Annotated in this window: 55 protein-coding genes and 1 pseudogene (2 of these 56 only partly in view); 28 read left to right on the top strand and 28 right to left on the bottom strand. The window is 64.1% G+C overall.

Going from position 1 to position 54696, the window contains the following annotated elements; genetic code table 11:
* The 8 genes from DGA31_RS15735 to DGA31_RS15700 form a co-directional block, all read left to right on the top strand.
* Window positions 1–2163, top strand: the 3' portion of a protein-coding gene (locus tag DGA31_RS15735) for a chemotaxis protein CheA (RefSeq protein WP_109513175.1). 135 nt of this gene lie to the left of the window's left edge; the window shows 2163 of its 2298 coding nt (coding positions 136–2298); its start codon lies beyond the left edge, outside the window; the stop codon is at window positions 2161–2163.
* Between the two features lie 50 nt (window positions 2164–2213).
* Window positions 2214–3380, top strand: a complete 1167-nt coding sequence (locus tag DGA31_RS15730) for a protein-glutamate methylesterase/protein-glutamine glutaminase (protein ID WP_109513174.1) — start codon at window positions 2214–2216, stop codon at window positions 3378–3380.
* Window positions 3380–4120 carry a flagellar motor protein gene (locus DGA31_RS15725; protein WP_056838751.1) on the top strand — a complete coding sequence of 247 codons (741 nt, stop codon included), beginning with the start codon at window positions 3380–3382 and terminating at the stop codon, window positions 4118–4120. The genes DGA31_RS15730 and DGA31_RS15725 overlap by 1 nt, the downstream gene beginning before the upstream one ends.
* Before the next feature lie 5 nt (window positions 4121–4125).
* Window positions 4126–5013, top strand: a complete 888-nt coding sequence (motD, locus tag DGA31_RS15720) for a flagellar motor protein MotD (RefSeq protein WP_109513173.1) — start codon at window positions 4126–4128, stop codon at window positions 5011–5013.
* 44 nt (window positions 5014–5057) lie between these two features.
* Complete coding sequence (locus tag DGA31_RS15715) at window positions 5058–5846, top strand: ParA family protein (protein WP_056838756.1); 789 nt, start codon at window positions 5058–5060, stop codon at window positions 5844–5846.
* 102 nt (window positions 5847–5948) lie between these two features.
* Window positions 5949–6845 (top strand): CheW domain-containing protein, encoded by an 897-nt coding sequence (locus DGA31_RS15710; RefSeq protein WP_109513172.1) that lies wholly within the window; start codon window positions 5949–5951, stop codon window positions 6843–6845.
* 57 nt (window positions 6846–6902) lie between these two features.
* On the top strand, window positions 6903–7382 hold the full coding sequence (locus DGA31_RS15705; protein ID WP_056838760.1) for a chemotaxis protein CheW: 480 nt from the start codon (window positions 6903–6905) through the stop codon (window positions 7380–7382).
* Between the two features lie 3 nt (window positions 7383–7385).
* Window positions 7386–7787: a DUF2802 domain-containing protein gene (locus tag DGA31_RS15700; RefSeq protein ID WP_056838762.1), complete on the top strand. Its 402-nt coding sequence runs from the start codon at window positions 7386–7388 to the stop codon at window positions 7785–7787.
* A gap of 161 nt (window positions 7788–7948) precedes the next feature.
* Here the strand turns inward: DGA31_RS15700 and DGA31_RS15695 are convergent.
* The 3 genes and pseudogenes from DGA31_RS15695 to fliK form a co-directional block, all read right to left on the bottom strand.
* Window positions 7949–8110: pseudogene (locus DGA31_RS15695) on the bottom strand (EscU/YscU/HrcU family type III secretion system export apparatus switch protein); the annotation flags it as partial.
* Between the two features lie 164 nt (window positions 8111–8274).
* Window positions 8275–8595: an EscU/YscU/HrcU family type III secretion system export apparatus switch protein gene (locus tag DGA31_RS15690; protein WP_056838764.1), complete on the bottom strand. Its 321-nt coding sequence runs from the start codon at window positions 8593–8595 to the stop codon at window positions 8275–8277.
* On the bottom strand, window positions 8595–10232 hold the full coding sequence (gene fliK, locus DGA31_RS15685) for a flagellar hook-length control protein FliK (protein WP_109513171.1): 1638 nt from the start codon (window positions 10230–10232) through the stop codon (window positions 8595–8597). The genes DGA31_RS15690 and fliK overlap by 1 nt, the downstream gene beginning before the upstream one ends.
* A gap of 192 nt (window positions 10233–10424) precedes the next feature.
* On the opposite strand from fliK, the gene ccmA reads away from it, so the two are divergent.
* The 10 genes from ccmA to DGA31_RS15635 all read left to right on the top strand — a co-directional run bounded on the left by ccmA (window position 10425) and on the right by DGA31_RS15635 (window position 17821).
* Complete coding sequence (ccmA, locus tag DGA31_RS15680) at window positions 10425–11057, top strand: cytochrome c biogenesis heme-transporting ATPase CcmA (RefSeq protein WP_109513199.1); 633 nt, start codon at window positions 10425–10427, stop codon at window positions 11055–11057.
* Window positions 11054–11725: a heme exporter protein CcmB gene (gene ccmB / locus DGA31_RS15675; protein ID WP_056838768.1), complete on the top strand. Its 672-nt coding sequence runs from the start codon at window positions 11054–11056 to the stop codon at window positions 11723–11725. Before ccmA ends, ccmB begins: the two co-directional genes overlap by 4 nt.
* A gap of 68 nt (window positions 11726–11793) precedes the next feature.
* Window positions 11794–12582: a heme ABC transporter permease gene (locus tag DGA31_RS15670; RefSeq protein ID WP_056838770.1), complete on the top strand. Its 789-nt coding sequence runs from the start codon at window positions 11794–11796 to the stop codon at window positions 12580–12582.
* Window positions 12579–12755, top strand: a complete 177-nt coding sequence (gene ccmD, locus DGA31_RS15665) for a heme exporter protein CcmD (RefSeq protein WP_109513170.1) — start codon at window positions 12579–12581, stop codon at window positions 12753–12755. Before DGA31_RS15670 ends, ccmD begins: the two co-directional genes overlap by 4 nt.
* Window positions 12752–13225 (top strand): cytochrome c maturation protein CcmE, encoded by a 474-nt coding sequence (gene ccmE / locus DGA31_RS15660; RefSeq protein WP_056838774.1) that lies wholly within the window; start codon window positions 12752–12754, stop codon window positions 13223–13225. The genes ccmD and ccmE overlap by 4 nt, the downstream gene beginning before the upstream one ends.
* A 3-nt stretch (window positions 13226–13228) precedes the next feature.
* Window positions 13229–15202 carry a heme lyase CcmF/NrfE family subunit gene (locus tag DGA31_RS15655; RefSeq protein ID WP_109513169.1) on the top strand — a complete coding sequence of 658 codons (1974 nt, stop codon included), beginning with the start codon at window positions 13229–13231 and terminating at the stop codon, window positions 15200–15202.
* Window positions 15199–15735 (top strand): DsbE family thiol:disulfide interchange protein, encoded by a 537-nt coding sequence (locus DGA31_RS15650; RefSeq protein ID WP_109513168.1) that lies wholly within the window; start codon window positions 15199–15201, stop codon window positions 15733–15735. The genes DGA31_RS15655 and DGA31_RS15650 overlap by 4 nt, the downstream gene beginning before the upstream one ends.
* Window positions 15732–16202 (top strand): cytochrome c-type biogenesis protein, encoded by a 471-nt coding sequence (locus DGA31_RS15645; protein WP_056838781.1) that lies wholly within the window; start codon window positions 15732–15734, stop codon window positions 16200–16202. Before DGA31_RS15650 ends, DGA31_RS15645 begins: the two co-directional genes overlap by 4 nt.
* Entirely contained in the window at window positions 16199–17392 is a 1194-nt protein-coding gene (gene ccmI / locus DGA31_RS15640) for a c-type cytochrome biogenesis protein CcmI (RefSeq protein ID WP_109513167.1), read from the top strand. The genes DGA31_RS15645 and ccmI overlap by 4 nt, the downstream gene beginning before the upstream one ends.
* Before the next feature lie 9 nt (window positions 17393–17401).
* The gene (locus DGA31_RS15635; RefSeq protein ID WP_109513166.1) at window positions 17402–17821 is read left to right on the top strand and encodes a hypothetical protein; all 420 of its coding nucleotides are present in this window, start codon (window positions 17402–17404) and stop codon (window positions 17819–17821) included.
* A gap of 629 nt (window positions 17822–18450) precedes the next feature.
* On the opposite strand, the gene DGA31_RS15630 is transcribed toward DGA31_RS15635, so the two are convergent.
* The 8 genes from DGA31_RS15630 to DGA31_RS15595 all read right to left on the bottom strand — a co-directional run bounded on the left by DGA31_RS15630 (window position 18451) and on the right by DGA31_RS15595 (window position 26670).
* Window positions 18451–19449 (bottom strand): sulfate ABC transporter substrate-binding protein, encoded by a 999-nt coding sequence (locus DGA31_RS15630; protein ID WP_109513165.1) that lies wholly within the window; start codon window positions 19447–19449, stop codon window positions 18451–18453.
* A gap of 129 nt (window positions 19450–19578) precedes the next feature.
* Window positions 19579–20412, bottom strand: a complete 834-nt coding sequence (locus DGA31_RS15625) for an ion transporter (RefSeq protein ID WP_109513164.1) — start codon at window positions 20410–20412, stop codon at window positions 19579–19581.
* A 200-nt stretch (window positions 20413–20612) separates the two neighbouring features.
* A complete protein-coding gene (locus tag DGA31_RS15620; protein ID WP_109513198.1) occupies window positions 20613–22025 on the bottom strand; it encodes an efflux transporter outer membrane subunit in 1413 nt (470 codons plus the stop codon).
* Entirely contained in the window at window positions 22025–22912 is an 888-nt protein-coding gene (locus tag DGA31_RS15615) for an efflux RND transporter periplasmic adaptor subunit (RefSeq protein WP_056838790.1), read from the bottom strand. Before DGA31_RS15615 ends, DGA31_RS15620 begins: the two co-directional genes overlap by 1 nt.
* Window positions 22909–23118, bottom strand: coding sequence for a DUF1656 domain-containing protein (locus DGA31_RS15610; RefSeq protein WP_056838792.1), 210 nt, complete (start codon window positions 23116–23118; stop codon window positions 22909–22911). The genes DGA31_RS15615 and DGA31_RS15610 overlap by 4 nt, the downstream gene beginning before the upstream one ends.
* Window positions 23115–25217 (bottom strand): FUSC family protein, encoded by a 2103-nt coding sequence (locus DGA31_RS15605; RefSeq protein WP_277749401.1) that lies wholly within the window; start codon window positions 25215–25217, stop codon window positions 23115–23117. Before DGA31_RS15605 ends, DGA31_RS15610 begins: the two co-directional genes overlap by 4 nt.
* A complete protein-coding gene (locus tag DGA31_RS15600) occupies window positions 25214–25663 on the bottom strand; it encodes a MarR family winged helix-turn-helix transcriptional regulator (RefSeq protein WP_056838797.1) in 450 nt (149 codons plus the stop codon). Before DGA31_RS15600 ends, DGA31_RS15605 begins: the two co-directional genes overlap by 4 nt.
* 119 nt (window positions 25664–25782) lie before the next feature.
* Window positions 25783–26670, bottom strand: coding sequence for a LysR family transcriptional regulator (locus tag DGA31_RS15595; RefSeq protein ID WP_109513163.1), 888 nt, complete (start codon window positions 26668–26670; stop codon window positions 25783–25785).
* Window positions 26671–26744: 74 nt separating this feature from the next.
* On the opposite strand from DGA31_RS15595, the gene DGA31_RS15590 reads away from it, so the two are divergent.
* Window positions 26745–27440 (top strand): aspartate/glutamate racemase family protein, encoded by a 696-nt coding sequence (locus tag DGA31_RS15590; RefSeq protein ID WP_241509597.1) that lies wholly within the window; start codon window positions 26745–26747, stop codon window positions 27438–27440.
* A gap of 128 nt (window positions 27441–27568) precedes the next feature.
* Here the strand turns inward: DGA31_RS15590 and efeO (DGA31_RS15585) are convergent, their stop codons facing one another.
* From efeO (DGA31_RS15585) to ampC, 5 genes are all read right to left on the bottom strand, one after another.
* Entirely contained in the window at window positions 27569–28384 is an 816-nt protein-coding gene (gene efeO, locus DGA31_RS15585; RefSeq protein ID WP_056839085.1) for an iron uptake system protein EfeO, read from the bottom strand.
* A gap of 26 nt (window positions 28385–28410) precedes the next feature.
* Window positions 28411–29730: an iron uptake transporter deferrochelatase/peroxidase subunit gene (efeB, locus tag DGA31_RS15580; RefSeq protein WP_109513161.1), complete on the bottom strand. Its 1320-nt coding sequence runs from the start codon at window positions 29728–29730 to the stop codon at window positions 28411–28413.
* A 3-nt stretch (window positions 29731–29733) separates the two neighbouring features.
* Complete coding sequence (gene efeO, locus DGA31_RS15575) at window positions 29734–30942, bottom strand: iron uptake system protein EfeO (RefSeq protein WP_109513160.1); 1209 nt, start codon at window positions 30940–30942, stop codon at window positions 29734–29736.
* Window positions 30943–30957: 15 nt separating this feature from the next.
* Window positions 30958–31800 (bottom strand): iron uptake transporter permease EfeU, encoded by an 843-nt coding sequence (efeU, locus tag DGA31_RS15570; protein WP_056838807.1) that lies wholly within the window; start codon window positions 31798–31800, stop codon window positions 30958–30960.
* A 211-nt stretch (window positions 31801–32011) separates the two neighbouring features.
* On the bottom strand, window positions 32012–33250 hold the full coding sequence (gene ampC, locus DGA31_RS15565) for a class C beta-lactamase (protein WP_241509596.1): 1239 nt from the start codon (window positions 33248–33250) through the stop codon (window positions 32012–32014).
* 183 nt (window positions 33251–33433) lie between these two features.
* Here ampC and DGA31_RS15560 point away from each other — a divergent pair, with 183 nt between their 5' ends.
* Entirely contained in the window at window positions 33434–34876 is a 1443-nt protein-coding gene (locus DGA31_RS15560; RefSeq protein WP_109513158.1) for a SulP family inorganic anion transporter, read from the top strand.
* Window positions 34877–34896: 20 nt separating this feature from the next.
* Window positions 34897–36018, top strand: coding sequence for a cell division protein ZapE (gene zapE / locus DGA31_RS15555; protein WP_109513157.1), 1122 nt, complete (start codon window positions 34897–34899; stop codon window positions 36016–36018).
* A 185-nt stretch (window positions 36019–36203) separates the two neighbouring features.
* Here zapE and rarD read toward each other — a convergent pair whose 3' ends face one another.
* Window positions 36204–37088 (bottom strand): EamA family transporter RarD, encoded by an 885-nt coding sequence (rarD, locus tag DGA31_RS15550; RefSeq protein WP_109513156.1) that lies wholly within the window; start codon window positions 37086–37088, stop codon window positions 36204–36206.
* Window positions 37089–37362: 274 nt separating this feature from the next.
* Here rarD and DGA31_RS15545 point away from each other — a divergent pair, with 274 nt between their 5' ends.
* The gene (locus tag DGA31_RS15545; protein WP_109513155.1) at window positions 37363–38535 is read left to right on the top strand and encodes an MFS transporter; all 1173 of its coding nucleotides are present in this window, start codon (window positions 37363–37365) and stop codon (window positions 38533–38535) included.
* Window positions 38536–38669: 134 nt separating this feature from the next.
* Here DGA31_RS15545 and DGA31_RS15540 read toward each other — a convergent pair whose 3' ends face one another.
* Together DGA31_RS15540 and DGA31_RS15535 are read right to left on the bottom strand one after the other, a co-directional pair.
* A complete protein-coding gene (locus DGA31_RS15540; RefSeq protein WP_109513196.1) occupies window positions 38670–39503 on the bottom strand; it encodes a PhzF family phenazine biosynthesis protein in 834 nt (277 codons plus the stop codon).
* Between the two features lie 86 nt (window positions 39504–39589).
* Complete coding sequence (locus DGA31_RS15535) at window positions 39590–40063, bottom strand: multidrug/biocide efflux PACE transporter (protein ID WP_109513154.1); 474 nt, start codon at window positions 40061–40063, stop codon at window positions 39590–39592.
* 98 nt (window positions 40064–40161) lie between these two features.
* Here DGA31_RS15535 and DGA31_RS15530 point away from each other — a divergent pair, with 98 nt between their 5' ends.
* The 6 genes from DGA31_RS15530 to DGA31_RS15505 all read left to right on the top strand — a co-directional run bounded on the left by DGA31_RS15530 (window position 40162) and on the right by DGA31_RS15505 (window position 45662).
* Complete coding sequence (locus DGA31_RS15530) at window positions 40162–41043, top strand: LysR family transcriptional regulator (RefSeq protein ID WP_109513153.1); 882 nt, start codon at window positions 40162–40164, stop codon at window positions 41041–41043.
* 325 nt (window positions 41044–41368) lie between these two features.
* Window positions 41369–42598 (top strand): SpoIIE family protein phosphatase, encoded by a 1230-nt coding sequence (locus DGA31_RS15525; RefSeq protein WP_109513152.1) that lies wholly within the window; start codon window positions 41369–41371, stop codon window positions 42596–42598.
* Window positions 42591–43166: a SiaB family protein kinase gene (locus tag DGA31_RS15520; protein WP_109513151.1), complete on the top strand. Its 576-nt coding sequence runs from the start codon at window positions 42591–42593 to the stop codon at window positions 43164–43166. Before DGA31_RS15525 ends, DGA31_RS15520 begins: the two co-directional genes overlap by 8 nt.
* A 17-nt stretch (window positions 43167–43183) precedes the next feature.
* Entirely contained in the window at window positions 43184–43573 is a 390-nt protein-coding gene (locus DGA31_RS15515) for a DUF1987 domain-containing protein (protein ID WP_056838828.1), read from the top strand.
* Window positions 43574–43585: 12 nt separating this feature from the next.
* A complete protein-coding gene (locus DGA31_RS15510) occupies window positions 43586–44335 on the top strand; it encodes a GGDEF domain-containing protein (protein WP_109513150.1) in 750 nt (249 codons plus the stop codon).
* Between the two features lie 127 nt (window positions 44336–44462).
* Entirely contained in the window at window positions 44463–45662 is a 1200-nt protein-coding gene (locus DGA31_RS15505; protein ID WP_109513149.1) for a GGDEF domain-containing protein, read from the top strand.
* A gap of 59 nt (window positions 45663–45721) precedes the next feature.
* On the opposite strand, the gene paaZ is transcribed toward DGA31_RS15505, so the two are convergent.
* The 9 genes from paaZ to paaA all read right to left on the bottom strand — a co-directional run.
* Window positions 45722–47776, bottom strand: coding sequence for a phenylacetic acid degradation bifunctional protein PaaZ (paaZ, locus tag DGA31_RS15500; RefSeq protein ID WP_109513195.1), 2055 nt, complete (start codon window positions 47774–47776; stop codon window positions 45722–45724).
* 219 nt (window positions 47777–47995) lie between these two features.
* Window positions 47996–49231, bottom strand: coding sequence for an OprD family porin (locus DGA31_RS15495; RefSeq protein WP_109513148.1), 1236 nt, complete (start codon window positions 49229–49231; stop codon window positions 47996–47998).
* Window positions 49232–49259: 28 nt separating this feature from the next.
* Complete coding sequence (locus DGA31_RS15490; protein ID WP_056838838.1) at window positions 49260–50906, bottom strand: cation acetate symporter; 1647 nt, start codon at window positions 50904–50906, stop codon at window positions 49260–49262.
* Window positions 50903–51211: a DUF485 domain-containing protein gene (locus DGA31_RS15485; protein ID WP_056838840.1), complete on the bottom strand. Its 309-nt coding sequence runs from the start codon at window positions 51209–51211 to the stop codon at window positions 50903–50905. Before DGA31_RS15485 ends, DGA31_RS15490 begins: the two co-directional genes overlap by 4 nt.
* A 211-nt stretch (window positions 51212–51422) precedes the next feature.
* The gene (gene paaE, locus DGA31_RS15480; RefSeq protein WP_109513147.1) at window positions 51423–52499 is read right to left on the bottom strand and encodes a 1,2-phenylacetyl-CoA epoxidase subunit PaaE; all 1077 of its coding nucleotides are present in this window, start codon (window positions 52497–52499) and stop codon (window positions 51423–51425) included.
* A 25-nt stretch (window positions 52500–52524) separates the two neighbouring features.
* Window positions 52525–53058: a 1,2-phenylacetyl-CoA epoxidase subunit PaaD gene (paaD, locus tag DGA31_RS15475; RefSeq protein ID WP_056838845.1), complete on the bottom strand. Its 534-nt coding sequence runs from the start codon at window positions 53056–53058 to the stop codon at window positions 52525–52527.
* The gene (gene paaC, locus DGA31_RS15470; protein ID WP_109513146.1) at window positions 53045–53806 is read right to left on the bottom strand and encodes a 1,2-phenylacetyl-CoA epoxidase subunit PaaC; all 762 of its coding nucleotides are present in this window, start codon (window positions 53804–53806) and stop codon (window positions 53045–53047) included. Before paaC ends, paaD begins: the two co-directional genes overlap by 14 nt.
* Before the next feature lie 10 nt (window positions 53807–53816).
* Window positions 53817–54098: a 1,2-phenylacetyl-CoA epoxidase subunit PaaB gene (paaB, locus tag DGA31_RS15465; protein WP_056838849.1), complete on the bottom strand. Its 282-nt coding sequence runs from the start codon at window positions 54096–54098 to the stop codon at window positions 53817–53819.
* 34 nt (window positions 54099–54132) lie between these two features.
* A protein-coding gene (gene paaA / locus DGA31_RS15460; protein WP_056838851.1) for a 1,2-phenylacetyl-CoA epoxidase subunit PaaA crosses the window boundary here: on the bottom strand, window positions 54133–54696 show its 3' portion. The gene runs 429 nt beyond the window's last position; only the last 564 of its 993 coding nucleotides appear in the window; the start codon falls outside the window, past its right edge; the stop codon is at window positions 54133–54135.

Genomic DNA, 54696 nt, shown 5'->3' with positions numbered 1-54696 from the left:
CGCGGTTTTCACACTGTTAAAGGGGGCGCCGGCTTCCTCCAGCTGCATGAGCTGGTGGAGTGCTGCCACATTGCCGAGAACGTGTTCGACATCCTGCGCAAGGGTGAACGACGCGTAGATTCAGAATTGATGGACGTGGTTCTCGAAGCCCTGGACACCGTCAACAGCATGTTCGGCCAGGTGCGCGAGCGCAGTGACGTCACGCCTGCCACCCCTGAACTGCTGGCGGCGCTGGCGCGTCTGGCCGATCCGCAGGCCGCTGATGAAGCACCTGCGGCCGCGGAGCCTGTGGCACAACAGGCTGCAGAACCTGAAGCCCCGGCCCCTGGCGATGAAATCACCGATGACGAATTCGAGCGTCTGCTCGATTCGCTGCAAGGTGCCAAGTCCGATGCCCTGGCACCTGCTGCACCTGCACCTGTACCGTCTGCGCCGGTGGGGGCCAGTGATGAAATCACCGACCACGAATTCGAAGCGCTGCTCGACCAGTTGCATGGCAAGGGCTCGTTCGATGCCGGCATCGCAGCGGCAGCCCCCGCTGCCACAGCGGCGGTGCCAGCGCCGGCAGCGGCCGCTGCGGTGAACAGCGACGAAATCACCGACGACGAATTCGAAGCGCTGCTTGATCAGTTGCATGGCAAGGGCTCGTTCGATGCCGACAAGGCGACGCCCACCGCAGCGGCCAGCCCCGCGCCTGTGGCGGTCGCCAAGGTCGAGGTCAAGGCTGAGGCGGGCGCCGATAAAAAACCGGCGTCTTCGGACGAAATCAGCGAGCACGAATTCGAAAACCTGCTCGACCAGTTGCATGGCAAGGGCAAGTTCGAGCCGGCCGCCGTAGCCGATGCCGTGGCGGCCGCCGTTTCTGCACCGGCCGCACCCGTCAAGCCAACTGCGCCGGCCGCTGCAGCACCGGCTGCCAAGGCGGCACCCGCGCCAGCCGCAGCGCCCGCCCGTGCCGCCGCGCCAGCGCCGGAAAAACCGGCAGCGGCAGAGGTCGAGACCACCGTGCGCGTCGACACCGCGCGGCTGGACGAGATCATGAACATGGTCGGCGAACTGGTGCTGGTGCGTAACCGCCTGGTGCGCCTGGGGCTCAACAGCGGCAACGAAGCCATGTCCAAGGCGGTGTCCAACCTGGATGTGGTGACCGCTGACTTGCAGACCGCGGTCATGAAGACCCGTATGCAGCCGATCAAGAAGGTCTTCGGTCGCTTCCCGCGACTGGTTCGTGACCTGGCCCGGCAGCTCAAGAAAGAAATCAACCTGGAGCTGGTCGGTGAAGAAACCGACCTCGACAAGAACCTCGTCGAGGCCCTGGCCGACCCGCTGGTCCACTTGGTGCGCAACGCGGTGGACCACGGTGTGGAAACCCCCGAAGAGCGCGAGGCTTCCGGCAAGCCGCGTGGCGGCAAGGTGATACTGTCGGCCGAACAGGAAGGCGACCACATCCTGTTGTCGATCTCCGACGACGGCAAGGGCATGGACCCTGCGGTCCTGCGCGCCATTGCCGTCAAGCGCGGTGTCATGGACAAGGATGCCGCCGACCGCTTGAGCGACAGCGACTGCTACAACCTGATCTTCGCCCCGGGGTTCTCGACCAAGACCGAGATTTCCGACGTGTCCGGGCGAGGCGTGGGCATGGACGTGGTCAAGACCAAGATTTCCCAGCTCAATGGCTCGATCAATATCTACTCGACCAAGGGCCAGGGCTCCAAGATCGTCATCAAGGTGCCGTTGACCCTGGCGATCATGCCGACCCTGATGGTCATGCTGGCCGACCAGGCCTTTGCCTTCCCGCTGGTCAACGTCAACGAAATCTTCCACCTGGACCTGTCGACCACCAATGTCGTCGATGGCCAGGAAGTGGTGATCGTGCGCGACAAGGCCTTGCCGTTGTTCTACCTCAAGCGCTGGCTGATCCGTTCGGCGGCGCATGAAGAGCAGCGCGAAGGGCATGTGGTGATCCTGACGGTGGGCACCCAGCGCATCGGCTTTGTGGTCGACCAGCTGGTGGGTCAGGAAGAAGTGGTCATCAAGCCGTTGGGCAAGATGCTGCAAGGCACGCCAGGCATGTCGGGCGCCACCATCACCGGTGACGGCCGCATTGCGTTGATCCTCGACGTTCCGAGCATGCTCAAGCGTTACGCCTCGCGGCGGATTTGATTCTGGTGCCGGGGCCGCTCAGGCGGCCCCGGGCGCCTATTGGAGTGTTTATGGCAGTCAAGGTCCTGGTGGTGGATGATTCCGGTTTTTTCCGCCGCCGAGTTACGGAAATCCTGTCTTCGGACCCACTCATCGAGGTGGTCGGTACTGCCACCAACGGCAAGGAGGCCATCGAGCAGGCCCTGGCGCTCAAACCCGATGTGATCACGATGGACTACGAAATGCCGATGATGGATGGCATTACGTCGGTGCGTCACATCATGCAACGCATTCCCACCCCGGTATTGATGTTCTCCTCACTGACCCATGAGGGCGCGCGGGTCACCCTCGACGCCCTGGACGCCGGTGCGGTCGACTTCCTGCCGAAGAATTTCGAAGACATCTCGCGCAACCCCGACAAGGTTCGGCAGTTGCTGTGCGAGAAGATCAACACCATTGCCCGCAGCAATCGTCGTTTCGGCGGCTACAGCGCTCCGGCTCCGGCTGCCCCTGCTGCGGCCAGCACGCCGGCATTCGAAGCGCCGCGCCGATCGTTGCCTACACCGCCGCCGGCTCCGGCCGCCACACGGGCGCTGCCGACACGCACCCCTGTATCGGCAGCGCCTGCGGCTGCCCATCATGCCCCGGTGCATCATTCGCCCGCGCCAAGGCGCAAGTCCTACAAGCTGGTGGCCATCGGCACCTCGACCGGAGGGCCGGTGGCGCTGCAGCGCGTGCTGACCCAACTGCCCGCCAACTTTCCGGCGCCTATCGTGCTGATCCAGCACATGCCGGCGGCCTTCACCAAGGCCTTCGCCGAACGCCTCGACAAACTGTGCAAGATCAGTGTCAAGGAAGCCGAGGATGGCGATGTACTGCGTCCGGGCCTGGCATTGTTGGCGCCGGGTGGCAAGCAGATGATGGTCGACGGCCGTGGCACGGTTAAAATCCTGCCCGGTGACGAACGCCTCAACTACAAGCCCTGCGTCGACATCACCTTTGGTTCGGCCGCCAAGACCTACGGCGACAAAGTGCTGGCGGTGGTGCTTACCGGCATGGGTGCTGACGGCCGTGAAGGGGCGCGCATGCTCAAGCAGAGCGGCAGCAATGTCTGGGCCCAGGATGAAGCCAGTTGCGTGATCTATGGCATGCCGATGGCCATCGTCAAGGCCGACCTGGCCGATGCGGTCTACAGCCTCGATGATATCGGCCGGCACCTGGTCGAGGCTTGCCTGTAATGGATGTTCTGAGCCTTATCGGTCTGATCCTGGCCTTCATCGCGATCATCGGCGGCAACTTTCTCGAAGGTGGTCATGCCGGTGCCTTGCTCAATGGCCCGGCGGCGCTGATCGTACTGGGTGGCACGCTGGCCGCCTCGCTGATCCAGTCGCCCATGAGTGCCTTCAAGCGCAGCATGCAGATCTTTCCCTGGATCCTGTTTCCACCACGCTTCGACTTGTCCGGCGGCATCGACCGGATCATCAGCTGGAGCCTGACCGCGCGCAAGGAAGGCCTGCTGGGCCTGGAGTCGATTGCCGACACCGAGCCGGACCCGTATGCCCGCAAGGGCCTGCAACTGCTGGTCGACGGCGCCGAGCCGGAAACCATCCGCAGCATCCTGGAGGTGGACTTCATCACCCAGGAAACCCGCGATATCCAGGCGGCCAAGGTCTTTGAAGGCATGGGCGGCTATGCCCCGACCATCGGTATCATCGGTGCGGTCATGGGCCTGATCCACGTCATGGGCAACCTGGCCGACCCCAGCCAGTTGGGCAGCGGTATTGCCGTGGCCTTCGTGGCCACCATCTATGGCGTGGCCAGTGCCAACCTGTTCCTGCTGCCGGTGGCCAACAAGCTCAAGGCCATCGCCCTGCGTCAATCGCGCTACCGGGAAATGCTTCTGGAAGGGCTGCTGTCGATTGCCGAAGGCGAGAACCCGCGCTCCATCGAACTCAAGCTGCAAGGCTTCATGGAGTAGCCGTCATGGCCCGTCGTCGTCCTCGTGAAGAACACGAAAACCATGAGCGCTGGCTGGTGTCCTACGCCGACTTCATCACGCTGTTGTTCGCCTTTTTCGTGGTGATGTACTCGATTTCGTCGCTCAACGAGGGCAAGTACAAGATCCTGTCGCAGGCGCTGGTCGGGGTCTTCAACGATGCCGAACGCACGATGCAACCGATTCCGATCGGCGAGCAGCGGCCGCAGACCGTCAAGCCGGCCGAGCCCTTGATCAAGGACAGCGAGGAAACCGATGCCGGGATTGGCAAAAACAGCATTGACCCGCTGCAAACCATTGCCGATGAAGTGCGTGCAGGCTTTGGTGACCTGATCAAGTCCGACCAGATGACCGTGCGCGGCAACGAGCTGTGGATCGAGATCGAACTCAACTCCAGCCTGTTGTTCGGCAGCGGCGACGCCATGCCCAGCAATCGGGCCTTCGGCATCATCGAAAGGGTCGCGACCATCGTCAAACGCTTCGACAACCCGATCCATGTCGAAGGCTTCACCGACGATCAGCCCATCAATACCGCACAGTTCCCGACCAACTGGGAATTGTCTTCGTCACGGGCGTCAAGCATCGTGCGCCTGTTGGCCATGTACGGCGTCAGTCCGGCGCGCATGGCCTCGGTCGGCTATGCCGAGTTCCAGCCGGTGGCGGCCAATTCGACCGCTCAGGGCCGTGCCGAAAACCGCCGTGTGGTTCTGGTCATTTCGCGTAATCTGGATGTACGTCGCAGCCTGACCAGCAGTGGCTCGGCCAATGCCCAGCCGGATGCGGCCTTGCGCCGTGCTGGCACACAAACTGCACCGGCACCGGCAAGACCGCCGTCAGGCAACAATGCTGTCAATTCTCCGTCACCTGTTCGCTAGCCGAAACCCGGTATGGAAGTTGCCGTGCGCAAGGAATACACCGAATGAGAGTCTGGGCAGTCGCCAATCAGAAAGGTGGGGTCGGCAAGACCACCACGACCATTGCCCTGGCCGGGTTGCTGGCCGATTCGGGCAAGCGCGTGGTCGTGGTCGATCTTGACCCGCATGGCTCGATGACCAGTTATTTCGGGCACAACCCCGACGAACTGGAGCACAGCGCGTTCGACTTGTTCCAGCACAAGGGCGTCGTACCGCAGGACTTGCCAGGCCAGTTGCTGCTGCCCACCAGTGACAAGCGGATGTTTCTCATGCCGTCGAGCACGGCGCTGGCCACCCTGGAGCGTCAGTCGCCGGGGCAGAACGGCCTGGGCCTGGTGGTCGCGAAAAGCCTGGCCCAGCTGTGGCAGGATTTTGACTATGCGCTGATCGACAGCCCGCCCTTGTTGGGGGTGCTGATGGTCAATGCCCTGGCGGCGAGCCAGCAACTGGTGATTCCGGTGCAGACCGAGTTTCTGGCAGTCAAGGGGCTGGAACGCATGGTCAATACTCTGGCGATGATCAATCGCTCGCGCAAGACACCCTTGCCTTACACCATTGTCCCGACCCTGTTCGACCGTCGTACACAGGCCTCGATGGGCACCTTGAAGCTGCTGCGCGATTCGTTTCCCGAACATGTCTGGAAAGCCTACGTGCCGGTCGACACGCGCCTGCGCGATGCCAGCCGGGCAGGCATCACGCCTTCCCAGAACGACAGCAAGAGCCGGGGGGTGCTGGCGTACCGGGCGCTGCTCAAACACCTGCTCGCCGAGCAACTGACGACGCAGGTGGCCTGACGTGAGCCGCAACCGTTTGTGGGCCTTGCGCTCAAGTTCGCTGTGCTTGCAGCCGATACTCCGGACAAGCCCCCTTGGCACTTTTTTCCGTTGGGCACTGACATGATCCGCCCCGTAGATGTTGCAACCCGGCCCCAACTGGCGCTGCAGTCGTACCTTGATGCCTTGCTCCAGGACGCCACCGAAGAGGCGCCGCTGGTGCTTGAGCCTGCCAGCTCCCTGGACGAGTTCCAGGCGGCGGTGCTCGAAGAGCAGGCCCGTGATGCGCAGGTGCCAGCGCGCAAGCCGCTGGCCCTGGCGGTCGCCGCTCCGGCCGCGGTGGCGCAGCCGGTGGCCGTGGCCGCTCCTGTGCAGGTGGCCGTCGAAGTCCCGGTGGTGCCGGTTGACATCGTGCCCGTGGCCGTACCGGTCACAGCCCCTGTGGCGGTGCCTGCCGTGGCCGAGCCGGTGCAGACGCTGGTCGAGCCGGTGGCTGAACTGAACAAACCGCTGGGCCTGATCGTGCCGCCGCCCCCGGCCGGCAGCCAGCGTCCGGAATGGGCTGCCGAGCCCTTCGAATGCCTGCTGTTCGACGTAGCCGGCCTGACCCTGGCGGTGCCGCTGGTGTGCCTGGGCGCCATCTATCCGCTGGATGGCCAGGAGCTGACGCCTCTGTTCGGCCAGCCTGACTGGTTCCTGGGCATCCTGCCGTGCCAGGCGGGTAACCTCAAGGTGCTCGACACGGCGCGCTGGATCATGCCCGAGCGTTACCGCGAGGATTTCCGCCAGGGACTGCAATACGTGATTTCGGTCCAGGGCTATGAGTGGGGACTGGCGGTCCATCAGGTCAGCCGTTCATTGCGCCTGGACCCCAACGAGATCAAATGGCGCGCCCAGCGCGGTCACAGGCCCTGGCTGGCCGGAACGGTGATCGAGCACATGTGTGCGCTGGTGGACGTGGCCGAACTGGCCGAGCTGATTGCCAGTGGCGCGGTCAAGCGCCTGGACAAGAAACGATAAATCATCGGACGGCGCACCGTGCGCCGCCTGCACAGCACACACCTGAGGGGTTGAAGCATGAACAAGTCGTCTGCACAGGGTTCCGAAGATCCTATCCTGCAGTGGGTTACCTTCCGTCTGGACAACGAGTCATACGGCATCAACGTGATGCAGGTCCAGGAAGTGCTGCGTTACACCGAAATCGCTCCCGTGCCGGGCGCGCCAAGCTACGTGCTGGGGATCATCAACCTGCGCGGCAACGTGGTCACCGTGATCGACACCCGCCAGCGCTTCGGCCTGCCGCCGGTCGAAGTCAGTGACAACACCCGTATCGTGATCATCGAGGCCGACAAGCAAGTGGTCGGTATCCTGGTCGACAGCGTGGCCGAAGTGGTCTACCTGCGCCAGTCCGAAGTCGAAACCGCGCCGAACGTGGGCAACGACGAATCGGCCAAGTTCATCCAGGGCGTGTGCAACAAGAACGGCGAACTGCTCATCCTGGTCGAGCTGGACAAGATGATGACTGAAGAAGAGTGGTCCGAACTGGAGAACATCTGACCAATGCTTGAGGCCGCCGTCATTGTTCTGGGCATTCTCTGGGTCTTTACCCTGTTGATGCTCGTGAGCCACATCAAGCGTCAGCGCCGCCTGGATGCCGAACGCGACAAGGTCAGCAGCGCGCGCGAACAGCGCATGCGCGATCTGGCCCGGCGCGTCGACAATTTCCAGAGCGGGACCATTCGCATGGGCGAAGAGCTGCACGACCTGCGTGCGACCGTGGCCTTGTTGCCTGACAAAATCACGTCACTGGAACAGCGCGACCCCTCGACCCTGACCTTCGCCCAGGCTGCACGCCTGGTCGGCATGGGTGCCAGTGTCGAGGAACTGACCCAGTCCTGCGGCCTGACCCAGGCCGAGGCGCAACTGGTCAGCAAGCTGCACCGGCATAACAACAAGCTCTGACGCGCGTCCCAGTGTAGGAGCGCGCTTGCCCGCGACCGAGTGCGTAGCGCTCGCAAAAATGTGTGAAACGCTGAAATTTTACGACTGCTAACGCAGCCGGTCGCGGGCAAGCGCGCTCCTACCCGGTCCCCTGTTTGCTGCGCGACAGCGCATCCGCCTGTTCACTTCGGCGTGATGTCCTTCTCGATCGGCGGATCGTCCGGGCCCAGGCCCACCGGATACTTGCCCTTGAGGTGCCAGGCAAAGGCGATGATCTCGGCGATGCTCAGGTACAGCTCACGCGGGATGCTGTCGCCCAGCTCCAGGCGCGCCAACAACAAGCTGTAACGCGCGTCCCTGTGTAGGAGCGCGCTTGCCCGCGACCGAGTGCGTAGCGCTCGCAAAATCTGCGAAACGCCACAAATTTACGACTGCTGACGCAGCCGGTCGCGGGCAAGCGCGCTCCTACCGGGCCCCCTGTTTGCTGCGCGACAGCGCATCCGCCTGTTCACTTCGGCGTGATGTCCTTCTCGATCGGCGGATCGTCCGGGCCCAGGCCCACCGGATACTTGCCCTTGAGGTGCCAGGCAAAGGCGATGATCTCGGCGATGCTCAGGTACAGCTCACGCGGGATGCTGTCGCCCAGTTCCAGGCGCGCCAGCAGGCTGACCAGTTCGGCATTCTCGTAGATCGGCACGTCGTGTTCACGGGCGATGGCGAGGATTTCCTCGGCCAGTCGGTCGTCGCCCTTGGCACTCAGGGTCGGCGCCTGTTGGCCATCGTAGGTCAGCGCGATGGCCTGGCGGGGGGCGGCAAGGTCTTGGTTCATCAGGCGTTCTCGTCGATCCAGCGTTGTTCGAGGGAGGTGCGCGCACCTTGTGGGGCGCTGCCGTGGCTGCAGGCCAGTTCGCCGACGCTCAGCCCACAGGCCACCAGGCGTTCGCGCAGGTGTCCCAGCTCGCGCTCGATCATCCCGGCACTGGACTCACGTTCCGCCCACAGCTGGCTGGACAGCGTGCCGCGCACCAGTCGTGCATGCACCTGCAACGGGCCCAGCGGCTCCAGGTCGAACGCCAGATCGATGCGCCACAACTGTTCGCGTTGCGCCTCCTTGTCCTCGTTTTTCTGTCCACCCGGGCCTTCGTCCGGTGGCGATTCCTCGCGCTGCACCTTGACCTGCAGCGGCACGATGTCATGGGCATTGCGGGTCGGCACTTCCAGTTGCCAACTGGTCAGTTGTGTACCGTCGGGTAACTGGCGGGTCTGTTCCAGTGCGCCGAGTTGATGGCTTTGCAGGCGCGATACGGCGGCGGCGGCCAGCTTGAGCAGCATCTCCAGATCATCCTTCTCGCCACTGGCGACCTGGCGCGAGGGCAGGGGGAAACTGTCCGGTACATTGCGCGCCGCCACCAGCCCCAATGTGCCCAGAGCATTGCGGATGGCGTTGGGCATCACCCGCGCCAGGGTGTTGGACGCGGCAGTTGCGCCGTACGAAGTGTTGGCCGGCAGGCCCGGCAGGATCTGGGCGATCAGACGCATCAGGTTGGCTTTGAGGTCCGGCGTCTGTTGCAGGTTCTGCCCGGCCAGCAGGCGCGCCTCCATGAACAGACCGCTGGCATTGAACGCCTGGGCCAGGCCGCGCGCCGTGCCCAGTTGCTGGAAGTCGGGCAGGTCGGCCAGCAACTGCTGGATGCTGGCTTGCAGCGCCGGGGTGCTGGCGGTCGAGGTGGCCGGCAGGTTCTGCAAGGCGTTGAGCAGGGTGTCCAGCGAGCCCTGGCGGCTTTGCTGCACGCCCAGTTGCTGGGCCACGGCCAACTGGTCGAGCCGCCCGGGCAAGGGCACGAAGCTCAATGACTGATTGTCCTGCACCCGGGCGCTGAGCAGGCTGCCGATGGTCAGGGCCTGGGCGCTTTGCACGCTGATGGTGGTGCCGGCCAGCGGGCCGTTAAGCAACAGCACCAGCGAACGATAAGCCGTTGGCGTGCTGCCTGCATTATTTGCATGGCCGCCTGGCGACGGCGTGCCGGTGCGCCCGATGTCGTCCATGGCCTGGCTGAGCGCCTGGCTGGTCATGACCTTGCCCTGCAACAAGGTGCCAGGCGGCGCCTGGCGGGGATCGAGTTCAGTGGTCACGTTATTCAGCGCGGCACTGACCTGCTGTAACGGCATCAGCAACTGGCCGGGGGCGGCCTGGATCACCTGGAACAGCGTACCGGGTGTCAACGGCACACGGCTGTTGACCGCGACGCTGGTCTGGGTGCCGTTGGCCAGGTTCAGGCGCAACAGCATCTGAAAATTCGGGGCAACCTGCTTGAGGCTGATGACCTGGGCCTCAGCGGTTTCACCGTCGCCCAGCACGTTGGCGGCGGCATTGAACAGGGTCATGACCTGGCCGGGTGCGGCATTGCCGCGCAATTGCGCCAGAGCGGCATTGGCCGGCGGAACCTGGGAAATATCACCTGTCATTGAGCTGCAACCAATTGAATTAGACCTCTTGGGAGCAGGGCGCCCATGTATAATGCCGGCCCTTTTTGCCGGATTAGCAATCAAGTTGCATCAATGTAACGGCCGTTTCAAGGCTGACTTGAACGCCCATTTTTTCCTCTCGGAGGCAGGCTTGCCGATCCCCTTATGGCCACGCGGCAGTGGCTTTGCGCCATGACCCCGACCTTGCAGGCCTGCGACCTTGGTTGCGAGCGTGACGCGCGGTTGTTGTTCGAGCACCTGGAGCTGCAACTGAAGGCCGGCGACCTGTTGCAGGTCGCCGGCCCCAATGGCAGTGGCAAGACCAGCCTGTTGCGCCTGCTCTGTGGCCTGATGCCGCCCGCTGAAGGCGAAGTGCGCCTCAATGGCCAGCCGCTGGCCGGTCAGCGGGCACACCTGGCCCGGCACCTGCTGTGGATTGGCCATGCCGCCGGCATCAAGGACGTGCTCACCCCGCTGGAAAACCTTGCCTGGCTGTGCGCCCTGAACCAGCGTGCCGACCGCGCCGCAGTGTGGCAGGCACTGGAGCAGGTCGGCCTGCAAGGGTTCGAGGATGTGCCGTGCCACACCCTGTCGGCCGGCCAGCAGCGCCGTGTGGCCCTGGCGCGCCTGTACCTGCCGGCGCCGCCCATCTGGATTCTTGACGAACCGTTCACCGCCCTTGATACCCAGGGCGTGGCACAGCTTGAGGCGCGCCTGGCCCGGCACTGTGAGCAGGGCGGGCTGGTGGTGCTGACCACTCATCACCCACTGACCTGCCGGCCTGCCGGTTATCGCCTGCTTGAACTGGGGCAGGTGCGACCATGAGCCCGGTGTTTATCCTGTTATTGATGCGCGAAATGCGCCTGTTGGCGCGCCGTCCGGCGGAGTTGCTCAACCCGCTGGTGTTTTTCGCTATCGTGATTGCGTTGTTTCCCCTGGCCGTCGGACCCGAGGCACAGTTGCTGCAAACCCTGGCGCCGGGGCTGGTCTGGGTCGCGGCGTTACTGGCGGTGCTGCTGTCGCTGGATGGACTGTTTCGCAGTGACTTCGAAGACGGCTCGCTGGAGCAGTGGGTCCTTTCGCCGCACCCGCTGGCGCTTCTGGTTCTGGCCAAGGTGCTGGCACACTGGTTGTTCTCGGGCCTGGCGCTGGTGCTGCTGGCACCCTTGCTGGCCCTGATGCTGGGCCTGCCCGGCGCGTGCCTGCCGGTCTTGATGCTGTCGCTGTTGCTGGGCACCCCGACGTTGAGCCTGTTGGGTGCCGTGGGGGCTGCGTTGACCGTCGGCCTCAAGCGTGGCGGCCTGCTGCTGGCATTGCTGATCCTGCCGCTGTACATCCCGGTGCTGATCCTGGGCAGCGGCGCGCTGCAGGCCGCCTTGCAAGGCTTGCCGGCCACCGGCTACCTGTTGTGGCTGGGCAGCCTGGCCGCCCTGGCCCTGACGCTGACGCCGCTGGCGATTGCCCAGGGACTGAAAATCAGCGTGGCTGAATAATCGAGGTACTGGGGCCGTTGTGCGACGGCCACCAGTCGACACCCGCCTACCGTGATAAAGGCAGTTTGATGAAAAGCAACTTCAGTTGGGCCTGGTTTCACCGCCTGGGCTCACCGAAAACCTTCTACGACCTCAGTGGCCGCTGGCTGCCGTGGCTGGCGGCGCTGGCCGTGCTGTTGCTGGGCATCGGCGTGGTCTGGGGCCTGGCCTTTGCGCCGCCCGATTACCAGCAGGGCAACAGCTTTCGGATCATCTATATCCATGTGCCCAGCGCGATACTGGCGCAGTCCTGCTACGTGATGCTGGCCGTGTGCGGCGTGGTCGGGCTGGTGTGGCGCATGAAGCTGGCCGATGTGGCCTTGCAGTGCGCGGCGCCGATCGGGGCCTGGATGACCGCGCTGGCGCTGCTGACCGGCGCCATCTGGGGCAAGCCGACCTGGGGCGCCTGGTGGGTCTGGGATGCGCGGCTGACCTCGATGCTGATCCTGCTGTTTCTGTACCTGGGGCTGATCGCGCTGGGCAATGCCATCAGCAACCGTGACAGCGCCGCCAAGGCCTGCGCGGTGCTGGCGATTGTCGGGGTGGTGAACATCCCGATCATCAAGTATTCGGTCGAGTGGTGGAACACCTTGCACCAGGGTGCGACCTTCAGCCTTACCGAAAAACCGGCGATGCCGGCCGAAATGTGGCTGCCGCTGCTGTTCACCACCCTGGGCTTCTATGCCTTTTTTGCCACCGTGCTGTTACTGCGCATGCGCCTGGCCGTGCTCAAGCGCGAGGCCCGCAGTCGCTGGGTGCAGGACGAGGTGCGCAAAGCCCTCGGCCTGCCCGCTGCCGCAACGGAGCACCTGTCATGAGTTTTGCATCCTGGAGTGATTTTCTGGCCATGGGCCGCCACGGGCTGTTCGTCTGGTCGGCCTATGGTCTGTTTGCCGCCGTGCTGGCCATCAATGTGATCCTGCCATTGCTGGCGCGACGCCGTTACCTGCAGGAACAGGCGCGTCGTGTGCGTCGGGAGTCGCGATCGTGAATCCACAGCGCAAGAAGCGCCTGCTACTGATCCTCGCGCTGGTCGTCGGGATCGGTGCAGCCACAGGCCTGGCCATGACTGCCTTGCAGGAAAACATCAACCTGTTCTACACCCCGACCCAGATTGCCAGCGGCGAAGCGCCGCAGGGCACACGCATCCGCGCCGGCGGCATGGTCCAGCAGGGCTCGTTGCAACGCTCGGGCGACTCGCTGGCGGTGCAATTTGTGGTCACCGATTTCAACCGCTCGGTGACCATCCGCTACCACGGCATCCTGCCCGACCTGTTTCGCGAAGGGCAGGGCATCGTCGCGCTGGGCCGGCTCAATGCCGACGGCGTGGTCGAGGCCGATGAAGTACTGGCCAAGCATGACGAGAAGTACATGCCGCCGGAGGTCACCAAGGCGCTCAAGGACAGCGGCCGCTTGCCGGCGGCGCCGGTGCCGTCACTGCCACCCGTCAAACAGGGCTGACCGATGATTCCCGAACTCGGCCATCTGGCCATGATCCTGGCGCTGTGTTTTGCCCTGGTGCAGGCCAGCCTGCCGTTGATCGGCGCCTGGCGCAACGATGCCTTGTGGATGAGCCTGGGCCGTCCGGCCGCCTGGGGGCAATTCGGCTTTTTGCTGTTTGCCTTCGGTTGCCTGACCCAGGCATTCATGAGCGACGATTTTTCCGTGGCCTATGTGGCGCACAACTCCAACAGCGCCTTGCCCTGGTATTACAAGTTCAGCGCGGTGTGGGGCGCCCATGAAGGCTCGCTGTTGCTGTGGAGCCTGATCCTGGGCGGCTGGACCTTTGCCGTGTCGGTGCTGTCGCGGCAGTTGCCGGCGGTGATGCTGGCGCGGGTGCTGGCGGTGATGGGCATGATCAGCGTGGGCTTTTTGTCGTTTTTGATCCTCACCTCCAATCCATTTACGCGCATCCTGCCGCAAATGCCCGCCAACGGCCGCGACTTGAACCCCTTGTTGCAGGACATCGGCCTGATCGTGCATCCGCCGATGCTGTACATGGGCTATGTCGGCTTTTCAGTGGCCTTTGCCTTTGCCATCGCCGCCTTGCTTGGCGGTCGGCTGGACGCCGCCTGGGCCCGCTGGTCGCGGCCGTGGACCATCGTTGCCTGGGCCTTTCTCGGCGTGGGCATCACCCTGGGGTCCTGGTGGGCCTACTACGAACTGGGCTGGGGCGGCTGGTGGTTCTGGGACCCGGTAGAAAACGCCTCGTTCATGCCCTGGCTGGTGGGCACCGCCTTGATCCACTCGCTGGCGGTGACCGAAAAGCGCGGGGTGTTCAAGAGCTGGACCGTGCTGCTGGCCATCGCGGCGTTTTCCCTGAGCCTGCTGGGGACCTTTCTGGTGCGTTCCGGGGTGCTGACCTCGGTGCATGCCTTTGCCACCGATCCGGCGCGCGGGGTGTTCATTCTCGTATTCCTGCTGATCGTGGTCGGCGGCTCGCTGGCGCTGTTTGCCGTGCGCGCACCGGTGGTCAAGAGTCAGGTCGGCTTTGCCCTGTGGTCACGCGAGACCTTGCTGCTGGCCAATAACCTGCTGCTGGTGGTCGCCGCCTCGATGATTCTGCTCGGCACCCTGTACCCACTGGTGATCGACGCCCTGAGCGGGGCGAAGATGTCGGTCGGGCCGCCGTACTTCAATACCCTGTTCGTACCGCTGATGGCGCTGCTGATGGCGGTGCTCACGGTCGGCGTGCTGGTGCGCTGGAAAGACACGCCCGGCCGCTGGTTGCTGGGCATGCTCACTCCGGTGCTGATCGCCAGCATGGCGTTCGCGCTGGTGCTGGGCCTGGTGCTGGGCGAGGGCCAGTGGGCAGTGCTGGCCACCGTATTGCTGGCCGCCTGGGTGGTGTTCGGCGCGCTGCGCGATATTCACGACAAGACCCGCCACAAGGGCCTGCTCAAAGGACTGCGCAGCCTGACCCGCAGTTACTGGGGCATGCAGGTGGCGCATGCGGGGCTGGTGGTCTGCGCGCTGGGCGTGGTGTTGTCCAGCCAGCACAGCATTGAACGCGACCTGCGCCTGGCGCCGGGGCAGGCCACCGAGCTGGGCGGCTACCGCTTCGTGTTCGACGGCGCCGCGCATTTCGACGGGCCGAACTTCACGTCTGATCGCGGCACCGTGCGGGTGTTCGAGCATGAGCGCCTGGTCAGCGTGCTGCACCCGGAAAAGCGTCTGTACAGCGTGCAGCAGTCGATGATGACCGAGGCCGGCATCGATGCCGGTTTCACCCGCGACCTGTATGTGGCGCTGGGCGAGCCGCTGGACAACGGCGCCTGGGCGGTGCGTATCCATATCAAGCCGTTCGTGCGCTGGATCTGGTTCGGTGGCCTGTTGACCGGACTGGGTGGCGTGCTGGCGGCCGCCGATCGGCGCTATCGGGTCAAGGTCGGGCACAAGGTCCGTCAAGCCCTCACGCCTTCTGGAGCCCTGTCATGAAACGCTGGATCCTGCTGCTTCCGCTGGTGGTCTTTCTCGGCTTGAGTGCGCTGCTGTTTCGCGGTCTGTTTCTCGACCCGGCGGCGCTGCCCTCGGCGCTGATCGGCAAGCCGTTTCCCGAATTCAGCCTGCGCGAGGTGAATGGCGACAAGGTGCTGACCCGTCAAGACCTGCTCGGGCGCCCGGCGCTGGTCAATGTCTGGGCCACCTGGTGTGTGGCCTGCCGGGTCGAGCACCCGGTGCTCAATCGCCTGGCGCAGCAGGGCGTGGTGATCCACGGCATCAACTACAAGGACACCAACGCCGAGGCGCAGAAGTGGCTCAAGGACTTTCACAACCCGTATCAACTGAACCTGCGCGATGACGACGGCAGCCTGGGCCTGAACCTGGGCGTGTACGGGGCGCCGGAAACCTTCCTGATCGACGCCAAAGGCATCATTCGCCACAAGTTTGTCGGTGTCATCGACGATCAGGTCTGGCGCGAGCAACTGGCCGGCCGCTACCAGGCGCTGGTCGACGAGGCCCGCCCATGAAGCGCTGGATGATCGCTGCTGTGTTGAGCCTGGGGTTGAATGCCCAGGCCCACGCCGCCATCGAAGCCCACAGCTTTCGTGATGAGGCCGAGCGGGCCCGCTACGCCGAGCTGACCCGCGAACTGCGCTGCCCCAAGTGCCAGAATCAGGACATCGCCGACTCCAATGCGCCGATTGCCGCCGACTTGCGCAAGGAAATCTACCGCTTGCTGGAGGAGGGCCGCAGCAACCGGCAGATCGTCGACCATATGGTGGATCGTTATGGCGAGTTCGTGCGCTACAAGCCGGCACTGACCTCGCGCACCTGGCTCTTGTGGTTTGGCCCGGCCCTGCTGTTGCTGCTCGGCGCCGTGGTGATCGGCGTGACCGTGCGCCGCCGCCGGCAAGCATCCACCGGGGCGGTTGCGCACCTTTCCGACGAGGAGCGCCAGCGCCTCGCCCACCTTCTGGATAACACCCGTCAATGATCGATTTCTGGATGGCCGCCGGGCTGCTGTTGCTGGTGGCTGCAAGCCTGTTGCTGATCCCGGTGCTGCGCCGCCGGCCGCTGACCGCCGGGCAGGACCGCACGACGCTCAACGTCGCGCTGTATGAGGAGCGCCTGGCGCAATTGCAGGAGCAGCATCGCGCCGGTGTGCTCAGCGCCGGGCAACTGGACAGCGGCCAGGCCGAAGCCGCGCGTGAGCTGCTGGCCGATACCGATGGCGTCGCACCCGCCGCCGGGCATCGCGCCCTGGGCAGGGCGGTGCCGCTGCTGACGGTGGTGCTGGTGCCGGTGCTGGCGCTGGGTCTTTACCTGCATTACGGCGCCAGTGAGCGGGTCGCCCTGTCGCGTGAGTTCGCCCAGCCGCCCACGTCCCTGGCCGACATGACCCGGCGCCTGGAGCGTACTGTCGAGGCCCAGCCGGACTCGGCCGAAGGCTTTTACTTCCTGGGCCGCAGCTACATGGCCCAGCAGCGCCCGGCCGATGCTGCCCGGCAATTCGAGCGCGCCGCCGCCCTGGCCGGTCGTCAGCCCGAACTGCTGGGGCAGTGGGCCCAGGCGTTGTATTTTGCCGCCGACAAGACCTTCAGCCCTCAGGTCCAGGCCTTGACCGACGAGGCCCTCAAGGCCGACCCCAACGAGGTCACCAGCCTGGGCCTGCTGGGCATTGCGGCCTTTGAAGACAAGCGCTTCGGGCAGGCCGTCGAGTACTGGACACGTTTGCAAGCGTTGTTGCCGCCCCAAGACCCGTCCCGCGAGGCGCTGCAAGGCGGTATCGCGCGTGCCCAGGCCAGCCTGGCGCAGGGCGCAGCAGTGGCGCCGAATGCGAAGGCGGCGACACTCAAGGTGCGTGTGCAACTGGCTGCAGCCCTGCAGGACCAGGTGCAGCCGGGTGACAGCGTATTCATCTTTGCCCGTGCGGTGGACGGTCCGCCGGCACCGCTGGCGGTCAAGCGGGTGACGGTGGCGCAATTGCCGATCGAGGTCGAGCTGGGCGACAGTGATGCAATGATGCCGCAACTGAAACTGTCGAACTTTGCGCAAGTCCAACTGCTTGCACGCATCTCGCGGGCCGGGCAACCGACCCGTGGTGAGTGGGTGGGCAGCAGCCCGCCGCTGGAGCGCGCCCGTGCAGGCCAACAGACATTGACCATCGACCGTCCCGATCAGTAGGAATCCGCCATGCCCGCAATCACCTGGCACCTTGCCCGCACCGGCTTGCTGGCCGCCGCCATAGGCCTGAGTGCCTGTACCACGATGAAGCCGCCGCAATCACAAGGGCCGCGCAGTGGCGAACCGATCCAGAGCCTGCCGGGCTCCGGTACGCCGCGTTCGACGCCCAGCCCCGGACAACCGGTCAAGGCGCCCAAGGCCCCGGCCAAAACCTCGGCCAGCTTTGCGCCGCCGCCGGGGGTCAAGAGTCACTGGGACCAGCGCCTGGGGGTGTATGTACTGGATGGCAAGACCAATACGTTCTATCGCCAGCGCACTTATTACCAGTGGGACAGCGGCTGGAACTGGTCGACACAGCCTGACGGGCCGTGGCAGGCGACCGACAGCAGCGGCGTGCCGGCCGGGTTGGGGCGTGAGTTCGGGAACTGACCGGTAGGGTTTTTGGGTTGATTTTTTGGGGGGAGTGTCTGGGCTGGTGTGGTGTGTCTGTGGGAGAGGTTCCGACCCTCTTCGGGCCGGGTTACTTTGTCTTGGCAAAGTAACCAAACCGCTGGCTCCTGGCTGGGCCCCTGCGGGGTTCCCTCGTTCCGGCGCCACTCCATCGGGCCGCGCCGATGGGCCGTCCCTGGCCCAGCGGCGCTGGCTCGGCATCCCTGCCTCGCTCCCCGCCTGCGTGACACCTCCACTCGGCCTGCGCCCAAGTCGCGATCTGTGTTGTCTGTGATATTTGCGTAGAAGATCAACAGCAACAGCTTTTGCTCTGCTTTTCATGCGCGATGGAACAGGCGACACAAATCGCGACTTGTGCAGGCCGAGTGGAGGCGTTGCGCAGGGGGGAAAAGGGCTAGGACGGCCCGTTAGCCGCTTGGGCCAGGGACGGCCCATAAGCGGCGACCCCCGGAGCGACGCCGGAGGGAGGGGACCCCGAAGGGGCCGGAACCAGGAGCAAACGGTTTGGTTACTTTGCCAGGACAAAGTAACCCGGCCCGAAGAGGGCCGGAACCCCTCTAACTGACCGCCCACAACACTCAATAACGTCCCCGTCCTAAATCACCCAATCATTTCCCCGGATAAACCTGGTCAAACACCCCGCCGTCGATAAAGTGCGTCTTCTGCACCGTACGCCAGTCCCCAAAGGTCTTCTCCACCGACAGGAATTCGACCTTCGGGAAGCGATCCTGGAACCTGGCCAGTACCTCGGGATTGCGCGGGCGCAGGTAGTTGTTGGCCGCAATTTCCTGGCCTTCAGGCGACCACAGGTACTTCAGGTAGCCTTCAGCCAGGGCACGGGACTGTTTCTTGTCCACGACCTTGTCGACCACACTCACCGGCGGCTCGGCTTCAGCCGAAACGCTCGGGTAGACCACCTCGAACTTGTCACGACCGAACTCGCGGGCAATCATTTCCGCTTCGTTCTCGAACGTCACCAGCACATCACCGATGCCGTTGGTCATGAAGGTCGTGGTGGCCCCGCGGCCGCCGGTGTCAAGCACCGGTACATGCTTGAACAGATCGCCTACAAACTTCTTCGCCGCCGCTTCGTCGCCACCATTCTTCAGCGTATAACCCCAGGCCGACAAGTAGGTGTAGCGCCCGTTGCCCGAAGTCTTGGGGTTGGGCACGATGACTTCCACGCCGTCCTTGACCAGGTCGTTCCAGTCCTTCAGCGCCTTGGGATTGCCCTTGCGCACGATGAACACGGTGGCCGAGGTAAACGGCGCACTGTTGTTCGGCAGACGGGTCACCCAGTCGTTGGGCACCAGGGCGCCGTTGTCGGCCAGGGCATTGATGTCGGTGGCCATGTTCATGGTGATGACATCCGCCTGCAGGCCATCGATCACTGCCCGTGCCTGCTTGCTGGAGCCGCCGAACGACATCTGGACCGTGACGTCTTCCTTGTGCTCGGCCTGCCAGTGCTTCTGGAAGGCGGCGTTGTAGTCCTTGTAGAAGTCGCGCATCACGTCGTAAGAGACGTTGAGCAGGGTCGGTGCAGCCTGGGCGGTGCTGCCCAGGGCCAGGCCGGCGGCCATTAGCGAGGCGGCGAATAGTTTCTTCACTGCAGATTCCTTTTGATGAACAGCTGTCATGAGTGCGGCTTTTTATGCAGGCGTAAAAAACGCCCTGGGCAAACTGTCGCGATCATAGCGGGGTGTCACCACGCCATTAAAGATTAAAACAGTATTTCCTTATGCCGAATCGTTCTGCCTGGCAAACAAGGCATTGCCGCACCGCGAACAGAACGCCGCCCCGTGCTCATGGTGCTTCTTGGCGCACACCGGGCAATCATGCTTGAGCTGCTCGCCGCGCATGGCATTGGCCAGCTCGGCGGTAAAGATCCCGGTGGGCACGGCAATGATCGAATAACCGATGATCATCACCACCGAAGACACCATCTGGCCCAGCGGTGTCTTGGGCACGATATCGCCAAAGCCCACGGTGGTCAGGGTGACGATGGCCCAGTAGATGCCCTTGGGAATGCTGGTAAAGCCGTTCTGCGGGCCTTCGATCACATACATCAGCGTGCCGAACACGGTTACCAGGGTCGAGACGCTGACCAGGAAGACGATGATCTTCTGTTTGCTGCCCTGCAGCGCGGCCAGCAGGTAGTGCGCCTGACGCAGGTAAGTGCCGAGCTTGAGCACCCGGAAGATGCGCAGCATGCGGATGATGCGCACGATCAGCAGGTACTGCGCATCGCTGTAGTAGATCGCCAGGACGCCGGGCACGATGGCCAGCAGGTCGACCAACCCATAGAAGCTGAACGCATACTTGAGCGGGCGCGGCGAACAGTACAGGCGCAGCAGGTATTCGACGGCAAACACCAGGGTGAAGCCCCACTCGATCCAGGCCAGGAACGTGGCGTAGTCGCGATGAATGCTCTGGATGCTGTCGATGATCGTAACCAGCAGGCTGAGCAAAATGACCACCAGCAAGGTCTGGTCAAAGCGTCGTCCGGCCGGCGTATCGGTCTGGAAAATCACGGTGTGCAGCCGCTCGCGGCGGCTTGTGGCGGTGGTCATGGAAGTGCTCGACGGAAAGATCGGCCGATGCTGGGGCAAAGCAGGCGGGGGTGCAAGGGTGGCAATTCTATAAGGCTTGCGCACCGTGCCATCGCGTATCCGCTTCAAAGGTTCGGTACATCCACCGTCGGAGCGAGCGTCAGATCGCGAATACTCAGTATCAGCCACTGAAGATGACGGCTTTGCCGCAGCCTTTGAACCTACTTCTCCCACCCCCCACCCAATGCCAGGAACAGATCGATCTGCCCCATCGCCACCTGCGTATTGGCCGCCGCCAGTTGCGCGCGCATGTCGGTGTAGGTGCGTGTGGCCTGCAGGTCTGCGAGAAACGACGCACGTCCCGCCTGGTAGAAGCGGTGGGTCTGGTCGGCGGCTTCACGGGCCGATTGTTCGGCGTCCTTGAGCGCATCGCGGCGTTCGAGCAGGGCGGTGTACTGGGCCATGCCGGTCTGGGTTTCGCGGATGGCATTGAGCACCACTGCATCGAAACGCGCCAGTGCCGCCTGGGCCGAGGCTTCGGCCTGGTGGATGCGGGCGCGGCTGCCGTTGCTGGGCACGGTCCAGCTGATCAGCGGGCCGAAACTCCAGCGGTTGGTGGCCGGCTTGCCCAGATTGTCGATGATGCCGATGGTGGCCACCGAAGCGCCGATGCTGATGTCCGGGTACAACTCGCCGGTGGCCACGCCGATCCGGGCGGTGGCCATGGCCAGGTGGCGTTCGGCCTGGCGGATGTCGGGACGGCGCTTGAGCAGGGTGGCGCCGTCGCCCACCGGAATGATCTGCGCCACATGCGGCAACTCATGGCAATCGCCGACGCCGGCCGGCAGTTGCGCCACAGGCTTGGCCAAGAGCATCGACAGGCGAAACAGCGCGGCCTGGCGCAAGGCCTGGTAGCGCGGCAGTTCGGCGCGCAGCGACTTGAACTGGGTCTGCGAGCGAGTGACCTGGGTTTCGTCGCCACGCCCGGCATCGCGCAGGCGCTGGCTGAGGGTCACGCTCTGCTGTTGCAGGTCGAGCGACTCATGGGCAATCGCCAGTTCTTCATTGGCGGCGCACACCTGGGTGTAGGCGCGCACCACGTCAGCCACCACGGTGATGCGCGCGGTGTCGGCCGCCGCCTGGGTGGCGTCGACATTGGCCTGGGCCGCTTCGATGCCGCGCTGCAAGGTGCCGAACAGGTCGAACTGGTACGAGGTGGTCAGGCCGATATCGCCGACATTGGCCACCGGCACCTTGTCGGCGAGCAAAAACGCTTCGCCCGACTCCTGCAAGCGCTGCGCACCGGCCTTGGCACTGCTGGTAAAGCCCCCGGCGGCCTCGGCCTCGGCGGTCTGGAAGCGTGAGCGTTGCAGGTTGGCAGCGGCAATGCGCAGGTCGGTATTGCTGGCCAGCGCCTGGCGCACCAGTTCATCCAGTTGCGGGTCCTGGTACAGCCGCCACCAGTGCGCCGGCACCGGGGCGGACACCACATTGCCCGAACCGGCCAGCGGGCCTTGCAGGTCAGGACGGTTGATCGCGGCTTCGGCCGGTTGCTGGTAGTCGGGGCCGACGGTCTGGCAGGCTGAAAGCAGGGCGGCCAGGCCCAGCACCAATAGCCGTGTAGCAGGCTTGATCACTGCGCACTCCTTACACGGCTGTCATCGACGATCGACACCGTGGCGGTGCGCCCGGCAATCATGCGGAAATCGGCAGGCACTTCATCAAAGGCGATGCGCACCGGGATGCGTTGTGCCAGGCGCACCCAACTGAACGCCGGGTTGACGTTGGGCAGCAGATTGGCGCCGCTGCTGCGGTCGCGGTCTTCGATGGCAGCCACGATGCTGACCACATGGCCGCTCAGCCGGGCGTTGTCGCCGACCACCCTGATGTCCACGGGCGAGCCGATGTGGATGGCGCCCAGCTTGGTTTCTTCAAAATAACCGTCGATGTGGTACGAGGCGGCATCGACCACCGACAGCACCGGACGGCCAGCGGTGACGAACTCATGCGGGCGCGGTGCACGGTCGTTGAGGTGGCCGTCCACCGGGCTCTTGATCACCGAGCGGTCCAGGTTCAACTGGGCGGCGTCCACTGCGACCCTGGCCTCGTTGAGTGCCGACAGGGCACGGGCCTCGCGAGACTGGCTTTCTTCGAGCTGCTCACGCGCCACCAGGTTGCCCAGGCCACGGTTGCGCTTGCTCTCGCGGCGCGCCTGCTCCCAGGTTTCCTGGCGTTCGGCCACTGTGGCCTGGGCCTGGCGCAGGGCCAGGCGGAAGCGGTCCTGGTCGATGGTGAACAGCACCTGGCCTTTGTGCACCTTCTGGTTGTCGGTCACCTCGACCTGCTGGATCAGCCCGGAAACGTCCGGGGCGATCTGCACGATGTCGGCGCGAATGTGCCCGTCACGGGTCCAGGGGGCGTACATGTAGTACATCACCATGCGCCAGACGACGACGGCGGCCAGCACCACCGCCAGCAGGGTCAGGACCACGCGGCCCAGGGTCAGGATCGGCTTTTTCATATCATCAGGTATCGACTAAAAGTGTCTACGGCGCCCAGCAACAGGGCGTACAGAGCGGTATTGAACAAAGCCCGGTGCCAGACCAGGCGATAGAAGCCGGTGCGTGACAGCACGGCATGCAGGCCCAGAAACAGCAGCCAGGCGATGCCCATCACGGCCAGAAACGTGGGGATAAAGATCCCGCTGATGTCCAGTTCGCCAATCATGACGGCGCTCCATCCAGGCCTTGCGGCGGTTGTTCGATCAGCTCGCCATCCCGGCTGACGATCTCGACGCCTGGCAACAGCGCCAGGCGCAGGCCGCTCAAGGCGTGCAGCAGGTGCAGGCGCGCAGGCTCTTCACCCATGGCCTGGGCGTTCAGCGTGCGGCGGGTGCGGTCCAGGGTCAGCAGCAGGCCCGTGGGCGCCGGCAGGCGCACACCGGCCTTCAGGCAGGCGCGGAAATAATCGCCGACCTGTGCCACTACCTGGCGCAGTGCCGGCTGGCAAGGCACCGCACTGCGCGGAATCCAGGCCAGCAGGTCGAGCAGGTTCAGCGCCACGCGCACTTCACGCAGCGCCACACTGGTGTCCTGGGCGGTCTGGGTCAGGCGCGGCAGTTGCTGCATCAGCCGGTCGAGCATCAACACGCCCTGGCGTCGGTGTTCGGCCAGGCTGGCCGTTTCACTGAGGCTGGCAATGTCGCGCCAACTGAAACGGGTCATGCGCCGCGCCGCCAGCTCGACCCCGAACGGGCGCATGATCAGCGTCCAGACAAAGGCAAACAGCAGCCCCGCAGGCCCGGCCAGGTTGGCATTGATGAAATTCAGAAAGTCAGCGTCGTAGGCGCCCTGGATGCTGATGAATGACGAGGTGTTGACGATGGTCAGCAAGGTGCCAAGGAAGAACTTCGGCTGCACGGTCAGGGTGCCGACGCAGATGAACGGCACGGCAAAGGCCAGCACCAGCATGGCAAAGTCGTGCAGGTTGGGCAGCACCACGAACAGGTACAGGCTGGCGAACACCACCGACAACAGCGTCCAGAAAAAGAACCGGTAGATCTGCGGCGCCGGGTCGTCCATGGCGGCAAAGAAGCTGCACGCCACGGCCGCCAGAATCACCGCGCTGGCGCCGTCGTGCCAGCCGGTAAGGATCCACAGCCCACAGGCAACGATGATCGCCAGGACCGTGGTGGCCACCGAATACAGCATCAACCCGCGGTCCAGGAACGGCGACAACCGCCCCAGCCGCCAGTGCCGGTACACCGCCTGCCAGGGCGTGGCGTCGTCGCGGTCGATGGCCTGTTGCAGGGTGCGGCAGTCGAGCCACAGGTCGATCCACTCACCCAGGCGATACAAGGCGTTGGACAACAACAGGTCGTCGCGCTGATCCAGTCGGGCCGCGTCCGGCTGCAACTGCTCAAGGGCCTGGTGCAAACGCTGCCAGTTCGCGCGTTGCGGGTCTTGGGCGGTGCTGGCCAGCCACTGGCGCGTGTCGTCCAGCAATGGCACAAGGCTCGCCCACAAGGTCGGGCTGCGCCGCTCCAGGGCCCAGAGTGCATCGTCCAGAGCGTCGATGACCGGCAACAGGTGGATCATGCGCCCGCGCAGCTCCCGGGCATGGCGCACGGTCTGTTTGCGTGCGCCTTCGTGGCTGAGCTGGCCGATCATCATTTCCAGGCTGTTGAAGCCGCCGACCATGGCATTGCGCAGCCCGGCAATTTCCTCACCCTTGATGTCCCGCGCCAGAAAGCGCTCGCTGTAGGTGCAGGCTTCGGTAAACCATTTGTTGACCGCGCCCTGGAATACCGGGGCCAGGCGCCGGGGCCAGAACATCGCACCGACCACCGAGGCGCACAGGATGCCCAGGAAAATCTCTTCGCTGCGCGACACCGCCAGTTCGAACACGGCCTGTGGGTTGTCCACTGCCGGCAGGGCGATCATCGGCATGGTGTAGCCGGCCAGCATCAGCGCGTAATTGTTGGCGGTGCGCAGGTGCAGTGACAGAAACAGCAGGCTGCCAGTCCACAACGCTACCACCACCGCCAGCAGCAGTGGGGTCTGCACGAAGATCGGCACCAGCAGCACCGCTGCACTGGCCCCGGCCAGGGTGCCGAGCACGCGGTACAGCGCCTTGGAGCTGGTGGCGCCGACAAACGGGCTGGAGACGATGTACACCGTGGCCATGGCCCAGTAGGGCCGGGGCATTTCCATGATCAGGGCAATGTACAGCGCCAGCATCGAGGCGCCGAAGGTGCGCACCCCGTAGAACCAGTCGCGGCCCGGCGGAAAGCCGGCAAAGAATTGCCTGGCGTCGAAGCCTTTCACAGCACCCCCGCCTCGGGCAAAGCCGCATCGTTGAAGGCCTGCAGAACTCGCAAGGTCGCATCAAGGTCAGCCGGGGCAATGCCCTTGAGCACCTCGGTGCGCAGCCGGCTCAGCTCGACCTCGATCGAGGCGGCCAGGTCACGGCCCTTATCGGTCAGGCACAAGGCCTTGGCGCGGCGGTCGTTGGGGTCTTCGGCGCGGCAGACCAGGCCGGCCTTGCACAGTTGATCGAGCAGGCGCACCAGGGTCGGGCTTTCCATGCCGGCCGCATGCGCCACCTTGACCTGGTTGATGCCATCGCCCAGTCGCGCAATGGCCAGCAATGGGCCGGCGCAGGCTTCGCTGATGCCATAGCTCGACAAGGTGGTGTGGCACAGACGCCGCCAGTGACGCGAGGCGGCGACCAGCCCGCTGCTGATCGCCCGGTGCCGGGTCTGGGGGGTCATGAGGTCATTCATAAGTCATTAGGAGAGAAACTGTTAGCTGAGATATTAGTAGCTTGCTAACTATTAGCATGGTGTAACAATACGTTTCAGTCAAATGAAAATTTGTCGAGCGAGTGGCGTCAGGTCGCTGCGCTGTTGGCAAAAAAAGCCTGTGCGGCCTCGACAAAGCGTTGGTTGGCCAGCGACAGGTACTCCTGTCGACGCCAGCACAAGCCAAAGCTCAAGACCTGCGGCGGGTCGAACGGCACACCGATCAGCTCCGGCTCGTGTTGCAGCACCGAGCGCAACAGGGTGCACATGCCCATGCCGTCTCGGGTCAGGCGGGTGACCAGCGACACAAAATTGCTTTCCAGTGCGATCCGGTAGCTGACCTGATCGGCCGCGCAAAAAGCATCAAGCACATGGCGCTGCAAGAACGTCTGGTCGAACACCAGCATATCGACCGCCTGCAATTGCCGAGCGCGCAGGCTGGTTTCGGTGGCCAAGGGGTGGGCCGGGCTCATGCATAGCAGCATCTCGTCCTGGCCCAGCGCCACATGGTCCCATTCCGGCTCGATGCGGCGTTGCTCCAGCAGCGCCACATCAATGCGGCGGGTGCGCAAACGCTGGCCGATGTCCTCGGCGCTGCCCTCGACGACATGCATGGCAATGCCGGGATGGCGCGCCCGAAAGTGCGCGAGCAACTCCGGGATATGGCGCAGGCCATACATCGGCGGGATGCCGACCCGGATCTCGCCGCTGTCCAGGCGTGTCATGTCCTTGAGCGCCTGGCGCGCGCCGTCCAGCGCCACCAGGCTGGCCGCCACCCGGTCCAGAAACAACTGGCCCTCGGCGGTGACGGTGACCTGGCGGGCGGCACGATTGAACAATTGCACGCCCAGTTCTTCTTCGAGCCGGCCCACAGCCATGCTCAACGCCGGTTGCGCGACATGCAGGCTGTGCGCGGCCTGAGTGAAACTGCCCAGCCGGGCCACGGCCACGCAATAGGTCAATGCCTTGAGGTTCATGCTGTGGCTCGCAACAAAAAGTGATGGAAGCTATCACAAATGGATATTTTTTGTGATGAGGTGCATGCGGCACGATGTCGTCCACACCGAACCCTCACGAGACCCCCGACATGCACGCACCGCGCATTTTCCTGATTCACGCCACGCCGTTGTCCATCGCGCCGATCAACGCCGCCTTTGACCGGTTGTGGCCGCAAGCCGAACGCGTCAACCTGCTGGAAGACTCGCTGCCACGCGACCTCAAGGCCGCCGGCGGCCTGACCCCGGCCTTGCACCAGCGCTTCCTGGCCCTGACCGACTATGCCGTCAGTGCTGGCGCCGAGGCGATTCTGTTCACTTGCTCGGCGTTTGGCGAAGCCATTGATGCCTGCAAACAGGCGGTGAAGATTCCCGTGCTCAAGCCCAACGAAGCGATGATCGAGGAGGCCTTGGCGCAAGGCTCACGGTTGGCCTTGCTGGCGACGTTCGAGCTGGCACTGGTGTCGATGCAGGCGGAATTCCGGGCAGCTGCGCAGCAGGCGGGCAACGCACTTGAGCTGCAATTGCACGCGGTCGAAGGCGCCATGCAGTTATTGGCTGATGGAGATGAGACCGGCCACGACCGGCGCATTGTCGACAAGGCCGGTGCGCTAGACGGGGTCGAGCTGATCTGCCTGGCGCAGTTTTCCATGAGCGGCGCCGCCGATCAGGTACGCCAGGCCACCGGCCTGCCGGTGCTGACCACGCCTGACAGCGCAGTGCTCAAGTTGCGCCGGCAGTTGCAGGCCTGACCAGGCAGGCCCCCTGGCGCGCATCAAACAGGGGACGTGGGGGAGGGCGCTTGCTCGCGATCAGCCGCGCAGCCGGTCGCGGCTGAAGCCGCCCCTGCGCACCGGCCGACAGTGCAGGGCGGCGACGATCAGTTCAGGCCCAGTTTGCCGCGCAGGGTCGACAGGTCTTCGGCGAGGGTGTTGACCGGGCCGATCAGGGCCTTGCGGTCGTTTTCCTTGACCTTGTCGTAGGTCATGAAGCCGCCATCGGCGGTCTTGTACTTGGCCAGGATGGTGTCGACCGTGGCGAAATTCTTGTCGACCTTGGCCATGAACGCCTTGTCCTGCTGCTCGACCTGGCCACGGAACAGGTCGACAATTTTCTTGGCGCCGTCGACGTTGCCCTGGAAGTCATACAGGTCGGTGTGGCTGTAGCGGTCTTCTTCACCGGAGATCTTGGTCGCCGCGACTTCTTCGAGCAATACGGCGGCGCCACCGACGACTTTTTCCGGCGGGAAGGTCAGACCGGCGATGCGGGTCTGCAGGTCCTTGACGTCGGCGTTGAGCTTGTCGGCAATCGCACCCTGGTCCTTGGTGGTGTTCTTTTCGAACAGCGCATGTTCCAGGCGGTGGAAGCCGGTGAAGTCTTCAGCGTCGACCCCTTGCTCGTGGTCATCGACCCGCGAGTCGATCGAGGCGTCCAGGTCGCTGAACAGCTCGGCGATCGGCTCGACACGCTCGTAGAACACCCGCGTTGGCGCATACAGCTTCTTGGCCGTGGCGATGTCGCCCTTTTTCACTGCATCGGTGAACTGCTGGGTGTGGCTGACCAGATCGTCGATATTTTCGGTCACGTAGATCTTGTAGTCCGACACCGGGCCCACCAGGTCCAGTGGAGCTGGGGCGGCAAAGGCCGACAGCGGGGCGCTCAGGGCGAACAGCAAGGCAAACGGGGTCTTTTTCATGTTCATTGCACTCTTCCGGTTGAGGTTCAGGCCGATGGTGAGGAGGACGCCGCCAGCAGCGAACGACCGATGAAGTCCTGGTCGTTGGTCACCCCTGGCAAGGTGAAGAAATAACCGCCGCCGACCGGCTTGAGGTATTCCTCCAGCGGTTCGCCGTTAAGGCGGGTCTGCACGGTGATGAAGCCTTTTTCCAGGTCGGCCTGGTAACAGATGAACAGCAGGCCCATGTCCAGCTGGCCGTTCTTGTTCACGCCGTTGGAATAGTTGAACGGCCGGCGCAGGATCAGGTTTTTCTGGCTTTCAGGTGTGCGCGGGTTGGCCAGGCGGATGTGCGAGTCCATGAAGGTCTTCTTGCCGTGCGGGTCGGCGGCGTAGTTGGGCACGTCGGCTTCCACCTGGCCGTCCATCGGCGCGCCGCTGGCCTTCTTGCGGCCGAAGATCGACTCCTGCTCCTGCAACGGCGTGCGGTCCCAGCGCTCGACAAAGTTACGGATGATGCGCACTGCCTGGTAGCTGCCGTTGGCCGCCCAGGCCGGCTCGTCGCTGCCGGGCTGGACCCAGACCAGTTCGTTCATGACCTTCTGGTCGTTGGAGTCGGGGTTGGCCGAGCCGTCGCGAAAGCCCAGGAAGTTACGTGCGCTTTCTGCCGGCTGGCCGGGCTTTTTCGGCGCCTGGGCCGGCACCGTGCCTTCCTGTTTCCAGCGCACCAGCAGCAGGTCCGGCAGGTTTTTAACGATGTCGCGCAGGGCGTGAATATTGCTGTCCGGGGTGTTGGAACAGAACTGGATGCTCAGGTCGCCGTGGCAACTGGCGGCGTCCAGCGCGTCGTTGGGGAAACCGACCATGCGGCTCAGGCGCTTGGGCTTGACTGCCGCCAGGCCGAAGCGCTCGTCGAACAACGACTCGCCCACCGACACGGTGATGGTCAGGTTGTCCGGCGTCACCACCGGGCCCAGGATGCCGGAGTCCAGCGGCGGCAGCTTGGGGTCGATGTCGGCCACCGGGCCGCCGGTCATCAGAAACGCAATGCGCTCGTTGAGGGTGCGAAACAGTCGCTCCAGGTCGGCACGGTCAGCGGCCAGCACGTCGAAGGCCACCAGCATGCCGGCGGCCGGGCGCGGGTTGACGATGCCGCTCTGGTGCACGCCATGAAACGGATTGCTGTCCTGGGTCTTTTCGCTGTTGGGCGCTTCGGTGACCTTGGCGGGCGCGGCGGCCAGGGCCTGGCCTGCCAGGCTGCTGCCGGCCAGGGCGGCACCGGCCGCACCGAGGCCCATCAGCACGCGGCGGCGTTGCAGCGAATCGGGGGCATTGTTGGCGTCTGGGTTACTCATCGGGGACTCCATAACTTACAGGCTCGACAGGCCCAGGGCCGGGTCGACTTCGTGCAGGGTGTCGGCCAGGGCCTTGGCCCGGTCGGCGATTTGCTGGCGCGCGGCGTCATCGACCTGATCGTAAGGGCGGTAGCCGGTCTCGGTTTTCAGGCCGTTCAGGGTCTCGTCCAGCGCTGCGCTGGCGGCATCCAGGCGCTGTTGCAACTGGGCGTGGTTGCGCTCCAGCAGCGGGCGCAGCAGGTCGATGACTTTGCGCGCGCCTTCAAGGTTGCCGGCAAAGCCGTTGAGGTCGGTGTGGCTGTAGCGTTCCTCTTCACCCTTGCTGCGGTTCTGCGCCAGGCTCAGCAGGTTGCGCATCACGATGCCGGTCAGTTGCTCGGGCGCGATGCTTTGCGCCAGCAGTTCCTGCTTGAGGCGGGTGACGTCGGCATTGAGCTTTTGCGCCACCGGGGCCAGGCCCTGGACGCTGTTCTGCGCAAACAGACCATGCTCAATGCGGTGGAAGCCGCCAAAGCCCGGGTCCTGCTCGCGTTTTTCGAAGTAATCGGCCCGGGCATTGATGGCGTTGTCCAGCTCGGCCAGGCGCTGGGCGGCCGGGGCGATGCGCTGGTAGGCGCTGCGGGCCGGCAGGTAAGCGGCCTTGGCGGCGGCCAGGTCGCCGGCGTCGATGGCCTGTTGCAGGGCGGTAACCGCCTTGATCAACTGCGTGCCTTGCTGGCTCAGGTACACCCGGTATTCCGACAGCGGGCCGATGAACGCCGTCATCGACGGGCGTGCCTTGGCCAGGGCGTCGGACTCGGCGGTCGGGGTCACATGCAAGGTGCCACGCGGGTTGCTCAGCAGCCCGCAGGTGATGGCGTAGTCGCCGGGCATCAGGTTGGCATTGATCACCTGGCTCATGCCGGGGGTGATGTTTTCGCGCTCTTCGATCACCAGCACGCCGTCCAGAATTTCCCATTCCACCGCACGGTCGGACTGGTTGACGATGCGAAAGCTGTTCTTGCCGGCCGGCACCGTCAGCGCATTGGGTTCGCAACTGCGCGGGTGAATGTTGATCACGGTCTCGTCGCCGGCATTGGCGGCACGCTTGTGCGCCGCCATCTTTGAGGCGTAATAGAACATCCCGCCGGCGGCGATCATCAGTACCACGGAGCCGGCCACCGCCAGACGCAGGACACGGGGAGACCAGGCTTTCTCGGAAAGCCCGGAAGGTGAATTGGACATGGGTTCCCCTCGGGACTATTGATTCATGGCGGACGGGCGCGCAGGTTGCGCCTGTTCGCGGTAAGGCAGAAAGAACAGCACCAGCGCGCCGACCAGGTAGATCAGCCAGGCACCCAGCACGCTGACGGTCGGGGCATCCTGGTAACCGAACATGCCGGCCAGCACCGAACCGGTCGGACCGTCCATCGGCAGGGTGGCGCTGATGTCGAACACCACCTCCTGCAAGTGATTCCAGACCCCGGCCTCGTGCAGCGAGCGCACCGAGTTACCCAGGATGCCGGCAGCCACCACCAGGATGAACAGCCCGGTCCAGCGGAAAAAGAGGCCCAGGTTCAGGCGCAGGCTGCCGCGGTACAGGGCAATGCCGAAGGCGGCCGAGAGCATCAGGCCCAGCAGGGCGCCGAGCGGGGCGCTGGCGTCGCTGCTCTGCTGGAACACGGCGAGCAGGAAAAACACGGTTTCCAGGCCCTCGCGGGCCACGGCAAAGAACACCATGGCGATCAGTGCCCAGGTCTGGTTGCGCGAACCGCCCAGGGCGCTGTCCAGTGACTGGTGCAGTTCAGTCTTGATCGAGCGGCCGACCTTGCGCATCCAGAACACCATGGAACTGAGAATGCCCACGGCCAGCAGGCCGACCAGGCCTTCGAACAGCTCTTGCTGTTTTTGCGGGAACTCGGCGCTCATCAGCTCCAGGCCGCCGCCGACGAACAGCGCCAGGGCGCAGGCCAGGAACACACCGATCCACACCGCCGGCATCCACTGGCCGCGACCGGTCTGTTTGAGGTAGCTGGCAATGATGCCAACGATAAGCGCGGCTTCGATGCCTTCGCGCAACATGATCAGGAAAGGAACGAGCATTGTTCACCGGGAATGACTGCGGACGCATGAAAGGTTCAGTGTGTTGCAACTGAAACAATGCGTAACATAATGATAGTCATTCCCGAATAAGATCTAGTTGTTTTTGCGGGAAAGGCGAATTTCTTGCGATCGTTCAGGCAAGGTTCAGCTCATTTTTCAAGCCTGCCGCGCTGCCTCGGCAGGCTTGATTGAAGCGTCTGGATCAGTGTTTTCAGGGTGTTTCAGGAGTGTTGCGGGTGGCCAGGATCGTGGCGATTCGCTCGGCCAGGCGCACCCGTTCGGCATTGGGGTAATTACGGTTGGCCAGAATCACGATACCCAGTTGCCGCGCCGGCACGAAGGCCACGTAGCCACCAAAACCGTTGGTTGAACCGGTCTTGTTGATCCAGGCATCTGCCGGTGGTGCCATCGGCGGGTTCAGGGCAGTGACCGGCTGGGTGCGCAGTGCCATTTCATTGGCGTTACCGGCCAGCAAGGCGTCCAGGCTCACTGGCGGTAGGTAGTATTCCCAGGCCAGGGCCTGGGTGGCCGGGCCGAAGGTGAAGTGGCCGACCTGTGTGGTCTTGATCGCCGCTTGCAGGGATTTGTCGAGTGCATCCGGTTGCAATTGTGCCTCGATGAAGCGAATCAGGTCGGCACTGGACGATTTCACGCCGTAAGCCTCATCGGCCAGCACGCCGGGGTTTACACGCACCGGTGCACCCTGGCGGTCATAGCCCTGGGCATACAGCGTTTGCTGGCCGGCGGGCACGTTCAGGTAGGTGTTCGACAGACCCAGTGCCGGAAACAGCTTTTGCTCCATCGCCTGGTCGAACGGCTGCCCCAGGCGCTGCGCAGCGATGACCCCGAGCAGGCCGATGCTCGGGTTGGCATAGCTGCGGTGGGTGCCGGGCAGGTACTCCGGTTGCCAGGCCTTGAAATAGGCCTTGAGCTGTTCGTTGTTCTGCACGCGCTCTGGCACCTGTAGGGGAAAGCCACCAGCGGTGTGCGTGGCCAGGTGCAGCACCGGCACCTGGCCCAGGCGGCTGCCTTGCAGATAGGGCAGGTAGGTCTGGATCGGTTCGCTCAAGGCCAGCTTGCCTTGCGCCTGGGCCCAGGTGGCCAGGGTGGCGGTGAAGGTCTTGCTGATCGAGCCCAGCTCGAACAGGGTCTGGTTACCCACCGCTTGTCCGGTGTCCTTCGAGGCCAGGCCATGGTTGTAGAAGCGTCGGGTGCCGTGGTCGGTGACGGCGATGGCCATGCCGGCAATGTCGTGCTGCTTCATCACTTGTTGCATGGCCTCCTTGATCAACTGATCCTGGCGGGTGCTTTGCGTCCTGGCCTGGTCGAGTACGGCCCGGTGTTGGGCTACAGGGCTGGCCGACACGGACGGTGGGGTCGCTTGTGCACTTGCCTGGCCTGAGCCCAGGCCGATGAACATGGCGGCGGCGATAAAGGGGGTTCTGCTCATTCAGGGGGACTCCAATGTGAAAGGCATGACCATACGGATTGACCCGGCAGGCTCAATAAACATTCGGTCACTACATGTTGCCTGACATCCGGGGCTTCAGCCTGACTGGCCGCAGGCCATGGCATTGCGTAACATGCCAGCTTTTTGCGCACCCGTCTGGCGGCGCATTCTGTCTGGTGAGTCATGAAACCCAAACGTATTCGCGCCGATGTCCTGGCCGGCCTGACCACTTCCTTTGCGCTGGTGCCCGAGTGCATCGCCTTTGCCCTGGTCGCTCACCTCAACCCGCTGATGGGCCTGTACGGCGCTTTCATCATCTGCACCCTGACCGCGCTGTTCGGCGGCCGGCCGGGGATGATCTCGGGCGCGGCCGGCTCCATGGCCGTGGTGATCGTGGCGCTGGTGGTCGAGCACGGGGTGCAATACCTGCTGGCCACGGTCCTGCTCAGTGGTTTGCTGATGATCCTGTTCGGCCTGCTGCGCCTGGGCAAGCTGGTGCGCCTGGTGCCGTACCCGGTGATGCTTGGCTTCGTCAACGGCCTGGCCATTGTCATTGCCATGGCCCAGCTGGAGCACTTCCAGCATGACGACACCTGGCTGAGCGGCCAGGCGCTGTTCATCATGCTGGGCCTGGTGGCCGTGACCATGGCCATCGTCTACCTGCTGCCGCGCCTGACCCGCGCCACGCCGCCGGCACTGGTGGCCATTCTGGGTGTGGGCCTTGCGGTGTACCTGCTCGACCTGCCGACCCGCACCCTGGGCGACATGGCGCACATTGCCGGTGGCCTGCCGGACTTTACCTGGCCGCAAGTGCCGTGGACCCTGGAAACCCTGTACATCGTCGCGCCCTATGCGCTGGTGATGGCCATGGTCGGCCTGCTGGAAACCCTGCTGACCCTGAACCTCACCGATGAAATCACCGAGAGTCGCGGCTTTCCGGACCGTGAGTGCGTGGCGCTGGGCGCGGCCAACATGGTGTCCGGGGCGTTTGGCGGCATGGGCGGTTGCGCGATGATCGGCCAGACCGTGATCAACCTGAACTCCGGTGGTCGCGGACGGCTGTCGGGGATCGTGGCCGGGGTCATGATCCTGATGTTCATTCTGTTTCTGTCGCCGTTGATCGAGCGCATTCCGCTGGCCGCGCTGGTCGGAGTGATGTTCGTGGTTGCCCAGCAGACGTTCGCCTGGGCCTCGCTGCGGATCTTGCGCAAGGTGCCGACCAGCGACATGTTGGCCATCGTGGCGGTGACCGTGGTCACGGTGCTGACCGACCTGGCGATGGCCGTCTTGTTCGGCGTCATCGTCGCGGCCCTGGACTTTGCCTGGAAACACGCCCGTGACCTGTACACCGACATCCACGAAACAGACGTGCAGGGCAAGGTCTACCAGGTGCGCGGCACGCTGTTCTTTGCCTCGACCACGCGCTTTCTCGAGCAGTTCTCGCCGCAGCAGGACCCCGACCAGGTCACCCTGGACTGCGCGCACCTGAGCTTTGTCGACTACTCGGCCATCGCCGCGCTCAAGACCCTGCGCGAGCGCTATGAAAAAGCCGGCAAGCACCTGCGCGTGGTGCACTTGTCCGAGCGCTGCCGCAGCATGCTGCGCCGCGCCGGCGTGCAACATTGACTCTACGAGGAGTGTGACCGATGACCCCGTTGCCCCCTTTGCAAGCCTACGAACAGGCCCTGCAGAACGGCTTCCAGCCCGATGCGTCGCAACGCGAGGCGGCCGAGCAGTTGCAGCTGTGCTGGCAGGCCCTGGCCGGGCAGGGCACGCCACGGGGCATCTACCTGTGGGGGCCGGTGGGGCGTGGCAAGACCTGGCTGATGGACCGCTTCTACGACAGCCTGCAGGTGCCCGCGCGGCGCCAGCACTTTCATCACTTCATGCGCTGGGTGCACAAGCGCATGTTCGAATTGACCGGCACCGCCCAGCCACTGGCGACCATTGCCCGTGAGCTGGCGGTCGAGGTACGGGTGCTGTGTTTCGACGAGTTGTTCGTCACCGACATCGGCGATGCGGTGATCCTCGGCGGCCTGCTGCAAACCATGTTCGAAGAAGGCGTGGTGCTGGTCTGCACCTCCAATATCCCGCCGCCCCAGCTGTACAGCCACGGCCATAACCGCGAGCGCTTCCTGCCGGCGATTGCGGCCATCGAGCGCTACATGCAGGTGGTCGAGGTCGACGGCGGCGAAGATCACCGCCTGCACCCGGGGCAGTTGTTACAACGCTACTGGGTCAAGGAACCGGGCGCCAAAGACAGCGCGCTGGGCGAGATTTTCCAGGCCTTGACCGGCGGCCAGCCTGCCCACGACACCCAGGTGATGCTTGGCTATCGCAGCATCAACGTGGTGCAGCACACCGACAATGTGCTGTGGTGCCGCTACCGCGACCTGTGCGAGCAACCGCTGGCAGCCATGGACTTTATCGCTCTGTGCGACCGCTTTGCCGTGGTGCTGATCAGTGAGGTGCCGGCCCTGAGTGCAGTGCAGCGTGAGGCGAAGATCGCTCGCGGCACCGAGGACGGGGTCGAGCAGGTCAAGGCCGGTGACCGCGAGCTGCCGCAACTGTCGCCCAAGGATGACAGCGTGCGGCGCTTCATCGCCCTGGTCGACGAGTGCTACGACCGGCGTATCCCGCTCTACATCGAGGCACAAACGCCGATGGACCAGCTCTACACCCAGGGCTACCTGGAATTTCCCTTCCGCCGCACCCTGAGCCGGTTGCAGGAAATGCAGCTGCAGCGCTTTACCGACACGCAGGACTAATGCCGATCAGTCTTCGTCGAATGCCGAACAGGTGGAAGGGCGCTCTGCTGCAGGCGGCGATCCGACGATGAGGACAGGGCAGCCGATAGACAGGCAGCGCTTGTAAACCCGTCATCGCCAGACCGTTGCTGCCTCCCACAGGTCTTGTGCCAGGCACGAGATCCGGGGGCGCTCATCGAACCTGCTCAGACCCGATCCCGGCGGCGTTGCGTGAGCAGGTGCCGGGCGCCTTCGAGCACCAGCACCAGCACCGCCATCCAGATCGGGATGTAGGTCAGCCATTCGTCGCCGCTGATGCTTTCACCCAGCAGCAACGCCACGCCCACCAGCAATACCGGCTCGACATAGCTGAGCAGGCCAAACAGGCTGAACGGCAATACGCGGCTGGCAATGATATAGCTGACCAGCGCCGAGGCGCTGATGACGCCCAGCAGCGGGATCAGCAGGTACAGGCGCGGAGTGTCCTGGGCGGCGGCCGGGTCGCCGCTGGCGATGAACCACAGCCCGATGGGCAGCATGAACAGCATGTCGAACCACAGCCCGCCGAGGTTATCGGTCTTGAGCTTGCGGCGCAGCACGAAATACACCGGGTAGCCGATGGCGACCACCAGCGTCTCCCAGGAGAAACTGCCCATTCGCCACACTTCATGAGCCACCCCGAAGGTGGCGAAGGCCGCCGCGATCTTCTGCAGGTGCGACAAGTGTTCGCCATACACCACGCGCCCGGTGAGGATCATGGTCAGGGGCAGCAGGAAATAACCCAGTGACACTTCCAGGCTGCGCCCGTGCAAGGGCGCCCACATGAACAGCAGCAATTGCGCGCCCATCAGCACCGATGACAGCATCACGCCTGCCACCAGCGCCGGCTGGCGCCACAGGCGCACGGCCAGGGCACGCACCAGCGGCCAGTCGCCACTGATCAGCATGAACAGCGTCACGCAAGGAACGGTCAGCAACATGCGCCAACCGAAGATTTCCTCGCCGGTCAGCGGGGTCATCAAGGAAGTATAGAAGTACATGACCCCGAACAGGCAGGAAGCCAGTACCGACAGCGCGATGCCTTTGTGCACGACGGACTCTTGGAAGGATATGAGGGTGTGAGGACTTGCACCGAATCGGGGCAGATTTGCGCGTATTCTAGGCACTGTTCACGATTCAGAACAGTTGCGTAGTCAATTGTGGTGCAAGTTGGCGGAAAATAGTGCGCCCAGGTCGCTCACGGTCACTTTCAGCGCACGGCTTCACGCTTTATCCGGCCAGGTGCCGGGCTGAACACCTACGGTCTTGGCGCGTCTGATTGCGCATGCCCATCGACCTTTACGCAGCCTTTTACAAGGAGTTTGCATGACCTCTTTTGAACACCCTGACGCCGCCACGGGCAGTAACGCCACGGGCAGTAACGCCCAGCAGCAACAGACCGCCACGCGGCTGGCCTTTTTCATCGCCGGTTTCAGCATGGCCGCCTGGGCACCCTTGGTGCCTTATGCCAAGTCCCGCGTCGGGCTGGACGACGGCATGCTGGGCCTGTTGCTGCTGTGCCTGGGTGTCGGATCGATCAGCGCCATGCCGGTGGCTGGGGCCCTGGCGGCGCGCTGGGGTTGCCGGCGACTGCTGGTGGGCTCGACGCTGTTGATCTGCCTGTGCCTGCCGTTGCTGGCGACGGTGTCGAGCCTGCCGCTGCTGGTGGCGGCCCTGTTTGTGTTCGGCATCGGCATGGGTGGGGTCGACTGCACGGCCAATATCCAGGCGGTGATCGTCGAGCGTGCCAGCGGCAAGACCATGATGTCGGGGTTTCATGGCTTGTTCAGCCTGGGCGGCATCGTGGGGGCGGCCGGCGTCAGTGCGCTGCTGGGGCTGGGAGCCTCGCCACTGGTGGCGATCCTGGTGGTCGTGGTGTTGACGCTGTTGACCTTGTTCAAGGCCAGGCCGCACCTGTTGCCTTATGGCGGTTCGACTGATGGGCCGTCGTTTGCCATTCCGCGCGGGGTGGTGCTGTTCATCGGGTTGTTGTGCTTTACCGTGTTTCTGGCCGAAGGGGCGATGCTGGACTGGAGCGCAGTGTTCCTGAGTTCGGTGCGCAGCATGGACACAGCCTGGGCGGGGCTGGGGTATGCGGTGTTTGCGGTGACCATGACCCTGGGGCGGTTGTTTGGCGATGCCATTGTGCGCCGGGTCGGTCCCAATCGGGTGATCATTCTCGGCGGGTTGCTGGCGGCCATCGGGCTGGCGTTGTCGACTGTGGTGCCGGCCTGGGAGGCGGCGTTGCTGGGATATGCGCTGGTGGGGGCGGGCTGTTCGAATATTGTGCCGGTGTGCTACAGCGCCGCTGGCCGGCAGACCGCGATGCCCGAAAGCGTGGCGATTCCGGCGGTGACGACGCTGGGGTATGCCGGGATTCTGATGGGGCCGGCGGCGATCGGCTTTATTGCACATGTAAGCAGCCTGGCGACGGCCTTCATGATCGTGGCGGTGATGCTGCTGGGGGTGGCGGTCAGTGGGGCGCGGTTGAGGGCCTGATACGTGGTTTTCCGGGTTTTCTTTCAAGGGGTGTCTGGACGGTGTATGGCGATTTGTCAGAGGGGCTGCGACCCTCTCCGGGCCGGAACCCTCTCACAGAAAGCACACAACAGTCCAAACACCTAAACACCCAATCACAAATACCGCGCCATCCCCGAAACCCGGATCGAAGCGCCGGGCTGGTCGGTGATCTCGGCCCGCAGCCGCGACGGGCTGCCCATGTCTTCGCCCTGCAGGATGTCGATCACCCCGCCATGCGGCCAGCCGATGTCGCGCAGGTAACCGGCCAGGGCCGCGGTGGCCGCACCGGTGGCCGGGTCTTCATAGACACCCCCGAAGGCGAACGGGTTGCGGGTATGGAACGACTGCTCGCTTTCAGCGAACACCAGCACAATAGTCGCCCAGTTCTCGCGCACCATCAGCGCATGGCCGGCCGCCTGGTCATAGCGCATGGCCCTGAGCGCCTCGCGGCTGTTCAGGGCCAGCACCAGATGCCCGGCACCGCCATTGATCCGTGCCGGCGGGATGCGCAGGTCCAGCTCGTCGCGGCGATAACCGAACAGCGCCAGCGCTTCGTCCACCAGCGCCTCGTCGGCCAGTTGGCTGTGGGTGGGCGGCGATTGCAAGGCCGCCGAGACCCGTTGGCCCTGCGCATGGCCTTCGACCGTGATGTGTGCCTGGTTCAATTGCAGCTTGAACACCCCATCACCGTTGCGTGCGGCCAGCGCTGCACCCAGGGCAATGGTGGCGTGGCCACAGAATGGCACTTCGGCCAGCGGCGAGAAATAACGCACGCGCCAGCCGTCATCCAGCGGCGCCGCGAAGGCGGTTTCGGAAAAGCCGACCTCGGCTGCAATGCGTTGCATCGTAGCCTCCTCAGGCAACGCCTCGCCGATCCAGATGCCGGCCGGGTTGCCGCCCTGGTCGCCATCGCTGAAGGCCGCCAGCTTGAGAATGTCTGCGCTCATCAGGTAACACTCCTTATTGTCGAGCATCACAGTGTGCGGCAACTGGCCGGCGAGGGCCTCGTACAGCTCGTCGGGCATTGACCGTATCAGTTGTTGCACACACCGTTGGCCGTGGCCGGTTTGTCACGCATCACCCGCTCGCGCAGCATGTCATAGCCCCAGTTGAACGCCATGGTGTAAGGCAAAAAGAACAACAGCACACCGATGTCGAGCCAGAACGCCTGCCACAGGCTGATCGACAGCCACCATGCCACCATCGGCACGACCACCAGAATCAACCCGCCTTCGAAACCCAATGCATGCAGCATCCGTACGCCAAAAGTCATCGCAAACCGCAAGCGGCGACGCAGGCGGTCGAACAGGGTATTGAACAGCATGTTCCAGAGCATGGCGGCCGTGGAGATCATGATCGTCAGCGCGCCCATTGTTCCCAGCGAATAATCCAGCAGCCAGGCCAGCAGCGGCGCGCAGATCAGCACACCCAGGGTTTCGAACAGCAGCGCATGCACAACACGCTCCTTGAGGGTTTTGGTCGGCAGGGCCGGTTGGGATGAGGTCATGGCAGCAGCACCGGATTACGAAAGAGGCCTGATTGTCATCGGTTATTCTGTATTCGAGAAATTGGTTACCATCGGAAAAACCGATGGAGATGGCTGCCATGAGTTATTCCCCCGAGGCGCTTGAAGCCTTTGTACAAATCAATGCGCTGGGCTCGTTCAGTGCCGCCGCGCGGCGGCTGGGCAAGCGCCAGTCGACCATCAGCGAAGCCATTGCCCGGCTGGAAATCGACCTGGGCCTGGAACTGTTCGACCGCTCGGCCCGCCAGCCGGTGCTGACCGAGGCGGGCAAGGCCATGCTGGTGCGCGTCGAAGACATCCTCTGCGCCACCGACCGCCTGCAACGCACAGCCGCACGCCTGGCCCAGGGCATCGAGCCGCGCCTGACCCTGGTGTTGTCCGATGCCAACCAGTTCGCCGAATTCGAAGTGCGCATGGGCGAGCTGGACACGCGCTTTCCCGACCTGGAGCTTGAATGCGTTTTCGCCGAGCACGGTGATGCCGTCAACCTGATCCAGAGTGGCCGCGCCTGCCTGGGGCTGCTTTCGGCCCAGGCCAGCTATCCGCCGGAAATCGGCCACGCGACCATTGCCGAATGCGCCGATTTCGGTCTGTTCGTCGGACACAAGCATCCATTGGCGGCGTTCGAGACGGTCAATTACGTGCAACTGGACCAGCACCGCGCCCTGCGCCTGAACACGCTGGTCGAGAACGCTGTTCCCACCGACGACTTGCCCGCCGGCAATTGCAGTCAGTGGTCGGCACCCAACTACCTGCTGCTGATGGACATGGCTGCATTCGGCTTTGGCTGGTCGGCCCTGCCGCGCTGGCTGGTGTCCGGCTATGCCGGCGGGCGGCTCAAGGAACTCAACGTGCCCGGCTGGCCACGCCGCTCGGCGGTGGATGTGATCTGGTCACGTGAGCACCGCCTGGGCCCGGCCGGGGCGTGGCTGCTTGAAACGCTGATCCCGGGGTGGGCTTGACCAGGGCCTGAGGTCAGGAGCCGCGTGCGTTGATCAAGTAAAAATAACACTCTGATTTGAAATTGACCCCCGTAGGAGCGCGCTCTGCCCGCGACCGAGTGCGTAGCGCTCGCAAAAATTGTGTGGTCGCTGAAAATTTACGACTGCTAACGCAGCCGGTCGCGGGCAGAGCGCGCTCCTACACAAGGAGATTCGATACCCAGCGAAAAGAGCACCGTTCATCGGCATCGGGTGCTTTGTAATATCACTTTAACATCGCCGGTTTAGGGTCATCCATTTACGTACGCGCAATGGCCCGGCAATGAAAGCAGAGCATTTTCAATTCATGCGTCCCCGCGTGCCTCGGGACCACAAGTGTGCCGGCGATTTGTGTAATGACGTACCCGCCATCGATGTCGATGCGCCCAATTCGCAGGTCATGGAAATCTTCACCGACCAGCGTGAGCTGGTGTGCCTGGCAGTGGTCGAACAGCAGCGGCCGATCGGCCTGATCAACCGCAACATCTTCATGTCGCAGATGAGCAAGCTGTACCACCGCGAACTGTACGACAAGAAAAGCTGCATCGCTTTCATGGACAAGGAGCCGTTGATCGTCGATGCCGGCATGAGCATCGAGGAATTGACCTTCAAGACCGTCGAGTTCGGTGAGAAGGCCCTGGCCGATGGCTTTGTGGTCACGCGTGAAGGCCGCTTCGCCGGGTTGGGCAGCGGTTTGCAGTTGATTGCCGTGGTGGCGGCCATGCAGGCCGAAAAGAACCGCCAGATGATGCAAAGCATCGAGTACGCCAGTGTCATCCAGCGCGCCATGCTGCGCGCCTCGCGCGAGGCGCTGACGGCGATCCTGCCTGATGCAGCCCTGGTCTGGGAGCCGCGTGATGTGGTGGGCGGCGATTTCTACCATTTTGCCCAGTACCCCGACGGCTGGTTCGGCGCCATTGCCGACTGCACCGGCCACGGCGTGCCGGGCGCGTTCATGACCCTGATCGCGTCTTCGGCGCTGAGCCAGGCACTGGACCAGTACGGGCCGCGCAACCCGGCCGCGCTGTTGTCGGCGGTGAACAAGAGCGTCAAACACATGCTTGGCCAGGACCAGACCCAACGCCTGGACGGCACCTCATCGTCCGACGATGGCCTGGATGCGGCGTTCTTCTGGTTCGATACTCACACTTGGTCCTTGCGCTTTGCCGGCGCCCGCCTGTCGTTGTACGTGCTGCATCCGGAGGCCGAGCAGTTCGAGGTCATTGCCGGCCAGCGCATGGGCGTGGGCTATGTGGACAGTGCAGCGGACTACCAATGGACGGTGCAGAGCGTACCCGTCTGCCCCGGCAGCCTGCTGTTCATCACCACCGATGGCTTGACCGACCAGATTGGCGGCGTCAAAAGCATTGCTTTCGGCAAGCGCCGAGTGCTGGAGACGCTGCAGGCCAACCGTGACAAACCGGCTGCCGGGATCGGCCAGCAGGTGTTGCAGGCGCTGGAGCACTGGCAGGGCCAGCAGAACCGGCGAGACGATCTGACTTTCTTTTGCGCGCGACTCAGGAGCGTTGATGATTAATTTGCCAGGCGCCACAGCGGAGCAGGACATGAGCTTTTTCGACGTTGCCCGGCAGCGCAACGTGATTTTCTACCACATGGGCTATTTTTCCCACAGCGTGGTTTCGGCCATGGCCGAAGTCGTCAAACTGCAATTGCAGGTGTCCGGCGTCGGTGCCCCGACCCGGCGCAAGCTGTTTTCCTCGTTCATCGAGCTGTCGCAGAACATCGTGCATTACTCTGCCGATGCCTTGGGCGAGTCGGCCGATGATACGCCTGGGCTGCGCCAGGGCGCGGTGTGCATCAGCACCGACCACGACCGCTTTGTGATGCTGTGTGCGAACCCTGTGGCCAGCAGCGAAGTCGAGCGCTTGCGCGCCAGCCTCGAACCGCTGCGCGGCATGTCGGTCGAGGAAATCAAGCAGGCCTACAAGGTATCGCTGCGCGCCGAAACCCCCGAGGGCAGCAAGGGCGCCGGGCTGGGATTCCTGACCATGGCTCGCGATGCCAGCGCGCCGCTGGAATACAGCTTCCAGCCCAGGCCGCAAGACCCGGACACCACCTTGTTCTGCCTCAAAGCCACTATTTGAAGGAGTGATTGATTGCCATGGACAATTTTTTTGTCGAAGCCACTGCCACCTCGCCGGAGGTCGACTTTCGCTTCGACCAGCACCTGTTGAGCCTCAAGGGCGAGTCGTACCCGGAAAATGCCGCCGCCTTCTATGCACCGGTGGTGCAGCGGCTGCGCGATTTTCTGGCGCAGTGCAGCGGTGTCTCGATCACCGCGAACATTGCCCTAGCGTACTTCAACAGCTCCAGCACCAAGATGCTGTTCAGCATTTTCGACACCCTCGACGCCGCTGCCGGGGCGGGCAACACCATCGTGGTCAACTGGTACTACGACGAAGAAGACGAAACAATCTTTGAATTTGGTGAAGAGTTGAAGGCCGACTTCACGGCCTTGACCTTCAATGATCATCCCGTTTCGATTTCCTGAGGAACGTTTGTCATGCTAACTGCAGGTTCTGTGGCCAGCGTCCGGGCCGACCAGGCGCTGGACCTGTTCAGTGGCGAGACTGAGGCCTTGCTGCAGGCCCGCTCGATCCTGGCGCTGGCCGATGCCGATGCGGCAGTGTATCGCCAGTCACTGACCGAACTGACCGGGCATTTCGAGCGACTCATTCGTGAAACCCGGCGCCTGATTACCCGCAGCGACCGGGCCGAGCGCGACATGAACGCCCTTAATCTGCAATTGCAGGCCCTGGCCGAACAACTGGAGTACCGCGCCACCCACGATGCGCTGACCGGCGTGCTCAACCGCGGCGCGGTGATCGAACAGGCCAGGGGCATGCTGCAAAGCACCGGTGCGGTACTGATCGTGCTCGATATCGATCACTTCAAGCAGGTCAATGACGATTTTGGCCACCCGGCCGGCGACGCGGTGATTCGCGGTATCGTCGAGTGCCTGCACGGCATTGTCGGCCAGGACGGGATCATCGGCCGGGTCGGCGGCGAGGAGTTTACTGTGCTGCTGCCCGGCGGCACGTTGTCCGAGGGCCTGGCCCTGGCACACGCCATGTGCGCGGCCGTCGCTGCCCATGTGTTCCCGGCGCCGGTCGACCGGCGCATCTGTGCCAGCTTCGGGGTCAGTGCCAGCCCGGCCGGGACCTGCTTCGACAGCGCCTACAGCCAGGCGGACAGCGCCTTGTATAAGGCCAAGCGCGGTGGGCGCAATCGCGTGGAGCAGGCCGATACCTGAGGAGCATGGGAGGTGTACGCGGGCGCTTGACGGATGTTGCGACATCGGACGGCAGGTCAGCGTCAGGAACATGGCGTTCTGCCATAATCCGCGCTCGTACGTGATCCTTTCCTGACAAAGCGCTCTTATGTTACTTAGCGATCCCTTTTCCCTGCTGCTGATCGTCATCCCGTTCGGGATCATGACCGCCTTGCTGCTGTGCCTGTCCTATGTCGGGCCGGGCAGGCGTCATGCTGCACTGCACTGGTGGTTGCTCGGCGAGGTGCTCAACACCGGTTATCGCGTCTCGGAAATGCTCCAGCCCGGCTTGCTGATGCCACAACTGTCATGGCTGGAAATTCTCTCGCCCCGGGCTGCGCTGTTGGCCAGCACCGGGCTACTGATCACCAGCATCGGTTTCCATACCCTGGCCTTGTGGCATTTTCTTGGCGATGCCGGCACGCGGGTGGCGCAGTCGCGGCTGGTGCTGATACCGCCGCTGGTGTATCTGGCCGGGGCGTGGGTCCTGCTCGACACCTCGTGGGTGCTGCCGTGGTTTTCTGGCATGGTCATGCTGGTCGCCGTGCTGCAATTGCGTGTCAGCCTGAAGCTGCGTACGCAGTACCGGGGCGTCTGGGGCATCATCGTCACCCTGGTGTTTGCCTTGGGCTTTCACGCCTGGTCGTTCGCCGGGCTGCTGCTGGAGCCGATACCGCCGCTCCCCTTCGATGAGCCAGACATGCCCTCGCGCATGGCCCTGCTGGTGGATTTTGTCGTGTCGTTCCTGCTGACCCTGGGCTTTGCCTTGATGCTGCAGGAGCAACTGCGCATGCAGGCGCTGAAGCTGAGCATCACCGATGTGCTGACCGGGGCGCTGAACCGCCGGGGTGCGCAGGCGATCCTGACCCAGGAATGGGCGCAGGCCGCATTGGGACGTTACCCGATGGCGGTGGCGATGATCGACCTGGACCACTTCAAGAACATCAACGACAAGCACGGCCATGCCGTGGGCGACAGCGCCTTGCAGGTGTTTGCCGACACGGTGTTTGCGCTCAAGCGACATTCGGACGTGTTCGTGCGCTGGGGCGGGGAGGAGTTTCTGTTGCTGTTCCCGCGCACGGACATTGCCCAGGCCCAAGTGTTCATGACCCGTTTGCGCGAGGCGCTGCTGGGACGCGAACTGGACCCGGTGCTACCGCTGCGCCTGGCCTTCAGCGCCGGCCTGACCCAGACCGATTGCCAACAACCGGCCCAGAGCTTCGATGCCTTGCTCAACGCCGTCGACCATGCGCTGTACCGCGCCAAACAGCACCGCGACCGGGTTGAAGTGGTCGGGGCGCAGGACTAGGGTCTGTTGCCGTTTCATCACGGCTCGTGCTGAAACAGCAACAGACCCTAGGCGTTACCTCAGGCCGGGCGTTTGAGCACCAGGGTCAGGATGTCGTAGCTGGCCACCAGCTCGCCGTCCTGGTTGGTGACTTCGACATCCCAGGCCACCACGCCTTGCGGTTCGTCCTTGGCGCTGAGCTTGCCCTGGTCGATCTTGCGCTTGCAGGTCAGCCGCGCCCTAATGGTGTCGCCGATGCCCACCGGGTTGATGAAGCGCAGGGTGTCCAGCCCATAGTTGGCCAATACCGGGCCCGGTGCCGGCGAGACGAACAGCCCCGCCGCCGCCGAGAGCACGAAGTAGCCGTGGGCGATGCGCTTGCCGAACTGCGATTGCTTGGCGGCAATGTCATCGAAGTGCATATAGAAGTGGTCCCCCGACAGGCAGCCAAAGTTGACCAGGTCGGCTTCGGTCACGGTGCGGCGGTGGGTCAGCAACGACTCACCGATGCGCAGGTCTTCGAAGTGGCGGCGGAACGGGTGCACCTCGGTCTCGTACAGCGCCGCGCCGCGTACGTATTCGCCGGTGACCGCCATCAGCATGCTCGGCGAGCCTTGCACGGCGGTGCGTTGCAGGTAGTGCTTGACCGCGCGCAGGCCGCCCAGCTCTTCGCCGCCACCGGCGCGGCCCGGGCCGCCGTGCTTGAGCTGCGGCAGCGGCGAGCCATGGCCGGTGGATTCGGCCGCCGATTCGCGGTCCAGAATGTGCAAGCGGCCATGCAGGGCAGCAGCGGCCGGCACCACTTTGGCCGCGACCTTCGGGTCTTTGGTGATCAGGCTGGCGACCAGGCTGCCCTTGCCGCGGGCGGCCAGGGCGATGGCTTCGTCCAGGTCGTCATAGGCCATCAGCGTGCTGACCGGGCCAAAGGCTTCGATGTCATGGGCGCCGCCCTCGGCATGCGGGTTGCGGCTGCGCAGCAGGGTCGGGGCAAAGAACGCACCTTCGGCCACGCCCTCGCCACGCGGGGCAAAGCCGTCGCCGGCCCCCAGCAACAGGTCACTGCTGGCCAGCAGGGCCTGCACGCGTTCGGCCACATCGTTCTGTTGGGCGTGGGAGGCCAGCGGGCCCATGCGCACGCCTTCTACCGACGGATCGCCGGTGACCACCTTGGCCAGCCGCTCGCGCAGCTTTTCGGCCACCGCGTCGATGTGCCGGGCCGGGACGATGGCGCGGCGGATGGCTGTGCACTTCTGGCCGGCCTTGACGGTCATTTCCCGCGCCACTTCCTTGATGAACAGCTCGAACTCAGGATCGTCCGGGGTGACTTCCGGCGCCAGGATGGCGCAGTTCAGCGAGTCGGCCTCGGCATTGAACGGCACCGACTGGCGAATCAGGTTGGCATTGACCCGCAGCTTGGCGGCGGTGTCGGCTGAACCGGTAAAGGTCACCACGTCCTGGCCGTTGAGGCGGTCGAGCAGATCACCAGTGCCGCCGATGATCAGTTGCAGGCTGCCGGCGGGCAGCAGGCCGGAGGCGTGCATCAGGCGCACGGTGGCTTCGGTCAGGTAGCTGGTGGCGGTGGCCGGCTTGACGATGCACGGCATGCCGGCCAGGAAGCTCGGTGCGAACTTTTCCAGCATGCCCCAGATCGGGAAATTGAACGCATTGATGTGCACCGCGACGCCGCCGCGCGGCACCAGGATATGGCTGCCGACAAACTGGCCCAGCTTGCCCAGCGGCATGGCCGGGCCTTCATGCACCAGATTGCCCGACGGCAGTTCGCGTCGGCCCAGGCTGGCGTAGGCGAACAGGGTGCCAGCACCGCCTTCGATGTCGACCCAGCTGTCGCCACGGGTGGCACCGCTGTGCAGCGACAAGGCGTAGAGCTGTTCCTTGTGTTCGAGCAGGTATTTGCCCAGGTCGCGCAAGCGTGCGGCGCGCTGCTGGAAGTCCAGCGCCAGCAACTGGCTCAGGCCCTGCTGCCGGGCGTGATCCAGCGCCTCGCTGAAATCCGGTGATTCTTCATGGGTGCGGGCGATGCCCTGGCCGTTGATGGCGCTGCGCAGGATCGAGGCGCCATGCTGGCCGATCCAGCGGCCGCCGATGAAGCTTTGCAGGGTAGGGGCGTTGCTCATCAGGAAAGTCTCCATAGGTCATTCCAATCATTCAAGGCCGGGCGCCTGGTAGGAGCGCGCTTGCCCGCGACCGAGTGCGTAGCGCTCGCAAAATTGATGAAACGCTACAAATTCGTGGTTGTGAACACATTCAAAATTTGCGAAACGCCACAAATTTACGACTGCTAACGCAGCCGGTCGCGGGCAGAGCGCGCTCCTACAGGGCGGCATCGAATGCCTTTACCAGAGCGCCAGGGTGTAGCCGACGATCAGGCGGTTTTCGTCCAGGTCGGTGCTCAGGCCGTTGCCCGAGCGAAAGGTCAGGTTGCGCCAGCGCAGGCTCAGGCCCTTGAGCGGGCCGCTTTGCAGCACATAGGCGATGTCGGTGTTGCGTTCCCATTCCTCGCCGTGGTCGCCGGTGGCGGTGCGGGCGTTGCGGCCGTCGACATAGCGGGTCATGAAGGTCAGGCCCGGCACGCCCAGGGCGGCAAAGTCGTAGTCGTAGCGCAGTTGCCAGGCGTCCTCCCCGGCGCGGGTGAAGGTGTTGAAGGTCACCAGGTTGACCGAGTACGGGTCGCCTCCATTAAGAAACGGAAAGGCGCTGTCGCCGGACAACTGCTGGAAGCCCAGGCCGAATTTATGCCCGCCGTGGGTCAGGGTGAACATGCCGTTGATGTTGCGGTTGTCGATGCGCCCGGCACGTTGCTGGCCGTCGTTGCCGCTGTCGAAATAACGCAGGTCGCTGCGCAGGCTGAGCTTTTCACCCAAGGGCTGGGTGTGCACCAGGCCCACGAAGTGCTGGCGATAGATATTCTCCAGCTTGCCGTAGTAGTAGCTGGCCGTGAGTGTCGGGTTGATCGCGTAGCTGCCGCCGGCAAAGTCGAAGGCGTCGCTGCTGGCCGCGCCGTAGCCGATGTCGTCGCGGCTGGAGGAGTCACGCAGGTTGGCGCGGGTCAGGCGCCCGGCATTGACGGTCAGGCCGTCGATTTCCCTAGAGGTCAGCATGCCGCCCTGAAAGGTCGAGGACAGCAGCCGCGTGTCGTTGTAGGTCACCACCGGCAAGGCCGGTTGCAGGGTACCGACCTTCAATACCGTTTTGGAGAAACGCAACTTGCCCGCCACGCCCAATTCGCTGTAGTCGTCTACCGGCTCGCCGCTCGCCGGGTCAAAGGCCAGCAGGCCCGTGTTGCGCCGGTCGCGGCTGGAGTCGAGCTTGATTCCCAGCTCGCCAATGGCATCGACGCCCACACCGATCGTGCCTTCGGTAAAGCCCGATTCGAAGCGTGCGGTAAAGCCCTGGGCCCATTCTTCGGCCTTGGCCTGGGGCGCGTTGCTCTGGCGAAAATCGCGGTTCAGGTAGAAATTGCGCATTTCCAGGCTGGCCTTGCTGTCTTCCACAAAGCCGGCCATGGCGCTGCCGGCCAGGGTGGCGCTGGCAGCGGCCAGCAGCGAGGCAGTGATACGGATCGTGTGCATTCTTGTTATTCCGTCCGGGTAAGGTTGATCAGTGCCGGCTGGCGCCTGCCGCGCCAAAGCCTGTCATCGAGCGAATGAATTGCGCCATGTAGCGGCCGCGTTCGGCCTGGGCGCGTTCCGACTGGTCGGTGACCGAGAACAGCCAGGCACCGACAAAGGCACAGGTCATCGAGAACAGCGCCGGGTTCGAATACGGGAACAGCGCGCTGTCATTGCCCAGCACCTTGACCCACACCACGGGACTCAGCACCAGCAGCACCACCGCCGAGATCAGTCCGGCCAGGCTGCCGGCCACCGCACCGCGGGTGGTCAGGCCCTTCCAGAACATCGAGAGAAACAGCACCGGGAAATTCACCGACGCGGCAATCGCCAGCACCAGCCCGGACAGAAACGCGATGTTCTGCGACTCGAAGAGGATGCCGAGGATCACCGCCAGCACGCCGATCACCAGGGTGGTCAGGCGCGACATGCGCATTTCTTCGCGCTCGGTGGCTTTGCCCTTGCGGATCACACAGGCATACAAGTCATGGGCCACCGCCGAGGCGCCGGACAGCGCCAGGCCGGCCACCACCGCCAGGATCGTGGCGAACGCCACCGCCGAGATAAAGCCCAGGAACAGGCTGCCGCCCACCGCTTGTGCCAGGTGCACCGCGACCATGTTGCCGCCACCGATGATGGCGCCGGCGCTATTGCGGAAAGCAGGATCGGTACCGACCATGACGATGGCACCAAAGCCGATGGCGATCAGCAGCAGGTAGAAGTAGCCGATGAAACCGGTGGCGTAGAGCACGCTCTTGCGCGCTTCACGGGCGTCCTTGACGGTGAAGAAACGCATCAGGATGTGCGGCAGTCCGGCGGTGCCGAACATCATGCCCACGGCCAGCGACAAGGTGTCGATCGGGTTGCTGAGCATGCCGCCCGGCGCCATGATCGCCACGCCCTTGGCATGCACGGCGGCAGCGCCGGCAAACATCGCCTCGGGGCTGAAGTTGAAGTGACGCAGCACCATGAAGGCCATGAAGCTGGCACCGCACAGCAGCATCACCGCCTTGATGATCTGTACCCAGGTGGTGGCCAGCATGCCGCCGAAGGTCACGTAGAACACCATCAGCACGCCGACCAGCAGCACCGCTTGCAGGTAGGAGATGCCGAACAGCAGTTCGATCAGCTTGCCGGCGCCGACCATCTGCGCCATCAGGTACATCAGTGCCACGATCAGCGTGCCCAGGGCGGCGGTGATGCGGATCGGGGTCTGTTCCAGGCGGTACGAGACCACGTCGGCAAAGGTGTACTTGCCCAGGTTGCGCAGGCGCTCGGCAATCAGGAACAGGATGATCGGCCAGGCCGCCACCACGCCCAGCGAATAGAGCAGGCCATCGTAGCCGGCCATGAAGATCATCGCCGAGATGCCCAGGAAGGACGCCGCGCTGATCATGTCGCCGGCAATCGCCAGGCCGTTTTGGAAACCGGTGATGCCACCGCCGGCGGTGTAGAAATCACTGGTCGAGCGGGTGCGCAGCGCTGCCCAGCGGGTCACGCCCAGAGTGAACAGCACGAACACCAGGAACATGCCGATGGCATGCCAGTTCAACGGCCGGGTGGCCGGCTCGGCGGCCAGGGCTGCACCACTGAGCAGCAGGCCACCGGTGAGGGCAAAAAGCGACACGGCCTTCATGGACGGGTCTCCTGCAACAGACGGGCGGCCAGCGGGTCGAGCACTTGGTTGGTCTGGCGCACATAGAACGCCGTGAGCACGAATGACAGGACGATCACGGTAATGGCCAGCGGAATGCCCCAGGTCATGACGCCGCCGCTGAGCGAGCGGCCCAGTACCTGTGGGGCGAAGGCCATCACCAGCACGAAGCCGTAATAGATGGCGAGCATGGTCAGGGTCAGCGACCAGGTCAGGCGCTGCTTGCGCCGCACCAGATCGATGAAGTCGGGGTGCTGCTGCAAGCGTTCAAGCTCTTGTTGGGTCATGGCGGCTCTCTGTTGTTGTGATTGTCGAGATGAGCATTATCAAAGGTGTATCAGGGTGCCCCGTAGGAGCGCGCTTGCCCGCGACCGGCTGCGTTAGCAGTCGTAAAATAGTGGCGTTTCGCAGATTGTCAGATCGTAAATCTATGGCGCTCCAGCAATTTTGCGAGCGCTGCGCACTCGGTCGCGGGCAAGCGCGCTCCTACCGGGGGGGTCAGAGCTGGTCGAAGTCCAGCACCACTTTGTCGCTGAGCGGGAAGGCCTGGCACGACAGCACGTAGCCGGCGGCCACTTCGTAGTCTTCCAGGGCAAAGTTGCTGTCCATTTCCACTTCGCCCGCGATCACCTTGCACTTGCAGGTCGAGCACACCCCGGCCTTGCACGAGTAGGGCAGTTCGGCACCCTGGGCGTTGCCGGCGTCGAGCACGCTGACGCTGTTGCGCGCCAGCGCAAACGACAGCGCGCGGCCATCGCTGATCACGGTGATCTCGCTCATCGCGGCATCGAGCTGCGCGGCGGCCTGGCGGGCTTCGCGCTTGTGGCTGCTGCCGGCCGCGGCAAACAGTTCGAAATGCACGCGCTCGGCGGCCAGGCCGTTGGCCACCAGTTGCTCGCGCACGGTCTCGGTCATCGCCTGCGGGCCGCAGATAAAGGCCGCCTCCAGGGATTTGACGTCGATCCAGCGGCTGAACAGCTGGCCGCATTTGTCAGCGTCGATGCGGCCGTTGTACAGGTCGACATCCTGTTGCTCGCGGCTGAACACGAACACCAGGTTCAGGCGTTGCAGGTAGCGGTTCTTGAGGTCTTCGAGCTGCTCGCGAAACAGCGCCGCATTGCTGGAACGGTTGCCGTAGATCAGCGTGAACTGGCTGAGCGGTTCGTTCTGCAGGGTGGTCTTGATGATCGACAGGATCGGCGTGATGCCACTGCCGGCGGCGACCGCCAGGTAATGGCCCTGGCGCGCCGGGTCCAGGGGCACATGAAAGTGCCCCGAGGGCGGCATCACATCCAGGCGCTGGCCGGCCTTCAATGTTTCGTTGGCGTAGGCCGAAAAGGCCCCGCCGGCCACGCGCTTGATCGCCACGCGCAGCTCGCCGTCATTGGCCCCGGTGCAGATCGAGTAGGAACGCCGCACTTCTTCGCCGCCAATGTGCGTGCGCATCACCAGGTGCTGGCCCTGGGTGAAGCGAAAGCTGTCGGCCAGCTCCGCGGGCACCTCGAAGGCAATCGACACCGCCTCACGGGTTTCGGGGCGAACATCCTTGATGACCAGGCTATGGAATTTGCTCATTGTTGTTCTCCGGCGAGCATGCCGCTCAGATGCACTTGAAATAGTCGAAGGGTTCCAGGCAATCGCGGCAGCGGTGCAGCGCCTTGCAAGCCGTGGAGCCGAACTCGCTGAGTTGCTCGGTGTGCGTGCTGCCGCACTGCGGACACTGAATCTGCGGCGCTTCACCCAGCAGGCTGCGCTTGCTGGCGCTGCCCTCGGGCGGGGCGATGCCATAGGCGCGCAGACGCTCGCGGCCGCTGCCGGTGATCCAGTCGGTGGTCCAGGCCGGGGTCAGCCGGCGTTCCAGTTGCGGCGCGGCAAAGCCGGCCTGCTCCAGCGCCTGGGCGATGTCCTGCTCGATCACCTCGGTGGCCGGGCAACCCGAATACGTCGGGGTGACCACCACATGCAGGTGACCGGCCTGCCAGTCCAGGCCGCGCACGATGCCCAGCTCGACCACGCTGACCACCGGCACTTCCGGGTCCATGACCGCGTCCAGTACCGCCCAGGCCCGCGTCAGGTCGTCGGCCTGCACCGCCCGGGCGCCGCGGTCGCCGGCGATCAGCTCACCAGGTCGCATCGGGATAGGCCCTTTGCAGAAATTGCATTTCGGCCAGCAGCAGGCCCAGGTGCTCGCTGTGCAGGCCCTGACGGCCGCTCAGGTAAAAATGACTGGCCGGGGCTGGCAGCGGCAGGGTGGCGCGGGCGAACTGGTCGGCGACCTTGCTGTGCCAGGCACTGGCGACTTCGCTCGGGTCCGGGGCGATGCCGGCCTCGAACAGGCGTTGCTCGACCTCGTCACCGGCGGTCAGCTCGACGGTGAAGCGCCAGACCTTGTCGACCGCCTTGAGCATGCGCGCATGGCTTTCTTCGGTGCCGTCGCCCAGGCGCTCGACCCACTCGCCGGAGCGGCGCAGGTGATAGGTGACTTCCTTGACCGCCTTGGCAGCGATGCCGGCGATACGGGCATCGCTGGAGGTGCTCAGCCCGTGCAGCACTTGCAAGTGCCAGGCATCGAACAGGAACTGCTTGGTCATGGTCACTGCGTAGTCGCCGTTGGGTTGCTCGACCAGCAACAGGTTGCGGTAGGCGCGCTCGTCACGGCGAAAGGCCAGGTGATCGGCGTCGCGGCCATCGGCCAGCAGCTCGGCGGCGTATTCGAGCCAGTTGCGCGACTGGCCGACCAGGTCCAGGCCGACGTTCATCAGCGCCAGTTCTTCTTCGACCGCCGGCGCACCACCGCACCATTCGCACAGGCGCTGGCCCTGGATCAGGGCGGTGTCGCCCAGGCGCAGCAGGTACTGGATCAGATCGTCTTTTTCGCTCATGACCCATTCCTCACATGTGGCCGACTTCGGGCGGCAGCTCGTAAAAGCTGGCGTGGCGGTAGATCTTGTCGCTGGCCGGGTCGAACAGCGGGTCCTTCTCATCCGGCGAGGACGCGGTGATCAGCGCCGACGGCACCACCCACAGGCTCACGCCTTCGTTGCGGCGGGTGTACAGCTCGCGGGCGTTCTCGATGGCCATGGCGGCGTCGGCGGCGTGCACGCTGCCCACATGCTTGTGGTTGAGCCCGTGCTTGCTGCGCACGAAGACTTCGAAAAGGGTCCATTGGGACATGGCAGGGTTCTCCGCATCAGGGGTGCTTTATGGCTCAGGCGGCGTCGCGTCTGGCGTGTTGTTTTTTGGCGTAGGCCACGGCCGCTTCACGGACCCAGGCACCGTCTTCCATCGCCTGGCGGCGCTTGGCGACGCGTTCCTGGTTGCATGGGCCGTTGCCCTTGAGCACTTCGTAGAATTCCTGCCACTGGATCTCGCCGAAATCGTAGTGGCCGCGCTCTTCGTTCCATTTCAGGTCCGGGTCCGGCGCCGTGCAGCCCAGCAGCTCCAGCTGCGGCACGGTCTGGTCGACGAAGCGCTGGCGCAGTTCGTCGTTGCTCTGGCGCTTGATCTTCCAGGCCATGGACTGGGCGCTGTTGGGCGACTCGGCGTCGCTGGGGCCGAACATCATCAGCGACGGCCACCACAGACGGTTGATGGCGTCCTGGACCATGTCTTTCTGGGCCTGGGTGCCTTCTTGCATCATGGTCAGCAGCAGCTGGTAGCCCTGGCGCTGGTGAAAGCTTTCTTCCTTGCAGATGCGCACCATCGCCCGTGAGTACGGACCGTAGGAGGTGCGCTGCAGCACCACCTGGTTGACGATGGCTGCGCCGTCGAC

The organism is Pseudomonas ovata (assembly GCF_003131185.1).
Classification (GTDB): Bacteria; Pseudomonadota; Gammaproteobacteria; order Pseudomonadales; family Pseudomonadaceae; genus Aquipseudomonas; species Aquipseudomonas ovata.
Note: the sequence above shows the minus strand (reverse complement) of the source record. Positions and strands in the feature narration are given on the sequence as shown.

What these genes read in the sequence shown, in the direction of transcription:
- DGA31_RS15730 (WP_109513174.1), top strand. Translation starts at nt 2,214, where the DNA reads ATGGCAGTCAAGGTCCTGGTGGTGGATGATTCCGGTTTTTTCCGCCGC.
- DGA31_RS15725 (WP_056838751.1), top strand. Translation starts at nt 3,380, where the DNA reads ATGGATGTTCTGAGCCTTATCGGTCTGATCCTGGCCTTCATCGCGATC.
- motD (WP_109513173.1), top strand. Translation starts at nt 4,126, where the DNA reads ATGGCCCGTCGTCGTCCTCGTGAAGAACACGAAAACCATGAGCGCTGG.
- DGA31_RS15715 (WP_056838756.1), top strand. Translation starts at nt 5,058, where the DNA reads ATGAGAGTCTGGGCAGTCGCCAATCAGAAAGGTGGGGTCGGCAAGACC.
- DGA31_RS15710 (WP_109513172.1), top strand. Translation starts at nt 5,949, where the DNA reads ATGATCCGCCCCGTAGATGTTGCAACCCGGCCCCAACTGGCGCTGCAG.
- DGA31_RS15705 (WP_056838760.1), top strand. Translation starts at nt 6,903, where the DNA reads ATGAACAAGTCGTCTGCACAGGGTTCCGAAGATCCTATCCTGCAGTGG.
- DGA31_RS15700 (WP_056838762.1), top strand. Translation starts at nt 7,386, where the DNA reads ATGCTTGAGGCCGCCGTCATTGTTCTGGGCATTCTCTGGGTCTTTACC.
- DGA31_RS15690 (WP_056838764.1), bottom strand. Translation starts at nt 8,595, where the DNA reads ATGAACCAAGACCTTGCCGCCCCCCGCCAGGCCATCGCGCTGACCTAC.
- fliK (WP_109513171.1), bottom strand. Translation starts at nt 10,232, where the DNA reads ATGACAGGTGATATTTCCCAGGTTCCGCCGGCCAATGCCGCTCTGGCG.
- ccmA (WP_109513199.1), top strand. Translation starts at nt 10,425, where the DNA reads ATGACCCCGACCTTGCAGGCCTGCGACCTTGGTTGCGAGCGTGACGCG.
- ccmB (WP_056838768.1), top strand. Translation starts at nt 11,054, where the DNA reads ATGAGCCCGGTGTTTATCCTGTTATTGATGCGCGAAATGCGCCTGTTG.
- DGA31_RS15670 (WP_056838770.1), top strand. Translation starts at nt 11,794, where the DNA reads ATGAAAAGCAACTTCAGTTGGGCCTGGTTTCACCGCCTGGGCTCACCG.
- ccmD (WP_109513170.1), top strand. Translation starts at nt 12,579, where the DNA reads ATGAGTTTTGCATCCTGGAGTGATTTTCTGGCCATGGGCCGCCACGGG.
- DGA31_RS15655 (WP_109513169.1), top strand. Translation starts at nt 13,229, where the DNA reads ATGATTCCCGAACTCGGCCATCTGGCCATGATCCTGGCGCTGTGTTTT.
- DGA31_RS15650 (WP_109513168.1), top strand. Translation starts at nt 15,199, where the DNA reads ATGAAACGCTGGATCCTGCTGCTTCCGCTGGTGGTCTTTCTCGGCTTG.
- DGA31_RS15645 (WP_056838781.1), top strand. Translation starts at nt 15,732, where the DNA reads ATGAAGCGCTGGATGATCGCTGCTGTGTTGAGCCTGGGGTTGAATGCC.
- ccmI (WP_109513167.1), top strand. Translation starts at nt 16,199, where the DNA reads ATGATCGATTTCTGGATGGCCGCCGGGCTGCTGTTGCTGGTGGCTGCA.
- DGA31_RS15635 (WP_109513166.1), top strand. Translation starts at nt 17,402, where the DNA reads ATGCCCGCAATCACCTGGCACCTTGCCCGCACCGGCTTGCTGGCCGCC.
- DGA31_RS15625 (WP_109513164.1), bottom strand. Translation starts at nt 20,412, where the DNA reads ATGACCACCGCCACAAGCCGCCGCGAGCGGCTGCACACCGTGATTTTC.
- DGA31_RS15615 (WP_056838790.1), bottom strand. Translation starts at nt 22,912, where the DNA reads ATGAAAAAGCCGATCCTGACCCTGGGCCGCGTGGTCCTGACCCTGCTG.
- DGA31_RS15610 (WP_056838792.1), bottom strand. Translation starts at nt 23,118, where the DNA reads ATGATTGGCGAACTGGACATCAGCGGGATCTTTATCCCCACGTTTCTG.
- DGA31_RS15600 (WP_056838797.1), bottom strand. Translation starts at nt 25,663, where the DNA reads ATGACCCCCCAGACCCGGCACCGGGCGATCAGCAGCGGGCTGGTCGCC.
- DGA31_RS15595 (WP_109513163.1), bottom strand. Translation starts at nt 26,670, where the DNA reads ATGAACCTCAAGGCATTGACCTATTGCGTGGCCGTGGCCCGGCTGGGC.
- DGA31_RS15590 (WP_241509597.1), top strand. Translation starts at nt 26,745, where the DNA reads ATGTCGTCCACACCGAACCCTCACGAGACCCCCGACATGCACGCACCG.
- efeO (WP_056839085.1), bottom strand. Translation starts at nt 28,384, where the DNA reads ATGAAAAAGACCCCGTTTGCCTTGCTGTTCGCCCTGAGCGCCCCGCTG.
- efeB (WP_109513161.1), bottom strand. Translation starts at nt 29,730, where the DNA reads ATGGAGTCCCCGATGAGTAACCCAGACGCCAACAATGCCCCCGATTCG.
- efeO (WP_109513160.1), bottom strand. Translation starts at nt 30,942, where the DNA reads ATGTCCAATTCACCTTCCGGGCTTTCCGAGAAAGCCTGGTCTCCCCGT.
- efeU (WP_056838807.1), bottom strand. Translation starts at nt 31,800, where the DNA reads ATGCTCGTTCCTTTCCTGATCATGTTGCGCGAAGGCATCGAAGCCGCG.
- ampC (WP_241509596.1), bottom strand. Translation starts at nt 33,250, where the DNA reads ATGAGCAGAACCCCCTTTATCGCCGCCGCCATGTTCATCGGCCTGGGC.
- DGA31_RS15560 (WP_109513158.1), top strand. Translation starts at nt 33,434, where the DNA reads ATGAAACCCAAACGTATTCGCGCCGATGTCCTGGCCGGCCTGACCACT.
- zapE (WP_109513157.1), top strand. Translation starts at nt 34,897, where the DNA reads ATGACCCCGTTGCCCCCTTTGCAAGCCTACGAACAGGCCCTGCAGAAC.
- DGA31_RS15545 (WP_109513155.1), top strand. Translation starts at nt 37,363, where the DNA reads ATGACCTCTTTTGAACACCCTGACGCCGCCACGGGCAGTAACGCCACG.
- DGA31_RS15540 (WP_109513196.1), bottom strand. Translation starts at nt 39,503, where the DNA reads ATGAGCGCAGACATTCTCAAGCTGGCGGCCTTCAGCGATGGCGACCAG.
- DGA31_RS15535 (WP_109513154.1), bottom strand. Translation starts at nt 40,063, where the DNA reads ATGACCTCATCCCAACCGGCCCTGCCGACCAAAACCCTCAAGGAGCGT.
- DGA31_RS15530 (WP_109513153.1), top strand. Translation starts at nt 40,162, where the DNA reads ATGAGTTATTCCCCCGAGGCGCTTGAAGCCTTTGTACAAATCAATGCG.
- DGA31_RS15525 (WP_109513152.1), top strand. Translation starts at nt 41,369, where the DNA reads ATGCGTCCCCGCGTGCCTCGGGACCACAAGTGTGCCGGCGATTTGTGT.
- DGA31_RS15520 (WP_109513151.1), top strand. Translation starts at nt 42,591, where the DNA reads ATGATTAATTTGCCAGGCGCCACAGCGGAGCAGGACATGAGCTTTTTC.
- DGA31_RS15515 (WP_056838828.1), top strand. Translation starts at nt 43,184, where the DNA reads ATGGACAATTTTTTTGTCGAAGCCACTGCCACCTCGCCGGAGGTCGAC.
- DGA31_RS15510 (WP_109513150.1), top strand. Translation starts at nt 43,586, where the DNA reads ATGCTAACTGCAGGTTCTGTGGCCAGCGTCCGGGCCGACCAGGCGCTG.
- DGA31_RS15505 (WP_109513149.1), top strand. Translation starts at nt 44,463, where the DNA reads ATGTTACTTAGCGATCCCTTTTCCCTGCTGCTGATCGTCATCCCGTTC.
- paaZ (WP_109513195.1), bottom strand. Translation starts at nt 47,776, where the DNA reads ATGAGCAACGCCCCTACCCTGCAAAGCTTCATCGGCGGCCGCTGGATC.
- DGA31_RS15495 (WP_109513148.1), bottom strand. Translation starts at nt 49,231, where the DNA reads ATGCACACGATCCGTATCACTGCCTCGCTGCTGGCCGCTGCCAGCGCC.
- DGA31_RS15490 (WP_056838838.1), bottom strand. Translation starts at nt 50,906, where the DNA reads ATGAAGGCCGTGTCGCTTTTTGCCCTCACCGGTGGCCTGCTGCTCAGT.
- DGA31_RS15485 (WP_056838840.1), bottom strand. Translation starts at nt 51,211, where the DNA reads ATGACCCAACAAGAGCTTGAACGCTTGCAGCAGCACCCCGACTTCATC.
- paaE (WP_109513147.1), bottom strand. Translation starts at nt 52,499, where the DNA reads ATGAGCAAATTCCATAGCCTGGTCATCAAGGATGTTCGCCCCGAAACC.
- paaD (WP_056838845.1), bottom strand. Translation starts at nt 53,058, where the DNA reads ATGCGACCTGGTGAGCTGATCGCCGGCGACCGCGGCGCCCGGGCGGTG.
- paaC (WP_109513146.1), bottom strand. Translation starts at nt 53,806, where the DNA reads ATGAGCGAAAAAGACGATCTGATCCAGTACCTGCTGCGCCTGGGCGAC.
- paaB (WP_056838849.1), bottom strand. Translation starts at nt 54,098, where the DNA reads ATGTCCCAATGGACCCTTTTCGAAGTCTTCGTGCGCAGCAAGCACGGG.